The sequence below is a fragment of the Ekhidna sp. genome, assembly GCF_040220215.1.
Taxonomy (GTDB): domain Bacteria; phylum Bacteroidota; class Bacteroidia; order Cytophagales; family Cyclobacteriaceae; genus Ekhidna.
The window spans coordinates 1-57,671 of the sequence record NZ_JAVJTR010000011.1; the positions used below are offsets into that span (position 1 = coordinate 1).

Here is a 57,671-nt window from a genome sequence, read left to right on the forward strand (position 1 = left end):
CAATCACCAACTCATCAGTTGTCACATCGGATACTTCATTTCCGGCTTCATCCGTGATCGTTGCTGTAACCGGGTAAGTGCCCTCGGTAAGCGCTGTGATGCCACTCAAATCTAATGACCAGGTATCTCCACTGTTGGTCAGCTCTGCATCTGTTCCTAAAATATAGGTCGTGCCATCTACTGTCACCGAAAACATTTCTGCATCTGAAGAATCAAATGAACCTGTAAGCGTAGGGTTGGTGTTGGTCGTCTGGCTCACTACCGAAGGGGTCGCTGGATCTGTCGTATCAATCACCAACTCATCGGTCGTCACATCGGATACTTCATTGCCGGCTTCATCTGTGATCGTTGCTGTAACCGGGTAAGTACCTTCGGTAAGCGCAGTGATGCCACTTAAGTCTAATGACCAGGTATCTCCACTGTTGGTCAACTCTGCATCTGTTCCTAAAATATAAGTCGTGCCATCTACTGTCACCGAAAACATTTCTGCATCCGAAGAATCAAATGAACCTGTAAGCGTAGGGTTGGTATTGGTCGTCTGGCTCACTACCGCAGGGGTCGCTGGATCAGTTGGATCATAGGTGATATTTCTTGTCGCTGTAGTTGCAGAATTTCCCGCCAAATCATCTACATCAGCAGAAACAGTCTCAGAGCCATCAAATGCCTGTACATCAGCAGAAGGAACTGTAACGCTCCAAGTACCACTACCAGTATCCCCCGTGTATGTTTTTCCTTTGACGGTAACCGTTACTGTTTGTCCGTCTTCTGCATCTGTTGTGCCACTAATTGTTAAATCTGAATCATCTTCAGTTCCGTTGATGATGTTATCTCCAGCAATTGTACTGATATTAATGACTGGAGGTGTTGTATCTCCTCCTGTTATAGCAACAGTAAATGCAACTGGTGATGAAGAACAACCTGTACCACTATTGACTACAGTAATGGTAGCATTATATGTATCTACAGCCGCTGCTCCCGGAACAATTAAGGATATTGGCGAAGTAGGAAGTGCAGTTGCTGCAACATCTACAAAACCTTCACCTTCTGCGGTTGCATCAAAGTCAATTGTATATTGATTGGGACTATTAGTTGTTGCTGTATAGGGAAGATTAGCCGATGTGGTTCCCTGAGAAACCGATGGGCTTGTTCCTAAAGTAATAGTAGGTGAACTGTTATTGGATAAATTGATTGATCCGGTAATCGTGTTTGATTGACAATTTGTTGTTCGATTCTTAATTCTTATGTTGGTATACGCTCCTTCATCTAAGTCTGTAATGGCTATTCCTGAAGCAGTTGCCGTAATTAATTTAGTGGTTTGAGGCGTTCCATTTAAAGAATAATCGACATCAAAATCCCCGGATGTAACCCCTGTCAACACAATTTCACCATTAGGTGTATTACAATTGGTTGGTTGTGTGTGGGTGCCTTCTGCAATCACCGGAGCACCAGGATCAGATAAATTGACTGGTCCGGCGAACGCAGGTGAAGTGCATCCCAAAACGGTCACTTCAAAATTGGTGTATGAACCTGCATTTAATCCGGTAATGATATACTCTCCACTGGCATTTGAGGTAAACGCCCCATGGTTGACCGTTACTCCATCATCCAGATAATTTAGAGCTGAGTAAGCTGTACTAATTGCCAATCCACCGATGGTAATTGCGCCATCAGAAGCTCCACACGCACTAATAGCAGTAGATTGTGTTGCTGATCCTACAACAGGATCAACCACAGTAATTGTGAACCCTTGAGCTTCACTCGTGCAGGTAAGGGAATTGGAATTACGAATCGTAAAAGTTCCATTATAGGTGCCAGCAGGTGCATTCGCTGGTACGGTAATAGAGATCGGACTTGTTACTGTGGTATTATTGGTTACATCTATAAAACCACTTCCGGCCGCCTCTGCTGCAGCATCAAAATCGATGCTGTAGTCAATTGCGGGACCATTTGAAGTGACTGAATAAGCTAAATCGACAGACACATCTCCTTTACACACTTGTAGTGCACTTGAAGTAAGTGACACGACTGGTAGAGGCTTAACATCAACGTTTATTGCTGGAGTAAATGTAGTTTCGCAGGTTATTCCAATTTTTTGTGCCTTGACGGCTATGCTGGTCACTGTTGAAGATAGTCCGAAGGAAGTCAAGCTAAGCGCTGTTCCATCACCTAGCGCAGCAGGCCCCACTCCATTCCCTGCCTGATCAACCAATTCATACACAATTAAATTTTCAGTTGAATTGATCTGAAAATCAATGGTTTCATTTTCACAAATCGTTGTACTGGTGGTTGCAGAAAAAGTTTGACTAGCAGGTGGCTTACATGAAATGGTTACTGTGTTTGAAGGATCGCTTTCACAAAATCCTGATGTTTGATTTGTGATGGTTACGTAGGCTTGCCCTTCTGCATACAGCTTATCAAATGGCGTATCTAATCCAGTAATCTCCCAGGTATTTGTAGTAGCGCCTATTCCTACATTATAGGTAGCTCCCTCAATGGCCGTACCATCGATGTACAGTTGAATAACAAATGCATCTGTGGCGCTTACTAATGTCGTTCCGCTGATAGAGGCATCTCCTTCTTCTATGGGGCTATCTAATGCTAACTGATTAGTTGGATCAGGTGTTTTAGTATTTACGGTAACTGCGCTGGAAGGATCACTTTCAAGCTCCCCGGTATTTGTTGCTGTTGCAGTAATAGAGGATGTAACACTTATTGCCAGTCCGCTATTTACAACCCAACTTCCATTGGAAGCTACTGTCGCCGTTGCACCTGCTAGTGCACTGCCCCCTATATAAATTTGTATTGTTGCTCCTATTTCATTTGAAATACCATTTACTTCTGTTACTTGTGAAGTACCATCTATACAAAATTCATCTGTTATGATTGGTGTTGCAGATTTTTCTTGTACAAGAACTGCTATTGATTCCGAAGGACATAATCCTGGATCTTCACCAAAAATCGTCAATGATTGACCTGCTTCAAGTCCAGAAATGCCTGAAATAGTCCAGGATGTACCAGTAGTAGTTGTTGAAAAAGTAGATTTAACACCATCAATATATAAGGTAATCGTAGCTGTGCCTGCTGGAGGTGCACTTAGTGATCCCAAAACAGAGGTACTATTAGTTAATATTGGATTTGTAGTAATAGTAGGTGTTGGAGAATTTGCAGCTCCATTACAAATAGGAGAAGGATCTGATTCACACTCAGATGTACTTTTTGAAGTTAGGTAGTATGATCCTACTGCAAAACAATTGCCGGTTCCACAATTTAGCTCAAAAGTGGCCACACCTGTTCCATCTGTAGTCACCGAAACTGGGTTTTCTGCAGGTGCCCACTGCCCACCTGTCACAACAGCATCTGTAGATGAATTATAAAGTGTTATCGTATAGCTCGTGTTAGCTAGACCTGAAATATTTCCAGCTACCCCTTTAGCTCCCGAAACTAAAGCAAGACCTGTTGGGGTGTTTGAGCATGTCGCACCTACTGATGTTTCATTACAGTCTGAATAAGATGCAGACTTCTCTGATGTACCGGTTGCTGTTGCTGTTGCTTCTGAAACAGAGGCGGCTGCAGTAAACACCTCGTTTGCAACAGCAGCACTAATAGCTAAGGTCCAGTTGCCGGCACTTACTGTTGTTGTCCCTTCAGAAACGCCATCACGGAAAACTTCAATAGTTGCCCCATCTACCTCAGAAGATGTTCCACTGACTGTGGTTGCTCCCACGGCAATAGGTCCAGTGATAGCAGGACAATCTGCTCGTGGTGAAAGTGTTGTTCCAGACCCAATATCGTCTGCCGAAGTGGGAGGAAAAACATCAATCAAATCCTCCCATAAATCGTCGGTAATACCAGTATCATCATCAATTCCGCCTAAATCTGAAATTCCATTGTTACCTGTAGCCTCATTTGGATTGATGACTGTTTGGCCAACCATCCGTAATGGGGTAGATGTTGTGATACTTGGAAACGCAGCAGTAATATCTGCAAACGGGATATAGAAATCATAGAAATAATCATCGTCTCCACATACCTCAGAATGAGCAATGGATTTCTGAGCATAATTATCATAGGGTCTATCCACTGTAGCATCTCCAATTTCAGTAGCGCTTGTGGTACCATCGATATCATATAATCCAACTCCAAAATTTGTACGGAGAACTACTTCAATTTCAAAACCCGGATTTCCTGCCGTGTAGTTTGGATCAGCGTTTGCTCCGGTAGCACCGAATTTTTGATCTGTGTCAATGAGTATTGAATACGATTTTGAATTATTTGCAGTACCACCCAGTCTAAAGCGAAACATCAAATTATCGCTGGCATCTAAATAGGTATAGATTGTGTGGTTATCGTCAGATTTAACCAGATCCGTAAATCCACAAGATGGACCCGGACCAAGGTCACTATCAGGCTCTGAAGCTCCTACACTTGGTAATGGTGTATATGGAATTTCGCTTTCATCTTCATCTTCATTGACAAAACCGTTTGCATCAGATGATGTATATCCATCTAGGTTTGGATCTAAAACTGATTGTCCAGTGGCAGCTGGTTTGTAAATCAGTCCTTTGGTTTGTGAAAACGAGGTGAATACACAAAGTATAAAAAATGAAACGATGAAGTATTTATTCATTTTGCGGTCTTATTAGAAGATAAAAATCGAGATTTCACACGCGACATTTACCGGTTTTTCGGTGAGCTAAAGAAATGGTGGGGTAGATTACATTTTTTCCCCGTTTGGATGAAAAAGCCAATCAAATGATCATTTAGAATAGAAAAAGCCACCTTCTACTAATAGAAAAGTGGCTTAAACTCTCAGGTTAAAAATTTTATATCTCCCTTTTCACAAAAGAAACCTCTGTCCTTCTGTTTTGTTGATGCTGATCCTCATCACACTCAATCTCGTCTTCACAGGTATTTACCAAATGATCTTCACCAACATTTACTTTGTCAATTCGTTCTGCATTTACGCCCATTTCTATTAAGTAGAAAGCCACGGAATTAGATCTTCTCCTGGCTAATTTTCTATTGTAACTATCGCCTGCTCTTGAGTCTGTATGAGACGTAAGGACGATCCGCACATCTACATGTTCAATCATGAAATTAGCAGCTTTGGTCAACACATCTTTGGAGCGTTTTCTAAGATCCGATTTGTCCAGATCAAAGTATACCATATCGAATTTCAGGGTATCTCCTGTAGAAAACTCATCTACAAAAGGACTTGTATCTTCATAGGGCTTTATTCTATTATCAACTATGGTAGCAGCATCCGGAATATCTATTCCATCATTCGGTTTCTCAAGTTTTAAATAGATTCTGTCCAACCAAACGGTATCTCTGTTTTCAATTTCCCTATCAATTACATCAACTAATTCATATCGGTATTTCCCGGCAGATACTTGCCACCTTGTGGTTAGAGGTGCCATCAATTGATAGGTGCCATCAATCCCTGATCGGGTGTATAGATACTCACCGTTTTCATTTTTAAAAATTACGTCAGCTTTACTAATTCCGGTCTCTGAGTCTTTATCAAAGACTTCACCCATTACAACCACATAGTCCGGTTTTTTGATTGAAAATTTATAAATGTCATCGCTGGTTGTCTTTTGTCGATTTGAGGTGAAATAGCCTATGTTGTCTTTCAGTATCAACCCAAAGTCATCCATTCTACTGTTAAAAGGCTCACCAATATTTTTCGGATTTCCTACTAGCGACTTACCTGAAAAACCAATGCTATAAATATCCAATCCCCCAAGTCCTTCACGTCCATCGGAGGCAAAAAACAGCTGATCTCCGGCTAGAAAAGGAAAACCATCTCTTCCTTTCGTATTGATTTGGCTTCCCAGGTTTTTTGGTTCCGACCAGGTACCGTCTTCGTTAAATGATATGTATAGATCAGATTCTCCGAACCCTCCAGGCTGATTAGATGAATAGATCAGTACTTTACCATCCGAAGAAATAGCCGGTGACCCATTGGAGAAAGCTTCATTGTTGAATGGAAACGGGACTTCATTGTCCCATTTTTGCTTTTCTTCAATCCATTCTGCAAAAAACAATTTTAAATTCGTCACTCCTTTTTCATCCTGATTAAGCTTTTTGCCATCAAAGTTATTTCGGGTGTATACTACTGATTTATCATCATTGAAAAATGCTAGCGGGCCTTCATGATATGGAGTATTCAGTCCCTCTTCTAAGTAGGTTACGTTATTTGCTTTCGCATAATAGATATCCAGAAATCTTGATTGATCCCAGTTGAACTCCTTTTGCACCCAGTTATTTTTTGGTCTGGAAGAAACAAAGACAACTCCATCTCTATAAAAAGCCGGGCTGAAGTCCAACCCCGGAGAGTTAAATCCGACAGCTTCGATACTGGCTTGGAAAATAGGATTACTAAACTGCTCAAGATTATTTATTGCGTCAAGTTTACGAACTACACGCTCATCACCGGGCACTTCACTCCTATATTCCTCCAACCAGTACCTGGCCTCTTCATACTTACCATTAGTCATTAATGCCTCGCCCAGATAGAAGTAATTAATCGGTTTATCTTGCCTTAGATCAACAGTTTTCTTGAACCATACCTCACTACTGTCAGACATATTCAGGTTCTTATATGAAAGCGCTATTTGGTTGATAACGTAAGGCTGATTTTCCTCAACATCCGGAAGAACTTCTTTGTAAAGTTCTGCTGCCGCCAAATAACTAAATTCCCCAAAGTACTTATCAGCCTTCTTCACAGGATCTATGGTAATAGATTGAGCATAGCTGATTAGTCCAATCAAGTAAACAATGAGATTGATTGTTACTTTCATTTTGATGTCGTTAATTGAGGTTTGTTAGACATTTCTCTCCTTCTCATATATTTAACCAGACTGAGTTCAATTGGAAGTAGCAAGAGAGCTAATACTAAGTTTATTCCTACCTGAAAAATAGGCGTTTCGCCTGCAATGGATTCAATAAATGGTTCTAACTCTGTATGAATATATTCAAAAAATACAAACAGGCTTACAAAAACCATCAATCTTATGATGATTAGGTTGTGTACCTTTTTTGTTAAAATGTAAGTGCTAAACATTACAAGCAGAATAAAAGCTATTTGCAACAGATAAAACCACCATTTCTTCCAGTAGGGATTATCTATCTTAAAGGTTATTTCATGAAAATCATTGCCCCAAAGCTCTGGGTGATCTGACTCCTTTACTTTAAAGGTATACACTCCGGGATCCAGGTTCGTAAATGTTGCCACATTGGATCGTGTTACAGGTGACCAGGATTTGTCATAACCTTCTAACAAGTATTGGTAGTAGATGGCATCCGGATTTTTAAGATTAATTGCTATAAAGTCAAAGGAGATGTGATTGTCAACATGCTCAAATTCTAAATCATCAGGAAGTGTGTTGTCAAGCTTATCACTTTCACTGTATTTTAAAAGATCAGTTGCCTTGAAGAACAAGCGAATATCCTGAATATGCGTTTCGCGTTCCTTTATTTGATGCTGTATATGAGGCAGAATCACTTTTGTAATACCATAAGGATTACCAAACCAGATATTACCATCGCTATCTTTCTGAACCGAATTTATTACCGCTTCTGTTTCACCCAATTCGCTCGGATGATCAAACTGTCTGACCAGTCCATAACTAGGCTGTATCAAACTGAGTCCCATTCGATGACCAACCCAAATTTGGCCTGCTCTGTCTACTTCTACAGCATTGCAAAAGTTGGAGACCAGCCCATTCGATTCATCATACCGCTCGAATTCTGCACCATCGAAACTATACAACCCTTGACCAGATGTGGCAATCCAAATCGTTCCACTTTGATTTTGTGAAATACTGTTGATGTCTCTCGCCGGAAACACCTCATCCTTGGTAAGAAACTGTATTTCTCCAGATGGTTTCAGGATTCCTAGACCTACTGAATGTGCACCAAACCAGACGTTTCCTGCCTGATCGGGCAGAATAGAAAAAATTTCATTGTGATAAAACCCATTTCTTGTGTTGAAGTGATGAATTATCTTTCCGTCATCACTGATGTTGTAAACACCATTTCCGGCAATCGATACCCAAAGATCCTCACCGTATCCCTGGGCCATAAAACGAACCATATGACTGGATGCCGGATCAACAGGATTAAGAGGGACTTGATCGTATGAGCCTGAAACCAGATCGTATTTCACTAAACCCTTATTGGCTGTGCCTAACCAGATCGTTTCACCTCTTACTAATAATTGCCTTATGGCAAACTGACCTGTGTTCTTTATCACCTCGAAAGTCAGGCTATCTTTCCCCTCGTTATTATAAGCTTTTACCAGCCCCTTGTCTGTGGCCAGATAATACAAGTCGGTATTGACCTGGTAAATATCATTGATGCCTTGAATTCCGGCATTTTTGCTTAGCTCATAGTGATGAAAAAAAGCTCTGTTCAATTGAACAAGACCTCTACCAAATGTACCTACCCATATTTCGTTTTCCCGGTCGACATATAAGCTATTGATCTGATCACTTGGAAACCCATGTGCCTGATCGAATCTGGTGATTTTGTGAGGGTGGTTATTTTTTAATTCTATTTCTACCAGACCTGATTGAGCAGTTCCTACCCAAAGTGTTTGTAACTGATCACGAGCTATGGAAGTAACACGCAAATGCTCTAAACTATTTACAACAACCAGCTGCTCATTTTCTCCATGATCGATGTAAAACAACCCGTTATCAGAACCAACCCACAAAACATCATCATGGTGAGGATCTTCATAAAGTGATGTGATTGGTTTCCCAAATGAGCCTTGAACAAAACCTACAACAGATAGCTCAGTACCGTCAATTTTGAGTTTGATCAACCCCTCGCTTGTGCCTACATAAAGATGATCTTCGTGCCTGATCAGGTCATAAGAGATTAATTCTCGTAGAAAGTCAATTTTAGAAAAACTTATTCCCTGCTCCGAGATTAACCCAATTCCATCATTCTGGGATAATGCCCAAATAGACCCATTGGTATCCTTGTATAATCTATTGATTTTACTGGACATAGAATCCGGTGAAACAATCTTCCTGTATCTACCATGCTCAACAATACTTATCCCACCGGTATAATAACCCAATATCAGGTGACCATCATCCGAGACAACCGATGCTGTGACCAGGTTCCCAATGGTGCTGTCGTTATCATTCAAATTGACCATCGTCTTTCCATCAAAACGATAAAGTCCATCGTCGGAACCAACCCATAAATAACCATCCTGGTCCTGAACTATACTATAAATGAATACCCCGTCAAAGTCATGATCAATACCATATTGCTTAACTGTAAAATCCTTCACTCCTCCATAAGAGCTTAGGATTGCAATAAACAAAAGAAAAGGGGCTATTAAATTTTTAACCATCATTAGTTCTTTTTTCGAGTCTTATACTTCACGTCAACTTTGTATTTATACTTTGGAGGGCCACCTATTGGTGAGGAGAAAAATGCCACCGCTTCATCGTACTGATTGGTAACAAAGCAAACCATGTCATTTCTGGAGGTTCTTCTTTTAACAATTTGAAGATCCATTGAGGTATTTTTCTCCTCATCTTCAATCAAATGTTTGCTGATACCCCAGCTATTGTTTGCTGATACATCTGCCTGATGTCTGTTTTTAGCTACAGTGTAAATCAAGACAGATCCCTCCTTGTCAAAATCAAAATTATGCTGGGTAAGGCTGACCATCTCTTTATCTATGAAAGGATATAAATGAGCCACTGAGTTGACTGCTTCCGGCAACCGAAATGAATATTCATAAGTGAAGGCATTTGCTCCTTCAACTGCTCTGTTAATATCCGGCTGTGTGCTCAGAAAATACTTGTATAGATTTCCATCATTTCCTTGAACACCATCCGCTACGATTTTGAAAATATGAGCACCGTTCATTTCTTCAGATTTTTCCCCTTCTAATGGATTGAAAGGGCCAAAGGTGTACCACCTGTTATCATATCTATCATCCGCACTGAAGGTCTTGCTGGCCATCAAACGACCACTTTTATAGTTTCCTACCGGATCTGTTTTTCTGCTATCAGGATCACTATGTGTTCCTTTTCCACCGTAAACTGAAAATTTTGTCATGGTATTCCAAGTCCCATTTCTTTCGTCAATATTGCTTCCGGTGCTTGCATCAAAAACCCTGATATAAACAGGTTTAGTGAATGAAGCCGGTACCACAAAAAAGAATACCTGACTGTAGTCGTCATCTCCCCAGGATTTCTTACTCTCCGGACCGAAAGTGACCAAATAATCAATTTGTTCAAAGCTGCTTGGAACCATCTGGGCGTCAGTTCGGGCTGCTATAAACATCAAACTGAAGAAAAATATTAATAGGAATAGGGTCCTTGATTTCATCTTATTGGATTTTAATAGTTTGAGATGCAGACAGTTCGATCGTTTCATCTCCTTCTGTCACCATGGCTAAGAGCCTGATCGTATAATTACCGGCTGAATCGTACGTATGAGACACCTCGTCCCCTATGCCAAATTGCAGGTCTCCATAATCCCAGAAAAACTCCATATCATCCGGATTGCTATCATGTGTAAGTTTAGATTTGCAAGAAATGGTCTTATCAGAATGATCTATATCAAAACCAATAAGGTAGTCTTCTGATATGGTAATTTCAAATATCCATTCGTCCTGAAACTGAGAAACAATGGATGGATCAATAATGGATAGAACGACCTGATAGGTACCTAAGCTATCATAGCAATGTTCAACGGTCTCTCCTCCATCTACTTCTCCATCGCCAAATTGCCATTTATAGATTAGATCTTCTCTTTCCTCATCAATGGACTCCCTGGCATCCAGTACTATACAGTTTTTAAGGAAGTAAATTGAGTCATAGTCAACTTCCTGTCCATTTATCGCCAGGCTAGCTACAGTAAAGAATAAGGAAATGATTCGACGCATATCTATAGTTGTTCAAGCTCAAATAAACCGGAACACTTTAGGTAAAATCTGAATAATTCGGTGAATGAATAAAAATGCAGGTTGTTTAATAAAAAAGAGGCTGGGAGTAAAAAACTGGGACTAATGAGTGCTATCCTTTCTAGTGTGAGATTTCAAAAATGAAAAATTGATATTTTCCTAAAAAACAGCAGTGATGAATCAACCAATGAACCTTCCAAGTCCACCACCAGCCTGGGAGGTTTTAAGTTTTAGTTGAGTGAAGTCAAAAAAGCTTTATTGGCCTACCATGACATGTTAGACTCTTAAGTATGTGACTAAAGAAATTAAAATGAAAATAATTTCGAAATGAAGTAGCTTAATGAATACTACTAAAGCCTCTTATTAAAGTAAAAACCCATATTTATTATAAATTCAGCACGCACATTTGATGCGTTCCCACCTTTATTAAATATTTGCAAGTCTTTATCAGCCCAAGTCCATCGGGTCTCTGTTCGTAGATAAGATTGGTGCGTAGGTGCATACTCAACACCTAGTGTAAACGCAGTTGCTATTAGTCCTTGGGTACCTCCATTCCGGTTTACAAGTATTTCCGAAATAAATCCATCTTCGTCATTAAAAAACTCTAATCGACCTGTCGTACTATACTTATCTGTAAATCGATATTTTATTATTCCCAATGCGTTGAGCATTAAAGCAGTTCCCGTTGGATCGTTTAATTTTGAATTGGTCTGAGTACTAATGTCTCCTCCCAGGACGGCTGAAACTTTATTATTAGGTTCCCAATTCACAAATAAATTATGATAAGACCGAATTTGCTTTCCTGATCCTTCCGGTGATTCTCTTCCATAAAGATTAGAGTATGAGAAAGAGATCTGCTCATTTACTTTATAAGTAAACAACATACCGATCGATTTTGCATCATTATTGTCGATAAAAAGATTGTAACCACTTACTAAATGAAATTGTGCTTCAAATTTTTCGGACTTCTCATAGGATAGCCTTACTCCACTTTGGTAAAATGGTTCATAAAAAGTCCCAATATCCGTTGAGCTTAAATAATGGTTTTTGGGTAAAAAACTTTCGGCACCAATATGGGTAGTGAAAAAACCCCCATCTAACCAGATATCTTCAGCCACCTCCATACCAACCCATGCTTCCTGTATCGTTTTGAATCTATCTGACCAGGTAGCCTCAGCAATATCGCCGTACTGAATAACAAAGGTCCCTCGTACTTCACCTGTATTATAAGTAGCTCCAATCTCAGCAATGTTTAATCCGAACTGATTGTCTCTTGGTGCTACAGTTATGTAAGGTTGCAGTTCGTCAGAGGCTAACTTATTGCTATATGAAGCATAATAGGTATCAATATACCCTGTTAGTTCGATTTTAGTGGAATCACTTTGCGCTTTCGATTGATCAACTAGTAGTAGGCAAACGGCGTAGAAAGCGATGTTAAATATTTTCATTTAGATAATGGCAATGATTATCACAAATCCAGCTATCTGCAATAATTGTTCGAAAGCAAATACATATACAAAATAATAAAAAAGGAATTCATAAGATACATGCACTTGCCTAATTACAATCAACTGATGTACTAAATGCTAATATCTATAGTGGACGTTGACCGATCAAATTTGGCAAGAGGCCAAACTGGAGGGTAGAACCACCTCTGTACGAAACAACAAAAGCAGTCTAATTAGCTGTTTTAAGCAGTCCGTAGGAGGACATGACGTTTAGAAACCATCCGGTGGATGATTTTAGTCATGAGACAGGTTGCAGCGAGAGCCCCCGAAGGACTGCAAAAAATACTATATATAAATGGTTGAAATGATTAGAAATAAAAAAGTCACTCGTTTGAGTGACTTTTGGAATGCAGTCCGTAGGGGAATCGAACCCCTGTTACCAGGATGAAAACCTGGCGTCCTAACCCCTAGACGAACGGACCGTGTTTCAATAAAATTTCACCAAAACAGAAGGTCTTTAGCAGACCGTGTTTGTTTTGGGAGTGCAAATATAGAACGCCTATCCACTTTTACAAAGGGGGTAAATAAAAAAAGCGAAGAATTCTTCACTTTTTTTATTTACTATAAAATTTGCAAAGCGTTACATCGCTCCAAGTTCCTCACCATATCGGTCTACAAGAATTGGATCCCCTGCGCCCTGAACCTTTAGTCTATCAAACTGAGTCGCTTTATCTCCCACTATCACAAAGATGTACTTACTCAAATCAAAATATTCTGTTGTTGTACTCTGTATGCTTTCGATAGACGCCTCTGTTACCGCTTTTTGTTCCTGATCTATATAATCCATCGGAAGATCATATGTACTTATGTTTTGAAGAATTCCAAGCAAACTGAAAAGCGTTTCGAATCTTCTTGCATTCTCTTTGATCATAGAGGTTTTGGTTTTATTCAGATCCTCATCAGTATAGGTATTGCCGTAATTACCAATAACTTCTTTGAAGGTATCAAGTGCTTCAAGTGTTACATTCGATTTTACACTTGATGAGGCGCTAAACTCACTTGGAGCGTTTCTGTTTCGACTAGGGAATGAATAAGCACCATACGTGAATTGTTTCTCCTCTCGTAATATCTGAAAGAGTCTTCCAGATGATCCATCACCCAACCTATCATTGGCTACCAGAATTTCATTGTAAGTTGGATCGTCAGCGGGGACAGTCAATCTTGAGATTCGAATAACAGACTGCTTAGCTTCAGGAATATCTACAAAATAAAGCTGTGGTTCTGACGGAGTTTCTGCTACCGGATAAGAAGGCATTTCAACTTCTTTCGATTTCCACTCATTTTTCAGCCGTCCAAGCGCTGAGACTGCCTGGGCTTTGGTGACATTTCCTGCTACATGATAGTTGGCAAGATTGGGGACAAAAAAGTTGTTATAGAACGCCTTTAAGTCGTCCAAAGTAATAGTCTCTACGGTCTCAGTATAGCCAATTGATGGGTGTGAGAAAATATGGTTCTCACCATATAACTTTTTGTTCATTACCACAGTAGCAATTGCATTTGGATTCGTCTCTCTTTGCTTGATTGACTGTAGCGTTTGATTGATGATCCGTTCAAATTCTTTCTCGTCCCATCTTGGCTCCAGAATAATCTCATTTACCAAATCCATGGTTGCGTCAAAATTTCTGGAAAGACAATTTCCCGAAATCTGAATATATTCATCAGAAGTAGACATATTGATATTTGCACCAAGTTGACCAATCGCATCTTCCAATTCCTCAGGAGTTTTATTGGCCGTTCCTTCCATCATTATATCAGTCATCAGATTTGCTACTCCAACTTTAGCCGGGTCATCCATGAAGTGCCCTCCCATTATTCTTATTGAGAAGTTTACAAGAGGTAGCTCATTTGATTCCACACCATATACACCCAGTCCGTTTGTAAGTTCAGCTGTGTAAATGGTTGGTGGATTTACTAGGGGAGTTTCTCCAAAGCCTGGCTCAATCGATCGATCAAAAGAAGACTCTGTCTTTGTAATTGAAATATCCCCCTCTTCTTCTATTATTTCTGTTGGTGAATAAGGAACAATCGCCTCTTCTTTTACATCTGCCATTTGTGCGTCTTCCATAGCCAAATCAGCAGAACCTTTCGGAACAAAATTGGTTACTATGTGATTTTTGTTAAGGATATATGTTCTAAATACCCTCATGACATCATCTTGTGTTACCGCTTTTATGTTCGCAATATCCTGTTCCACAAAATCAGGGCTTCCGGCATACTCATTGTAGGAAGCAAGCTGAAATGCCTTACCGAGCACACTGCTAATTCCATTGTAAAAATTAGTTTCAAGACCTGCCTTAATTCGCTCTAAGTCTTTAATATCAAAACCTTTCTGATCAAAGTCCACTAGGGTTTGGTTAATCACTGCTCTCACCGAGTCTAAATCGGTACCTGCATTAGCTCTAACACGAATTGTGAATGTACCTGCTAGCTCATTTGAACTATTGTATGATGATACTCCAGGGGCTACTTTGGACTCCTCAACAATTGACTTGTAAAGAGGTGCGCGTTTTCCATCTGAAAGAATTTGTCCTAAGGCGTCCAACGCCCATTGATCTTCATGATATTGCTCAACCGTCGGGTAAGTCATTCTTAGCTCAGGAAGCTGTGCGAAATTATCTTCATAGTAGTAGGTTTTGGTTTCTTCCAAAGAAACCGGCTGAGGATCCATTGGAGTATCTATCCCACGTGAAGGAATTTCACCAAAATATTTGGATACCATTTCCTTAATCTCAGCTTTGTCAATATCTCCTGCAATTACAAGCGTAGCATTGTTCGGGCCATACCACTGCTCATAAAATTCCTTTACATCTTCAAGAGTCGCATTTTGCAAATCTTCTAACTCCCCGATCACCGTCCAGTTATATGGATGACCTTCAGGATACAATGCTTTAAGAATAACGCTTTGCGTATGACCGTAGGGTTGATTATCAACTCTTTGTCTTTTCTCATTTTGAACTACTGGCTTCTCACCTTCAAGACTTGCCAATGTGACTGCATTGATGAAATATCCCATTCGATCTGATTCCATCCAAAGCACTTTTTCCAATGCATCTTTTGGTACCACTTCATAATAGACTGTTCCATCCGTCCATGTTCCTCCATTGAAGGTTCCACCCCATTCGTTTATGTTCTTAAAGAATCCGCCATTAGGCACATTTTCAGATCGCTGAAAAAGCATATGTTCGAAGAAATGAGCAAATCCGGTTCTTCCTGGTCGTTCGCGATTAGACCCGGCATGTACCAATATAGCAACTGCAACTATTGGGTCTGAATCATCTTGATGAAGGACCACATCCAGTCCATTATCAAGTGTAATTTTTTCATAATCAAGGGATAATTCCTCGCTGTTTTCGCTATCACCTGAAGGTGTACATGATGTTACAAGTACAACCAAGCCTAACATGATAATAGATAAGTTCTTAATTTTTTTCATTGTTCTATTTGGAAAATTTATTCAGATGCAGTTTAAACAAAGAATGATGTAGTTGAAAGTTTTTTTGATATGAATGGCTTTTCATTGTGATTTAAAGGTAAGATTCCAAAATGGAATTGATTACCTCGAAAAGTGGTTTTACTTTTGCACCTCAAAAAACCAAAGCAAGATCACATGTCAACGAAAATTGGTATCAATGGATTTGGACGAATCGGACGATTAAGTTTCCGTGCACTCCTTGAAAAAGACAATGTAGAAGTAGTGGCCATCAATGACCTTACTGATACTCACACATTAGCTCACCTACTAAAATACGACTCCAATCACGGAAGATTCCCTGGCACAGTAGAAGCGGATGATAACAATATTATCGTGAATGGGAAAGCGATCCCGGTTACAGCCGAGCGTGACCCTAAAAACCTTCCTTGGGGTAAAATTGGAGTAGAGATCGTACTTGAGTCTACCGGGTTTTTCGTTGACGAGGCTGGAGCCGGAGGCCACCTACAGGCAGGAGCTAAAAAGGTTGTAATCTCTGCACCTGCAAAAGGAAACATCCCTACCGTAGTACTTGGTGTGAATGAAGACACGCTAACCGGTGATGAAACCATTCTTTCAAATGCTTCTTGTACAACCAACTGCCTGGCACCAATGGCTAAAGTACTTGACGATGCATTCGGAATAGAGAAAGGATACATCACAACCGTTCACGCTTATACTTCTGATCAAAATATTCAGGATGCACCTCATAAGGATTTGCGAAGAGCAAGAGCAGCAGCTGTATCCATCATCCCAACATCAACCGGAGCTGCAAAAGCTGTTGGGTTAGTACTCCCACACCTTAATGGTAAATTGGATGGAATCGCAATGCGAGTTCCTACTCCTACCGGTTCATTGACAGACCTGACTGTAGTGGTGAAAAAAGAAGTAACTGCGGACCAGGTGAACGCTGCAATGAAAGCTGCAGCCGCAGGACCGATGAAAGGAATTCTTGAATACACTGAGGATCCAATCGTTTCGATTGATATCGTTGGTAATACTCATTCTAATATTTTCGATGCTAAGCTTACCTCATGCCAGGGCACTTTGGTTAAAGTGGTTGGTTGGTATGACAATGAAGCCGGGTATTCTGCAAGAACTGCTGACTTGATAAGCAAGATTGCATAATTGACAAAATCAGAAAACAGAAAAAGGGAGCAAATTCTCCCTTTTTTTATGTCGTTAGTGTTTATTGAATGCTAGGCGATATTGGTGTAAACCGCCTGCACATCATCGTCATCTTCAATTTTGTCAAGCATTTTCTCTATTTCCTCCAGCTGTTCGTCAGTAAACTCAACCGGATTATTTGATATCCTTTTTAAGGTGGCCTTCTTCACGTCAATGTTAAGGTCTTCCAGCACTTTACTCATCTCTCCAAACTGGGTGTAATCCGCATAAGCGTAAAACATTCCATCGTCCTCTTCAATTTCTTCCAGTCCACCATCTATCAGCGAAAGCTCCAGCTCTTCTATATCCATCTCTTCGGTCTTTTCAAATTCGAAGACCGCCTTTCGGTCAAACATAAATTCCAGTGAGCCGTTTGGAACGAAACTTCCGCCAGCTTTATTAAAATAGGATTTCACATTTGCTACGGTACGAGTTGTGTTATCAGTCGCACACTCCACAAAAACCAGTACACCATGTGGACCTTTACCCTCATAAGTTACTTCTGAGATTTCATCAATATCCTTTCCCGCCGCACGCTTGATCGCATTCTCAATATTGTCTTTCGGCATGTTTTCAGCCTTGGCATTCTGAATAGCTGTCCGAAGCTTCGGGTTCATCTCCGGATCCTGTCCCCCATCCCTGGCCGCAACAGTGATCGCTTTAGCCAGCTTAGGGAACACTTTACTCATTTTATCCCATCGCTTTTCTTTTGCTGCCCGTCGGTATTCAAATGCTCTTCCCATTATTTAAAGTTTCTATCTAAGTTAGACTGCAAATTAAGCTGAAGGGGTGTTCAAAATCAAGATCATTTCCGTTTCCAGAGCACATTCATAATCACTCCTGTAAGCACAAGAGCCATTCCCCCGTAGGTTATCAAATTATAGGTTTCATCAAATATGAAAAAACCGAAAGCAAGTGAATAAATAATGCCTAAGTAGGTGAGAATAGAAACCTTATTGAGTTCTTCTTTTTGATACGCCTTGGTCATTAAAAACTGTGCTATTTGAGTGGTGACACCAACCAATATCAAAACCATCCAATCATTCCCAACCGGCTGCACCCAAACAAAAGAGGACCATATGGCCGAAATGGGGAGCATGATGAGTGGAAAGTAAAAAATGATCACTAATGGATGCTCACTGGTTTTGAGTTTACGGATGAAGTTGTAAGCTAAACCCATAAACAAGGAGGCAGTAATACCCATCACCAAATGCCAAAAAGTAATCCTTGGGTCAAAGCCCTGGATCACCAAAATACCTGCAAAGCTCATGGCGAAGAACAACCATTGTACATTTTTGACTTTTTCCCCTACTAAAAATATACCGAGGACAGCTGTGAAAATTGGTGCAAGGTATTGCAGCGTTGAGGCTGTTGCCAGTGGAATCTGCTGAAGAAGACTGAAGTAAATAACAAGCGCAATCGCACCTGCCACACCTCTTCCGATAAGTATGGACTTATTATTTCCCCAAATGTTAACTCTTTGCCTGCTCAGGAAGAACAAGCTTATCGCCATTGAAATGACCGAACGAAAAAGTATGATCTCAATGGCAGGAATGTGGGGCACCAGCTTCACGCACACCTTCATCAAAGTGAAAGTGAACGAAGCAAAAAGCATGTATCTAACTCCTTGACTCAACCTATCAAGCAGTTATAATTCCGTCTTTAATTTCCAATTTTCTATCTGCCATTCCAGCGAGCTCCATATTGTGAGTCACTATGACAAAAGTTTGACCGATTTTGTTTCTCAAGTCAAAAAAAAGTTTGTGCAAGTCATCTGCACTTTGAGAGTCCAGATTCCCGCTGGGTTCATCAGCAAACACAATGGATGGATCATTGATCAATGCACGGGCCACAGATACTCTTTGCTGTTCCCCACCGGAAAGCTCAGATGGTTTATGATCCTTTCTATTAGCCAGACCCAATACTTTCAAAAGTTCCTCAGCTCTTTTCTCTACTCCTTTACTCCCATTTATATAGGCAGGAATGCAGACATTTTCCAATGCAGTAAACTCTGGGAATAGATTATGAAATTGGAAAATAAACCCAATCTCTTCATTCCTGAACTTAGACATTTTCTTCTGGGTCAATGAAGAAATTTCCACACCATTCAAAATGACCTTACCCCGGTCGGGCACATCTAAAGTACCTAAAATATGCAATAGGGTGCTCTTTCCTGCACCTGAAGCACCTACAATGCTCACCACTTCTTCCTTTTTAATGGAAAGATCTATACCCTTTAGCACCTCTAAACCATTGTAGGACTTCTGAATGTTTTCTGCTTTTAGCATGGCGGCAAAGATATGTCTATCATCCAGAAATACGCCATCAGAAGGGTTTCAACTTGGTTATACGTTCTCAATGATTTAGCTTCGCAGAAAATTTTAACTCATGAACATTCACGAATACCAAGCCAAAGAAATTCTTAAATCTTACGGGGTTACAATCCAGGAAGGTGTAGTTGCAGACACACCTGATAAAGCTACAGAAGCAGCAAAGGAATTGAACCGAGAAACCGGAACTGAATGGTACGTGATAAAAGCTCAAATCCATGCAGGAGGTAGAGGAAAAGGAAAGGTAAACGAGACCGGATCGAATGGTGTGGTATTGGCCAAGAGTCTGGATGAAGTTGGCCCAAAGTCAAAAGCTATTTTGGGTGGCACGTTGGTTACTCACCAAACTGGTGCTGAAGGTAAGAAAGTAAACAAAGTATTGATTGCGCAGGATGTATACTATCCAGGTGAATCAGATCCAAAAGAATATTATTTGTCAATCCTATTAGATCGTGGTACCGGCAAGAACGTGATCATGGCATCTACCGAAGGGGGTATGGACATTGAAACGGTAGCAGAAGAAACGCCGGATAAGATTGTTAAGGAATGGATTGATCCTGCTGTTGGACTTCAAGGATTCCAGGCTCGAAAAGTAGCTTTCGCACTTGGGTTAGAAGGCGAAGCATTTAAAGGGATGGTGAAGTTCATTTTTGCCCTTTACAAGGCATACGAAGCAACCGATGCATCTCAGTTTGAGATCAACCCGGTTTTGAAAACCTCTGATAATAAGATACTAGCGGTTGATGCTAAAGTAAATATTGATGACAATGCGCTTTACAGACATAAAGACATTGCTGAGTTAAGAGATCTTACGGAAGAAGATCCATTGGAAGTGGAGGCTGGAAAATCAGGCCTGAACTATGTGAAACTGGATGGTAATGTAGGCTGTATGGTGAATGGTGCAGGTCTTGCTATGGCGACAATGGACATCATCAAACTTTCCGGTGGTGAGCCTGCCAACTTCCTTGATGTTGGAGGTGGGGCAAATGCGCAAACTGTTGAAGCTGGATTCAGGATTATCCTGAAAGATCCTAACGTAAAAGCTATCCTTATCAACATCTTTGGTGGTATTGTACGATGTGACAGAGTGGCGAATGGAGTTGTTGAGGCTTACAAAAACATTGGGGACATCAAGGTGCCAATCATTGTGAGGCTTCAGGGCACCAATGCAGAAGAAGGAGCTAAAATCATTGAAGATTCAGGATTGAAAGTGACTTCAGCAATTGTATTGAAAGATGCCGCTGAAAAAGTAAAAGAGGTTCTTTCTTAACATCCCCCTTACCCCCTTCAAAGGGGAAATTATCCTTTAAGAGAATTATAGATGTATTATCGATTCCTATCGATTTGAATCTAATTTCATTTATACCGAAGTTGATTCAGTTTTAGGGGTAGAAAATTAAAAGCTTGCCATAGATGTAAACCACACAACTATGGCTTTTTTACGTCTAACCCTCCTTGTTCTTATTATATCCGGGTGTGTTGAAAATAGTCCTCGCCCTGTTTCACGAGCTGAACTGATTGCCGGAACAGATGAGTTCGGAAAAACTTATCAGGTAAATGAGATAGAAATCGAATTAGGGACAGTTACACCGCACAAATGCGTAACCGATAACTTCATCACCTACTATCCAAACGGAACTTATGAAATCAACGAAGGCGCTACTAAATGCGATCCCAATGATCCGCCCGGAATGCTTGGAGTTTGGCATATGAATGATTCCCAAACGCAACTATTTGTAGACATTCAAGATAATACACAGGTATGGGAGATCGAAGAAACTACCTCTGATCAACATAGGATTAGTTCTGTCTTCAAAGAGGGTCATCGAATATATACGTTCACTTTATCGAGATAATTGACGGATTCAAAGAATCGATTGGGGGTAAACAAGTCTTCGCTGGACATTACTATGACAACAAAATGAAATCAATTATGAGTTACGTTAGATTTTTCCTATCCATATTAACGGTGATTGTTTTGCTTGTCTTGCTGAGCTAATTAAAAAGAAAAAATCGAATACAATCACCGCTAATGAGAAGGCCCCCTGACAAAAAAAAATGTCTGGGGGCTTTTTTTATCGTTTCCTCCTCTACTCATATCTAATACATACCCTCTGTCTACTGTAAGGTAGGCTTTGAGTGAGTCATGAGTGAGAATCAAGAATCCGACAAAAACCCCTATTCCCTTGCGAGTGATGTCCGAACGAGACTTGGGAATCTTTGTTTAATAGCATACTCCTTTAAGGAGATTCCCATGACACAGAAAGCTGTCGCTATCCTCGCAAGCCTGCCTGCTGCAGGCCGGGGAATACAGAACTGGTTTAAGGAGTCTTTAAATAATGTTTCCTCTGCCCTCAACCTCCTAGAGATTTTAGAAACTCTTTTCCAGCACCAGATTTCAAGTACTTCTCTCTGGCTCTCGCATTTTTCCTAGTTGCATACCCATCCTCTTTATATAATAGTAGTTTAAAAGGAGCTAAGGCTTTGGTAGTTCTTTCATAACCAGAATTATGCCAATGCAGACGACTCGGTAAATCAGAAGTACTACATAGATATAATTACGATGTATGCTCGATATGGCGTATACGGTATACATAAAAAAAGCCTCCACATGGAGGCTTAAAGTGCACTCGGAAGGATTCGAACCCTCAACCCCCAGAGCCGAAATCTGGTATTCTATCCAGTTGAACTACGAGTGCATTTCTCAACCCAAAATATAGCCTCAAAGCCGAAATCTGGTATTCTACCGTAACGACGGACCGCCAGTGAACTACGAGTGCAAAAATTTTGAGATCCTGTCTGTGACAGGCAGGCGCAAATATAGAATGAACCGGACTAAAACGAAATCTTATCTACAGAACTAAGGTTCATGGATTCCTTTTCTCCTTGGCTATTAATTCCTTCCACCTTGACCAAGTCTAATTCCACGTCCAGCTTATCGTTGTTATCCTTCACTAAAATTACACGGTAGGTTGTTATCCCCTTCTTCTTCTGAACAGTTTCTTTAAAACTAATTCGTTTTATCTCCTTCAATTTTATTTTGTCAACCGTTCCCCTGTATGAATAAGAAATCTCCTCTTTAGATGCTAATTTCTCAGTTTGATAAAACCGGACATTCGTTAAAATAATCTGATCCCCATTATTTTTCACAACAGTGAGGGGCGCTTGGAAAAGTGTAAACAGTAGTATGATAGTGCTGAACTTCATGGTTAAATACAATTATAAATATGTAATTTACAAAATCTATCCCGCCGTTTGGTAATAAAGCGTGCTATATTTAAGGCAAAAAAAAGAGAATGGAAGAAAAAGAAACCAAATTCACTGAATGGATCGATTCTTTGACTATAGCAGACGCATCCAATTTCTTTTTGATCCTAACTTTCATAATTGTGATTATCTGGCTGGTAATCAGGACCTTTAGAGGTAAAGCATCCGCTTAAAGTTTAGCGGAGCAGTTCTTGCAGAAAATCGCATCTTCATCATGTCCTTTTTTGCCACAGGCCACACAGGAACCTCGCCCTGAAGATTCCTCTTTTTTCTTGTTTTTCTCAGCTTGTGCAATCTCAGAGGTCACAATTCCGGTAGGCACAGCTATGATAGCATAACCCATGAGCATTAGCATGGACGCAAATGCCTGCCCCATTACCGTTTGTGGTGCAATATCTCCATATCCCACGGTTGTAATCGTTACAATGGCCCAATAGATGCTCCTTGGAATGCTGGTAAACCCGCTCTCTCCCCCTTCGATCATATACATCAATGTTCCCATGATCATCGCCAGCGTAAAGACGGCACCAAGGAAAATAAAAATCTTATACCGACTGGCAGCTAGTGCGTTTGATAAGACAGAAGCTTCTCTTAAATACCTCCCCAGCTTGAGTATCCTGAATATCCTCAATAATCGAATGGAGCGGATAACAATAAGATAGCTGCCACCTGCTACAAAAAGAGTAATGTATGCGGGTATTGTTGCCAGCAAATCTATTATGCCAAAAAAGCTAAAAGCATACTTTTTGGGTTGGGCCGTGATTATAAGCCGGAGTAAGTATTCAATGGTGAACAGGATAGTGAAGAACCATTCTAAAATGAAAAATACCTGACTATAGTTTTCACTAATCTCCTTCACACTCTCGAGCATTACGCTCACCACACTCAAAACAATCGCCCAAAGTAAAATGATATCGAATAGCTTACCTATACGTGTTTCCGTACCAAATACCACTACAAAGAGCTTTTGCCTTATATGTGGGAAGTGCTTGAATTGGGGCTGGGACATAATTTTAAAATTAAGTCAACGTTTTTGGGAAGAAAAGTGTCTTGTTACCAAACAATTCGCAACTTAAGGGATTAATTATTTATTTTTAAATTCGTACGTTAACTTAAAACCAAATACAATGAAAAAATCGATTTTGAAGTATTTCAAAGCCTTTACTCTTATTGGAGTGATGGCTTCATTTATAGCAATAACCAGCTGCGGTAACGATGATGGCGGGGATCCGGTTGATCCGGTTACTGATTCCATTTTGGACTTAGTGAACAACACACCAGGATTAGATTCTTTAAAAAAATATTTAAATGTTTACCCTGAATTGACGGCAACACTAGATTCTGAAGGTTCATTTACATTTTTTGCACCTAATAACGATGCTTTTATTGGCTTGCTTGAAACTCCAGGTTTCCCAGCAAGAATTGAGTCAATCAATCCAGAGATTATTAAAGGAGTGCTAGCATATCATATAGTTTCCGGCGAAGTGGTTACAACTGCTGATTTCTCCGTCGATACGGAACTAAACACTTTATATACTGATGCTGCAACCGAAACAGTTCAAACAATTAAGTTCAATGCAGACGGAACAATCTTAACTGGTTCATCTAACAAAGCAATTGAAGTGGTTGATGGAGATGTAGAAGCAACTAATGGTATCATGCATACTACCGGTAGTGTATTAATCCCTGTTTCTGTAGAAGCTACTTTAACACCAATCCTTGGAACCCTTGCTGGTAGTTTATTGCTTGGTGGTGATTTCAGCATTCTGGCTGAAGGTATACTTAAAGCAGATGCAGGAAAAGATCTGGCAGATAAAATTTCTTCAGCTCTTGCAACAGTTACTGATCTTACTGTTTTTGCTCCTACTAATGCAACTTTTGAAGCAGCAAGTATAACAGCGGCAACATTAACAGCTGAACAATGGGATGCTTACATTAGAAATCATGTTGTTATTGGACAAGGTGGTGGAACTGACGATGGAGTAAATACCTTAGGTGAAGATGATTTAACCACTGGTTCAACTTATACAACACTAAATCAGGGATCTCTTTTCATAGTTAACAGTGATCCGGTTAATGGAACAGGAATATTTATTGATTCCAATGGTGATTTCGATGCAGAAGCAGGAACTGGTTTAAATGCTGAAGTCGTTCTTTTAGACGCTGTAAACATAAGCCAGGGTAGAATTCATGTGATTGCAGGGATACTTGCCCCAGCTCAATAATTCAATTAAGAACAAAAAAAGCTGCTCGTTTGAGCAGCTTTTTTTATGATTTAACTCGAAAGCAGCCTTAGCTCAATTAATAATTTCCGCTAAAAAGGTCGCAGTTGCCTTAATTAATTCCTTCTGAGCTTCTTTATTATCATTGGTGAAATATCCAACATGGGTATCAACTCCCTCGTAAAAAACAAATTCATTCTTTATACCTGACTCTGCGATTTGATCTTGCAATGCACAGGCACCATACGCTAAAATTGGGAAAGGAAATCGATCAGATGCACTATAATCACAAGGGACGATAGGATCTAATTCCTCATGGACCATGAATATTGGAGGATCATTAGCATCAATCCACAGTGACCTTAGCAGTGATCCCGAAAAGCTGATTACTCCACTTACTTCAGAGGAAACAGTCAGGTCATTGGTATCTCCTTCAAAACCTCCATTATTATCCATGTGAGTCTGTAGATATTCAGGAATGGCCGGATCATCAATACTCAACATTCCGACATGATTGGCAAGAATAGCTCCTGCCGAGATTCCTCCAGCAAACATTAATTCAGAATTAATACCATAATCGTTATTACCATTGATAGCATTGTCTCGTAAGTACCTTATTGCTCCCTTCATATCACCCAATGCAATAACAACACCTTCACTAAATCGTACTGAATCAGATAAAAACCGATCATCCAGTAGATTATAACCAATACTTGCTACTGTATATCCCATGCTTGCATAAGCGGTGCATAAATCTTTAAGATCAGATTTATTACCACCCACGAAAGCTCCACCATGAGCCAGAACAATGGTTGGCCTTTTATCAATCGTGTCATTTTCCGGCCAGTAAACATCTAGAAATAGATTTTTTTCAATACCTGCAAGCGAATGATTAGTGCCATATTTCACATTTAGTTTGACATTAATTTCACTGAAAACACTATCAATATACCTTTCACCAGTCAAACCGGGAATCGCATCATTATCATTACCACAAGCAGCTAAAAAAGCAACTGCCAAAACCCAAAATATTCTTTTCATTATTCACATTTAAAAGTTGAAACAAAAAAACCATCGAGTGGTCACTTGATGGTTTTCACATAGTCATATATTTTCTAATTCTTAATTCATGAGTTCATCAAAGGAAAGAGATACGTAATATATCGAACCGATATTAGGACCTCCCAAACTTTGAATATACGGGTCTCCAAACAGGTTTGATCCTCCTACTTTTAACACCGACTTTATATCTTCCAGTTTTAGAGATACTTGAGCATCAAAAGTACCATATGCCGGGACAGGTCCTCTAGCAAATGAAGATTCCCATCTGAATGCTTCCTGCCATCTGTAGGTAACATTGAACCCTAGCTTATCTGTTAGCTTTCTATTGCCGAAGTTGATATTGAATTTATGCTCAGGTGTATTAAATTCATTCAAGTTATTGTCAGTAAAACCACCAATGAACTTATTCCAACTATAATTCCCTCCGACAGTGTATCCTCTAGGAAGGTTATATGTAAGACCAAGCGCTGCACCTTGAGCAGTTGCATCATCCTCTAAGTTAGAATAGATTTGAGCTGTATTCCCGGAGAATGATCCGTCATCTTCTATCGTTAAGGCACTTCCACTGATCAATGTTAATGGATTAGCAGTTCCTTCTAATGTCGGGTCAGGTGCATCTGCACTTGTGTATTCATCAGCTACCACAATTTGAACTTGTGTAATAAAGTCTGTATAGGTATTGTGATAGTAAACAGCGTCTACCAAAAGCTTATTTCCAATCAAACTCTTGTAGCCTACCTCAATAGATCGAACTTGCTCAGGAACAACCGGTCTTACATCATCCGAAGTAAATGGCGTTAATAAGCCAGTAGCTGTCGCAAGATCACCTGTTGAGAAAAATTCAGACCTAAATGCAGCGACAGAACCAGCTGTAAATGAAATAGGTTGACCGGTAGAGCTTGTTCTTGCTAATTGATATTTATCATAATTAGATTGTAGTCCTCCCAAAAGTCTGGCAGAAACAACGCTTAAGTCAATATATTGTCCTTGTGTAGTAGGATTTCTAAAACCCGTTTGGTATGAGGCTCTAAAATTGTGATTGCTTCCCGCAGTATAAACACCAGATATTCTAGGGTTGACTTGACCTTTAAAATTTTCATTTTTATCGTATCTGACTGATCCACTTAATTTAAAGTTGTCTACCAGTCTTTTTCCTACTTGAACATACCCTCCAAATTCATTGATTTGAATACCACCATCTTGATCAGGGAAGATGGTGCCTTCAGACCTTAAATCAAATATCCGATAACTACCTCCAACCTGTAGCTCTACAAAGTCAATCTCATTTTTGAAATCGTATTGTGCATCTGTTTGGTACATAGCAGATTTATCAGCAAAGCTCGGCCCATCAGGAATTGTTCCTTCTGCTAAGGCAGCTTTTTTTGCCTCTGCAAACTCAGGGGAATCTGGATCAAATTGGAATACATCATCTATAAATTGTCGCGCTCTTTGGTGCGCCGCAATATCGTATTGAGCAGCTAACTCCGCATTATAAGATGGTGACATTGGATTTCTAAGATCTCTGATTTCTCCTGGATCAAGTCCTGGTAAAGTTCCGTTTCCATTTGCCAAAAACTTAAGGTATGCCTGCGAATAAGCTACTAAAATATTATTCACTGATTCCCCTGCTGGTGCCATAACATCGACATATTGTTGTTCACTTGGCAAGTTTCCATATCCACGTCTACCTGCAAACGCAAACTTTTCATTCATTTTAAGAGCGAGGAACTCTGTAATATAAGAGTCTCCTGAATTTTCTATCGTGGCATAAGTTCTTACAAAAAAGTTATCACCCCTTAACTGTAGCCTTCCCTGCTGAATTCCAAAATTCGAAAGTGAATAACGCTGTGCACCTGTGTAAATACTTGTACCAAAACCTGCATTATAAAGTGCACTTAATTCCAAATCATCATTCAATCTATAGTATAGACCCGCATTGATTTTCATATTTTCCGCTCCATAGTCAATTAAATCAACCTCTCGAAAAGGAGTAAGCGACACAGTATGACTAGGTAGATCTAATGCATAATCAAGCATATTGTTTCCGTTACCAAAATCATTAGCTCTGAAAGTTGCCTGAAGTCCCGGACCACTTGAACCTAAAGCAAATGCTGCAGCATTTCCAAGCAATGCCAAATTAGCTGCTGCTTCATCGCCATGCATGTGCAACCTATCAGAACCGACGTTTTCAAGCTGATCTCCAAATGGATTATTATCTGCATTTCGATCAAAAGTGGATGTACCATGCCAATCATCAGCGTAGGAATAAGTTCCATTAATCTTAAATGCGAGTTTATTATTGAATGCTTTTGCATACCTAAGCGAAAATGTATTCATTAAAGCAGGATCTTGGTCAGCATTATCCCCTACATGATTGACACCTGTCTTCATGAACGCACTCAAACCCTGATATTCAAATGGGTTCTTTGAATTAATAAGCAAGACTCCATTAAAAGCGTTAGCACCATATAATGCAGAACTAGCTCCCGGAATCAACTCAACACTTTCCACGTCCAACACAGATGGCCCATTCAGGTTTCCAATTGGGAAGTTAAGTGCAGGTGCCTGCGTATCCATGCCGTCAATTAACTGCACAAATCGGGTGTTACCGGTAGATGCAAAACCTCTGGCATTTAAAATCTGGAAGTTGATACTGCTTGATGCAACATCCACGCCCTTCAGGTTTGCAATTGCTTTGTAGTATGTATCCGCAGAAGTATTCTGTACGGCCAGAATATCCATCTTCTCAATACTCACAGGTGACTGCAGAATATTTTCTTCTACCCTGGAAGCCGAAACTACAACCTCCTGACCCAGCAAAGTGGCCTCTGCCAATTGGATATCCAGACTTTGGCCAGAAGAGGTGACCTCAATCTCCTGCCGCTCATAACCAACATAAGTAATAATAAGAGTTATCGGTGGGCTGGATTGCACAGAAAGAGAAAAGTTTCCGTTGACGTCAGTTATTGTACCAAGTACGGTTCCTTTTACCAAAATCTGGGTACCAATGAGTGGTTCTCCCGTTTCAGCATCAATGATGGTTCCGCTTACTGTAGTTTGTGCATATGAGTAACTCATCAATACGGTTAAACACACGCTTAAAATCCATTTGTAAATGTTTCGGTTCATAAGGGTTGATGTTTTAAGCAAATAATATTCGGCTTTTAAAGAGAAAATTAACTATAAATTCCAGCAAATGACAGTGATCGCACAATGTTCACTGAAATATATTATGCATGCATAATATTAATGATTTTTGGTGAATTAGCGCTGCTAAATGGTGCTCCTAGCCTTCATTTTTTACATGCTCCACCAATTTGTTGCACAAACTAGAGATTTCCTGATTCATGTATTCATCGCCCGTAGCATTCAAAACACTTTGAGCAAGGCCTCCAAGACAGTCGATATAGAAGTGCTTCATCTCATCCATGGGCATATCCTTCGACCACAAGTCGATACGCATGGTATTTTTATTATCATGGTCCCAGAGATTCAAACTGATGGACTTGGTTTCAGTCAACCCCGGCTGCTCTTTCTCATCAGCCTCCCACATGATTTTTTCCGGAATATTTTCCTTGTCTAATTCTACTACGAATTTGATTTCTGATTTTCTCATGGTTATTGGTATCGATTACAGTTAAAAATATTGATTAGCATCCGAGAAGATTTTTCGAGACTTAGAAGTACTATGAAATCACCCTTTTATTCCCTAAAGGGTCATTCTTAGTGACTCCAGTTAGGGTGGGGTGTTTCTCAACTCCAAAGAAAAAATCTTCTCTCGTATGCTTTGAATACATAATTTTTTTCAAAATAAATTAGTCTTTCATCTCATAAAAATGACATCAATGCCAGAATCTCCTGATTCCTCAATAGTACTCTCCCCTGCCCCCCTCAGGGAGCAATCATTACTCTGGCTGATTTAAGGGAGCGAATTTCTGAATGATCGATATCTTGCGGCAGACTCACCATCAATTGCTGTGTCACAACCAGATGCTTTTTCCTTGATAGCAACAACGCGATCCTCTTCTAGCCTGTGGGCTCCTATAAATCCTGTAAGCTGATTGGGCTGTACTGTTAAAATTCTTTCAATGATCAGCCCTGACGCTTCACAAGACTGCCCCGTCCCGGTCAGAAGCGAGACTGTTAAAGTATCTGCCTGTAATTCATTTGCTCTGGAAATTTGAAGGTAATCACCACTCAACTCCAGGTCTTCAATGATGCTTTTTAATGACTCTGAATCACCTGAAGATGCGATAGATTTAAGGCCGTTCACACCGTATTTAAAGAACAGCGTTTCTGTAATGTGCGATTGATCAATGTGCGCGATAAGATGAGCCAGCAATCCAGAAAATTCATCTTCGTTGTTGAGGTAGAAAATCATTCCGGTACTTACATACAAATACCCTCCCGGAAAGGCGAATGCCTGTCTTCGATCATCCTCTACCAATGTGATCGTCCAGGTGAATGATTCACCTTTTGTCAATACTGATGAAGCAATGATTTCATTTAATCGGGAATTGACATAGCCGTATGGTATCGTATTTCCTTCTGATGAGATCAGGTTATAATCAGCATCTTCCGAAAAAGCAATTGCCAGCTTTTCGCCTAATAAAATCTCATCTTCCTCCGTAAAGTCTATCAACGATTCCGTTTTCTTACAGGAAACTCCTGCAATTGAGGTCACCAGAAAAACTATCAATATCTTCAAAGTACTGAACTTCATGATAAAATTTTTAAAGCGCGCTCTCTATCCTTCATCAACTGATCTTTCAACTCTTCTAAATTAGAAAACTTCATTTCTTTCCTAAGTGATCTCACAAACTCAACGGTCATTTCCTTTCCATAGATATCCGCATCAAAATTAAAAAGATGCGCTTCTATCGATCGTCTGGTTCCATCAACAGTGGGTTTAAAGCCAATATTCAGCATGCCATTATAACAATTCTCATTTACTGTCGCCTTAATTGCATAAACACCATCAGCCGGTAATAGCTTATAAGATTCCAGTATTTCAATGTTGGCGGTTGGGAAACCCATAGACCTACCCTTCTTCTGACCGTCAATGACCTTACCTGTAAGAGAATAATTTCTGCCCAATAATGAATTGGCTAAATGAATCTCTCCGCTTTCCAGCGTATTCCGAATTTTAGTGGAGCTGACTCCTATGTGATCAATTTCCTGTTTGGAGATTTCGTTTACTTCAAAACCGTAGCGGGAAGAATTCTGATGAAGAAACTTTATGTTCCCTTCTCTGTTATTCCCAAAATGGTGATCATAGCCGATAAATAGCTTCTTTGTCCCAACCTTATTTACCAAAATCTGCTGAACAAATTCATCTGCACTTAAATTGGAAAACTCGGGAGTAAATGCAATCTTCAAAATAAAATCAACGCCCAGATCTGCTACCATTTTCACTTTCTCGTTGAAAGTTGAAAGCAGCTTTAACTTATCAGCATCCTTGTTAAGAATGAATCTTGGGTGAGGCCAAAAGGTGATTAATACACTTTTGCCATTGACTTTTTTAGCTTCAGATACCAATCTTTTCAGAATGGTTTGATGACCAATATGCACACCATCAAAAGTGCCAATGGTCACTACCGCATAGTCCGGCTTCTCAAAATCTTCTATATGGTCAACTACCTTCATTATGCTGACGAATTAATTCATCCAAATCTACTGCATCTGACAACTGATAATCTCCAACACTGGTTCGTACGAGTTTTTTTAAATATCCACCTACACCTAACTCTCTTCCAAAATCATGAGCCAGGCTTCTGATGTACGTGCCCTTGGAGCATTCCACTCGAAACTTTATGTCAGGTAAAGAGGAAGTGTCAATCTCAAAATTATGAATGGTCACCGATCTCGGCTCCAACTTCACTTCTTTATTTTTTCGTGCTTTTTTATACGCTCGCTCTCCTCCAATCTTGATTGCGGAGTGTGCCGGTGGTATCTGTTCTATAGGCCCGCTCAGCTTTTCCCTCACAGTTTCCATCATTTCAGCCGTCACATTCGACCAATCACTTTCGGAATCAAACTCCGTTTCTAAATCGTATGAAGGTGTGGTCTTTCCAATCTCAATAATCCCTTCGTACGACTTGTCCAGTCCCTGAAGTTCATTGAGTTTTTTAGTAAACTTCCCTGTCCCGATGATGAGCAATCCGGTTGCTAATGGATCCAATGTTCCTGCATGTCCGATTTTTTTTACCTTCAACACATAGCGCAGTTTTTTCACCACATCAAAAGAGGTCCAGTCTACCGGCTTATTGATCAATAAAAGTCGTCCTTCTTCGAAAGTGTTTTGCATTCTCTACCCGGCGATAATGGCTATTGTGCCAATGATAAAACAATACACAGCAAAGAAGGTCAACTTTCCTTTTCGGACTATGGTAATCATCCATTTGCAGGCTATAAATCCTGCAATAAATGCAGCGATAAACCCGATAATCAAACTCATCGCATCAATAGAGTGTGCCGTGGTATTCTCAGCATAATCTTTCAACTCCAGCAGACTGGCTCCTAGAATTGGTATTAAGACCATTAAGAATGAAAATCGTGCTGCTTTTGATCTTTCCACACCGAGTATTAGTGCTGTGGCAATGGTAGAACCTGATCGAGAAATACCGGGTAATACAGCAAAGGCCTGAGCCAAGCCTATAACTATTGCTCCAACAAATCCAACAGATTTAGCTCCATCCTTTTTATAATGGGCAAACAAAAGCAAAGCTCCGGTGATTAATAGCATTGAGCCAACCAAGGTAAGGTTACCTACAAATAATGCTTCTATTTGATCCTTAAAGAAGACGCCAACCACAAAAACTGGAATCATTGACAACACTATTTTAAAAGCAAACTGTGTTGATTCATTCCATTGAAACTTTAAAATGTCTTTTAGTAATATCAGGATATCATTTTTGAAGACAGCAATGGTTGCCAATGCTGTTGCCAGGTGTACAACTACGGCAAAAAGCAGATTATCAGAGCTTTGCGCATTTAACAGAACAGATCCTATCTCCAGATGACCACTGCTGCTCACGGGTAGAAATTCGGTAAGGCCCTGAATAATCCCTAAAATGAGGGCTTCAATCCAACTCATTCAGAATCGGAATTAGATTTCGGTTTATAAAAAATAGCTACGAATTGAATGATAAACCCAAGCATCACTACGATCGGACCTAAGGTAAGTCCAAGAAATCCGAAACCATACGGCTCAGTATCCATGGTCATAATGATGAAACCAAGCGCCAATACAACAACGCCTGTGATCATGATCATATAATTGGCCTTTGAGAAGGCTAGTTTTCTTTTTTCTGACATGTCTTAATAAAGTTCGTCCAATGACATTTTTAAATATTTTCGAATAGCTCTTAGGGAGCTAAAGTATCCTACGAGAATTCCCATGATCAGGATGATTGCAAATAACAATAAAAATCCATTCATATCCTGAAGCTCTTCCAACCCTTCAATAGCATCGTTCATATACATCGTAAATCCATAAATGATTCCGCACGACAATACTCCTGCGAAAAAACCATACATCATCGATCGGTAAAGAAATGGGCGTTGAATAAATGAACTGGTTGCACCTACAAGTTGCATACTTCGTATGAGAAACCGTTGTGAAAAGAGGGCTAGTTTAATCGTGTTATTGATAAGAATAATCACAACAATAAGCGCGAAAATAGCTATCCCAAGAAGTATGAAGCCAATTTTAGTCAGGTTTTCATTTATACTTTCGATGAGGCTTTCTTCATATTCAACTTCAAAAACACCTCGCATTCCTTCTATTTCAGCTTTAATTTGGTTCAGGCTGTCCAGTGCCTGATATCCACCTTTGATCTTTACAGCAAAGAGGTCTCTGAGCGGATTATCCCCCAGAAAATCTTTAAAATCTTCGCCTGTTGCTTCTACGAATTGCTGAGCTGCTTCTTCTTTAGTAATTAAAGCAATCTGCGGAGTTTCTTTTACCAGGGTGTAGGGTTTAGAGGCTATTGCAGTACGAATTTTTGTAATATCTGATTGCGATATATTCTTGTTCAGATAAACCTGTACTTCGATGTTTTCCTGAATCTGAGTGCCCAATCGGGATGAATGCAAAACAAGCCAACCAAAAAGGCCCAAAACCAACAATGCCACTGTGATACTAAAGACCACACTGGCAAAGGGATAGCTTCCAAGCTTGCGTTTTTTTCTGGTTTTTTTCTGCTCCATTTGCCACGAATTTAGGCAAAATGGAAATGCTTTGGAATATTACTTATTATCTCTCAGCAGCTTTAATTCTTCAATCACTGCTTCATCTTTCACTTTTGGTAACTCGATGAGTTTATCTGTAAGTCCAACTTTATAATAAGTGCCCAAATAATAGACGTAGATACGTCTTCCATCAGCACTATTAATCTCCAATATCTCATAAGGAGCTTTATCAAAATCCCCACTTAAGAATAGCTTTCCGTCAAAATACTTGTACTTGATCGTGGTGTTTCTGCTATTTTCAGTCCTGACATCTATTGGATCTTCTTTAGCAATTTTCGAGCTATTTTCAGGTAATTCATCTAATTCGGAAGAAGTGAATTTACTGTCGTCTTCTACAGTCAGAGCAGGAGGTGCTTCAAACGTTGGTTTAAAAGAATCAGTTTTTACCGATTCCTCTTTTCCAGTTTCGTCATTTTCAGCAATAACAGCAGTGGCATTCGAGCTTTCGGACTGAAGTTCAGCGATAGACTCTCTTTCTTCAATTATTGGTTTTTCTAAATCTCTTTCGTTTTCAGGAACATTTTCATCACCCAATTTCAACACGAATTCAGTTGATTCATTTAAAGGGGCATCAATGGTAATAGGATTTGATTCTTCAACCGCTCCTTCTTTCTCACCAAGGAAATAAATGCCTGTACCTATTATAGAGGCTACAATGACCCCACCCATTGATTTCATTAACGCAGATTGTTGAGCATATTCAAACCATGATGGCCCTACGTTGATGGCGTCCATTCTTGATTTTAGCTCTGTTTTACGGAACTCTTTCAAACCATTCACTATGTCGGCCTGAAAATCACTTTCTGCTTTTAAAGCAGGGTCTGATTGGAGCTGATTTTCAAAATCAGCAATTTCTTTTTCTTCCATTCGGCCTGAATGGTACTTGTCAATTCGTTCTTGGTTAATTTTTGTCATGTCTAATCAAAAAAGTCCTCAGTGGTGTATTTGCTTTTTATTAAACTATCCAGTTTCTTTTTACACTTATATTTTTTCGTCTTTGCTGTGTCTGTATTGGCGAAATTCATCTTCTCCGCAATCTCAGGCATCCCCATACCATCAAAATAGTAATGAGTCAATACCTTTTTACACACATCTCCCAACTGTCCAATACAGTCCATCACAATTTTCAGTCGTTCTTTCGCATCGTGCGTCTGGTGCTCTTCACCATCCACTTCTTCCGAGCTTAAACGACTCTTCCGATCTAATTCCTTCCTCCACTGATTGAGACAGATGCTATACAAATAGGTGCTGATTTTGGATGTCAAAACCAACTTACCACTTGCAGCTTTCTGCCAAAATGCGAGTAAGGCTTCCTGGTATACATCTTTCGCTTCGTCCTCAGTCCCATTATTAGACAGCACAATCTTGGTCATCATCCTGTAATATTTCTTATACAGATGATCAAGCATACGCTCATCTCCGCGACTAATTCCCTCCAGTATCTCACTGTCCTTCATACACCAAGCCAGTTTTTAATACGATTCATACCAAATAAGTAACCCCTTTTCGGTGAGTAAATGGGTTTACAATTGTAAAATACGCTATTTCTCACGTTAATTCAATGATGGACCTATCAGCAATACCAAATACTCGATCACCCTTTTTAGGCCGGATTTTCTTAATACCGGTAAACTGCCCAAATGCAGGAAGTACCGCATACGATGCTGCGAAATGAAAACAAGGTATAGTAATACTTTGTCTTCCTTTCCCACGGATAGACACTCCCGGGTGGATATGACCAGAAATATTATAGCATCCAGAATCCTGCCTAATATGTGTAAAAGAAAATGGTGGCATTTTTAAAATTGGTAAAAGCTCCATTGATTTCGGATATTCTAAAAGGATATCATGATTCCCTTCTATCAGGGTAAATTTCACATTGTCATAGACTTCTAAAAACTGTAAAAAGTCATTCCATTCATTGTTTTCAACGCTGTGAAACAAGTCTCCCAGTAGGATAACTTGCTTTGGTTTATTGGCTTGAATCAGTTTTTCAAGAGTTTGTAAATCAGACAAATGAATTTTTCTTGAAACAGGAATACCATGCTTTCGGAAATGACCAGCTTTTCCCAGATGAAGATCTGAGAGAATCAACATCTGTTTTTTTTTCCAAAAAATGGCTCGCTCTGAAAGCAGTCTTAATTTTTCTCCTTGAATGTTTGCAATAAAATCAGACACCTGAATAAGGAAGCCAGGTTTGGGTACGATAGAAGAATAACAGATAACCACGTACCTTCAAGTTTCCATCTTCAACCCAAAGCCTACAATCATAGATGTTACCATTTTCCGGATCGAGAATCTCGCCTTTATGATACTCATCATCACCCTTATTATATTTCAAATCTGTGATTATCTCCATTCCTATCACTTTCTTTCCTTTCCTGTGATCATTGCATTCTTGACAAATAGGATCCGGATCCTCCCCCGGTTCTCTGTATAGCTCCACAATCTTCCCAAAATATTTACCACCTTTTTCGTAAATCTCTACGACTGAGCGAGGTTTTCCCGATTCATCATCTATTGTTTTCCATTTTCCAACAATGGACTGACTATAAAGTGCTGTTGCAGCAAATAGTGTCAGAAGTGTTATTGATACTTTCATTATCCCAAATTTAGTCCGAGCTAACAGATCGTTCAAGCTGCATTTGCATTTTTAATATTCTATCTGTCACATCTTCTGAACTGAGACGTTCCCGCCTGATCATATCCACCAGAATCGGGAAGGCAAACGGTGTAGGTTTTTGCGTTTCTTTCAGGATGATCTTCTGAGAGTTGATTCTACGAATCGCTTCCATAAATCTTGACTGATCCAGTTGAAGGGTCATCACTTCCTCCATAGACTGTTTTAGCAACAAGTTGTTTTGATCGTACTCTTTAAAAGCCCTGTACAAGATTCCGGATGAAGCCTGCAAGTGCCTTGCTTTGATATTTTTACCAGGATAGCCCTGAAAAATCAAACCTGCAATTGTTGCAACATCCCTGAATTTCCGTTGAGCCATCTCAGTCATATTGATTGACTCATTGATGTCCTCAAAGATGTTTACCTCTGAGAAAAGGTCTAGTTCTAAAGCTTCTTCGATTGCTATTTCTTGATCTGAAAGAAGCTCAAATCCATAATCATTCATTGATATGGAGAATGTGATTTTCTGAAGCTTGCTCATTCGATAAGCTACAAGTCCTGCTAGCACTTCATGGACAAACATTCCTTCGAAGGTGAAAAAGAACAAGTGATGTCCATGCTCTGTTTCCACTTTTTCAATCAAAAGAGAATCTTTGTCCGGAATCATAGACATTTTGCTTTGCAGGTCTAGTATTGGCTTTATCTTCTGAAGCTCAACATCCGAATAATCACCCTCAACAGCAAGCTGTAATTTGGCTCGAATTTGGTCTGACAACAAGGATGAAAGTGGAAGTCTTCCACCACCCCATGCCGGTGTAAGCCCGCTCTTTCTTTTTGACTTTTTCACTAAAACAGTCAAATCTTTGATTCGAATGAACTCCAAATTTTGTCCGGCAAACCAAAAGCGATCTCCCGGATTTAGCTTTGAAACAAAGCTTTCCTCGACTGTTCCCAGATGACCTCCGGTAATCAATTTAACACTCATGGCCGGGTCACCTACAATCGTACCGATGGATAACTTGTGTCTATGAGCTGCTTTATCATTGATGATCTTATAAACGCCATCTTCATTATACACCCTGGAAAACTCATCATATTCACCCAATGTACTTCCCCCCGTCGTAATAAATTCCAACACCCAATTCCATTCATCGGCTGATAGAAAGCGATAACAGTACGTTTGCTTGATCTCTTCAAGTATTTCCAACGGTCGAAATCCGCCACTCACCGAGAGTGTAACAAGGTACTGAACAAGTACATCCAGACATTTTTCCAATGGCTTTCGCTGTTCAAATTTTCCCTCTTTGATCGCCGACCTTAGAGCTGCTCCTTCTATTAGTTCGAGTGAATGTGTAGGCACAAAATGGATTCGACTGACCTCACCAGGACCATGTCCACTCCTTCCTGCACGCTGTTGAAATCGGGAAACGCCTTTTGGTCCTCCGATTTGGATCACAGTATCAACCGGACGAAAATCAACTCCTAAATCCAAACTAGAAGTACAAACTACCAACTTTAGTTTTCCCTCATGAAGAGCATCTTCAACCCATCCCCGAATATGTTGATCCATCGAGCCATGATGCATGGCTATGATTCCGGCCAACTCCGGTGCTTCTTTCAGGATGGCCTGATACCAAAGTTCGGTTTGAGATCGAGTGTTGGTGAAAAGCAGTGTGGTTTTGCTCTTATGTATAATGGGCAACACCTTATCAAGCAATTTCACTCCCAGATAGCCAGACCAGGGGAACTTCTCTACCTCATCGGGCATAATAGAGGTCACCTCAATCTTCTTTTTAATGTTGGATTTGATAGAGACAGCATTCTTATAAAGGTCTTCTCCCAACAACACCCGTTTTGCTTGTGGTAAATTGCCAATCGTGGCTGAGATTCCCCAGACTTTCAACTTATTGTCTGTAAGCTTCTTAATTCTGGAAATAGCCAGCTCAGTAGCTACTCCACGCTTAGTTCCTATTAATTCATGCCACTCATCAACTATTATGCTTTTAATGTTCTTTAAATAGTTGGGATAATCACTTTGGCTAAGTAAAACATGCAGGCTTTCCGGGGTAATTACCAATGCCTGAGGTGCAGTCTTTTTTTGTCTTTGTCTTTCGGAAGTTGTGGTTTCACCAGTTCGTAATCCTACCTTCCAGCGGATATCCATCTCGTCACATACTAGCTGCATCGCTCTTTGAATGTCTTTAGCTAGAGCTCTAAGCGGTGTAATCCAGAGAATCTGTACTTCTGGCTTTACCTCATAAGGTTCGTTTTCCCTTAAGAACTCGAGCAAGCATGGAATCCATAGAGCATAGGTTTTACCTGAACCGGTTGGAGCATTGAGTAAGCCACTTTTGCCTTCCAAATAAGCAGCCCATGTCCTTCGTTGGAAATCAAAAGTCTCCCAATTTTTAGACCTGAACCAGTCTTCACCAATTTGAATTAAGCTCAGCATTCCTAAGCTTTAAAATGGGGGAAATCGTATAGTTGGATTTGTTTGTCGGAGGTGATTAGAGGTATGCCTTCGACAATGGATTGAGCAATGAGCAGTCGGTCGAATGGGTCTTTGTGAATGAAAGGTAAAGTTCTGGTCTTATCAATATGATTTACCTCAACCTTTAACAGCTCAAATGGCTGATTTTCAAATAGATGATTCCAATTAAAATCAAATTTTAAGGTGCCTTTTGTTATTTTAACTGTTAGCTCCCAAATAGATACAACACTTACCCATTTGATTAATCTATCATCCAATAAAAAATCCCGTGCTTTCTTTGATAGTTTCTCTGGTTCATGCTGTGACCAAATCAGAATTTGAGAATCAATCAACAGGTTATTTTTTTCCATAGAAAAATTCTCTGTACTTCGGGTGAACCTCTCCGTCTACCTCCTGATCTGAGTTAGGTTCTGAAGGATCTTCCTGAAAGAAGGATTTTGCAATTTCTTCATTTGTTTCGTCACTATTCCAGTTATCAGTAACCGAAATCTTATCTTTTAGCAATCCCAATTTTATCGATCTACTTTTTTCTTCCACAGGCTTTAGTTCTGCAATTTTCTTTCCTGATTTGGCTATATAGACGATTTCACCTTCCCTTACTTCATTAAGAATCTTGGAAAGGTGGGTTTTGGCCTCATGAATGTTATAAGTCTTCACATTTTAAAGTTAGCTAAGTTAGTCAACTATAACAATCAGGCACAAAAAAACCCTGATCCGTTAAGACAGGGTTCCGTGTTATTGTTAAACTAAAATTATTGCCTCATCGCATCAATTTGTGTCTTAACATCAGCCTCAGCTCCAACAAGTGTATCCACTCTAGTCATTGCTTCTGCATTTTCCATAGCTGTATAAGTTACAATTGCCTGAACCTGCCCATCTTCCAATGTTTCCATCTCCACTTTAAATTCCTTGGTCACCTTTACCATTTCTTCAACCGGTTCAGCTTCCTCGACAACAATGATCGCAGCTTCTTCCCCTGATCCATGCGTTCCGGTTCCGTAAACCTCACCTAAGATTGGTGCGATCACAAGGCCTACTAAACAGGTTAGTTTGATTAGGATGTTCATGGAAGGTCCGGAAGTATCTTTGAATGGATCTCCCACTGTATCTCCAGTTACTGCTGCTTTGTGAGCTTCTGAACCCTTGTAGGTCATCTCTCCTTCGATCATAACCCCTGCCTCGAATGATTTCTTGGCGTTATCCCAGGCTCCACCAGCATTGTTTTGAAAAATTGCCCATAGAACACCTGAAACTGCTACACCTGCCATATAACTACCAAGTGCTTCAGGCCCCATTGTGAAACCTATTAGCACCGGTGCGATAATTGTAATAGCTCCCGGAAGCATCATTTCTCTCAATGCTGCTTTTGTAGAAATATCCACACATTTGCCGTATTCCGGTTTACCCGTTCCTTCCATGATACCCGGAATTTCTTTGAACTGGCGTCTCACCTCTTTCACCATTTCCATGGCAGCCTTACCTACAGATCTCATAGCAAGTGCTGAGAATACAACCGGAACCATACCTCCTATAAATAAAGCAGCAAGTACTTTGGCTTTGAAAATATTGATTCCATCAATTCCTGTAAAGGTCACGTAAGCTGCAAATAATGCCAGAGCAGTCAATGCCGCTGAAGCAATTGCAAATCCTTTACCAACCGCAGCAGTCGTGTTTCCCACAGAATCAAGAATATCTGTTTTTGCTCTTACGTCATCAGGAAGTTCACTCATTTCAGCGATACCTCCTGCGTTATCGGCAATCGGACCAAACGCGTCAATCGCTAACTGCATAGCTGTAGTGGCCATCATGGCAGAGGCAGCAATGGCAACACCGTAGAATCCAGCAAATTCATAAGCTCCCCAAATAGCGCCCGCAAAAAGTAAGATTGGAGCAAATGTGGAAATCATACCAGTAGAAAGACCTGCGATAATATTAGTAGCAGCTCCAGTCGCTGAGTTTTTTACTATATCCAAAACAGGTTTTTTGCCAAGTCCTGTATAATATTCAGTGAAATATGAAATCAATCCTCCTACGGCAAGACCCACCAAAACAGCATAGAAAACGCCCATTGGGGTAATTGTTTTTAGACCTTCACCAAAGAAATCCATCTGCATGGTAGCTGGAAGCATCTCCGGAAGTAGGAAAAACAATGCTATCCCTGTTAGGATGATAGAACCCCAGTTTCCTTTATTCAAAGCAGCTTGAACCTGTGCTTCTTTAGCGTCATTACTTGAAATCTTAATGAATAGAGTTCCGAAAAGTGAGAACACGATTCCAAGTCCCGCTATTACCAATGGAAGAAGAATAGGACCTATTCCGCCGAAGGCATCATCCACAGAGCCGCCCATGTCTCTTATTACATAATTTCCAAGTACCATTGAAGCAAGAACTGTCGCCACGTAAGAGCCGAAAAGATCGGCACCCATTCCTGCAACATCACCTACGTTATCGCCAACATTATCAGCAATAGTAGCAGGGTTTCTAGGATCATCTTCCGGAATTCCAGCTTCGACTTTTCCTACAAGATCAGCTCCTACATCAGCAGCTTTTGTATAGATACCTCCACCTACTCTTGCAAAAAGTGCGATTGACTCTGCTCCCAAAGAGAACCCAGCCAACGCTTCAAGTACGATCGTCATGTCTCCTGTATTCGTCCAAACGCCACCCATAAACCATTGGAAGATGATGATGAAAAGCATACTTAGACCAAATACAGCTAATCCTGCCACTCCAAGTCCCATTACGGTTCCTCCAGTGAATGATACTTTCAGTGCCTGAGGTAAGCTAGTTCGTGCAGCTTGCGTGGTTCGTACGTTAGCAGCTGTTGCTATGCGCATCCCGATGTTTCCAGCTAATGCTGAAAAGAATGCCCCAATGACAAAAGCAACAATGATAAACCAATGTGTGGTTTCTACCATCATTGATATTACGCCTAAGAGAGCTCCTGCCAAAACAACGAAAATGGCAAGTATTCTGTACTCTGCACTTAGAAAGGCTAATGCCCCCTCTCGGATGTGATTTGCAAGTGTTTGCATTTTCTCATCACCTGCATCCTGCTTGTTTACCCAGCGAGACTTGATGATCATCACAAGAAGCCCCAGGAGCCCTAGAGCAGGCACTAAATAGATTATTTTATCCATGATTTTTTAAATGGTTTTCAAAAACAGTGCGCAAAGATAGAACATCAGGCTTTTATAGAAAACCTAGATTTAAATCATCGATGAAAGAAATAACTAAAGCTGTGTAGAATCGGTATTGATGTAATTCAAAAATTCATTCTTAATATTCTGATCTTTGAATTTTCCATCGAAAAAAGCAGTTCCTGTTCTGCTATTCGTATCATTCACCCCTCGGGAAGAAACACACATATGAGAGGCATCCATCACCACCGCTACATCTTCAGTTTTGAGGATGGCCTTGAGCTCTTTGCCGATTTGAACTGTCAACCGCTCCTGAACCTGTGGTCTTTTAGCAAAGAATTGTACAATTCGATTGATTTTTGACAATCCGATCACCTTCCCGCTTGAGAAATACGCAACATGTGCCTTACCGTATATTGGCACAAAATGATGCTCACAATGCGAATAGAAAGTAATATCCTTTTCAACCAGCATCTGATCGTAATTGTACTTGTTGTCAAATAGTCTGATTTTTGGTTTGTTCTTAGGATTAAGCCCTGAGAATACTTCCTCCACATACATTTTAGCCACACGTTTTGGTGTCCCTGCTAAGGAATCATCTTCCAGGTCTAAACCTAATATTTGCATGATTTCCTTAAAATGCTTGGAAATCAGTTCAACTTTTAAGTCATCATCTTGCTCAAAGGCATCCGGACGAAGAGGCGTATCGTATGAAGTACCCACATGATCATCGCCAATCTCATCTACCTCAACCTGGGTATTCAACGAAGTTTCTTTCTGTTTCATAAAGTGTTATTTTCATTTCGTATTGGTCCTCTATTTCCGGTCTCAATATATCATAGATGACTTTGACGATGTTTTCTGCTGTTGGATTCAGATTTTTGAATTCGGTTACATCCAAATTCAAGTTTTTATGATCAAATCGCTTGAGCACACGCTCTTTGATCAAATCACTTAGTTTTTTCATATCGTAAACATATCCGGTATCCGGATTTGGTTCACCGGTCAAGCTTACAACCATTTCATAATTATGTCCATGCCAGTTTGGATTATTGCACTTTCCAAACACCTCCTCATTTTTCTCATCAGACCATGACTCATTGTAGAGCCTGTGAGCTGCATTGAAATGCTCCTTCCTGTTTATTGTTACTCTTGGCATGCCACAAAATTACTGGAACTCTTAACAACACGTTTTATAAAGATGTTTCCGAATGCTATGAATTTATTTTTGGCTGTTATTGTTTTGCCTTGAAATTCATTCTATGGAGGTAGCAGAAATTAGAGAAAAAATTGAGAAATATAGAAGTGAGGGAAAGCGGTTATTTACCACATCTTCCTTTCAAACGCATAGTATCCCGATGCTTCATATCCTCAGTGAAATCGATAATTCTATTCCTGTCTACTTTATTAATACAGGATATCTCTTCCCAGAAACTGTTTCATTTCGAGATCAAGTTGCAGATAAACTGAGGCTAAAAATTGTGGATTTAAAGCCAAATACCCCCAAGTATATGCAGCGGGAGTCCAATGGCAAACTACTGTTTACCACCGACCCGGATCATTGCTGCTACCTAAACAAAACCCAACCTATGGAATCCGTTTTAGCCAGCCATGATGTATGGATCAATGGGGTGCGTGGGGATCAAAGTGCTGTACGAAAAGCGATGAAAGTAGAGCAACCAGCACCTTTTAATAGCATCCGTTTTCACCCGATGCTTGACTGGGACAATCGAAAAATATTTGCTTACATCAAAGAGCATGATCTCCCCAAACATCCGCTCGATGCTCAGGGATATATAAGTATTGGATGTGAGCCATGTACCCGTAAAATGGATCTGGACATGCAGGAGCGCGAAGCAAGATGGTTTGGATTGAATAAAGTGGAGTGTGGATTGCATACGGATTTAGTGAAGTAATTGTCACATTGAGCCTGTCGAAATGGACATTCAAAAAGACAGGTTTCGAGTACATCAACCTGACATAAAAAACATGAAAGTACTAATCACCGGGGGAGCCGGATACGTTGGAACAAAGCTGGTAAAACACCTGGTAGCCAATTCTGAAATTGAGAAAATCATCGTCTATGATAACCTGAGTAAGGGACATCATAATTTTTTCCTTGGACAGGATTATGATAATAAGGAGAAAATACAGTCTGTGCGTGGAGATATTCTGGATACACGTCAGTTAAAGAAACTGATGAAAGATGCTGATGTGGTGGTGCACCTGGCTGCTATTGTCACTACTCCATTTGCCAACACTGACCCTCACTTCTATGAACAAGTCAATCACTGGGGGACAGCCGAGGTAGTTTACTGCGCAGAAGAATCTGATATATCAAAATTCATATATCTGAGTAGCACTTCCGTTTACGGAGCAAGTGAACAAGTAGCTAACGAAAATACTACCCCTGCTCCTTCTACCTTTTATGGTATCTCTAAGCTTCGAGGCGAGGAGCATGTAAACCGACTGGCAGAAAAGAAGAATGCTATCAACATACGGGGTGGTAATGTGTATGGCTACAGTAAATCCATGCGATTTGATGCGGTAATCAACCGGTTCATGTTTGATGCAAACTTCACCAATCGCATCCAGATCAACGGCAATGGTAAACAGTCCAGGGCCTTTATTCATGTAGACTATCTATGCAATGCTTTAGTTCAGACCATTACCAGCAAGGTGCCTAGCGGAACTTACAATCTTGTTGACAAAAACCTACAGATTTTGGATATCGTGGATGTGCTTAAAGAAATCTATCCTTCTTTGGAATTCCTGTTCACAAACCAGCACATGAATTTGCGTGAACTGAAAATTGACCCGAATAGTAAACTTTTTGAGTACATCGATCGGTTTAAACCTCACGGGCTGAAAGCTGAGCTGGAGGAGTTTAAAGAAAGGTTTGCCTTCTGAAACCATGATTGTAATTTTACGTACATATTTATGTAATTTTACATAACAATGAAATTCTACAAGATAAAAGAAGCCAAGTCTGATGAGGTAAAAGAAGCTGTAGCCGCTTATGGTTTTACAAAAGATGATATGGCAGGTATCTTAGGGGTTTCGGAAAAAACGTATTACAACATGATGTTAAAGCCTACACTTGGCCAGGAAAAATCGGATCGTTTTCACTTCATCCAGCAAATATTCGAATCAGGTGAAGAGGCATTGGGTTCAAAAAATAGTTTATCTAACTGGCTCAAGACCCCACAGCCTATGTTGGATGGATATGTTCCACTTGACATGATGCGCACAATTACAGGTTCTAATCGTGTTCTTCAAATCCTTGGTAGAATCAAACACGGCATCACCGCTTGATAGTATACAGACTTACACTACCAAAATATGCCAATGACCTTAGTGGAATTGGAGCTTCGCTTTTTGGAGGCAGATGGAATTCCAGTGGAAACTTCATGCTTTATACCGCTCAAACCAGCTCATTAAGTATTTTAGAACACCTCGTTCACATTACCGGTGCGGATTCTTTTAAATATCTCCTTTTGGCATTGATTGTAGATGAAAATCAGGTTGCAGACTTGAGAACCCCACTACCGGAAAATTGGAAATCCGATGAAAATGCAACTAGCAAAATAGGCGATCAGTGGATCAAAGATCAAACTTCAACTATTTTAAAAGTACCATCAGTAATAAATCCACTGGAAAGTAATTTTCTTATTAACCCGAATCACCCTGACCTGCAATTGGAGATTGTAAATCAGGATTGGTTCGTTTATGATAGAAGGTTGATGAAGAGTTAATTTCAGAATTAGTCTAACCTCCCTAGACGGGTAAACAGGGGAAATTCAACCATTAGCCTTTCACCGTTCCCAACCTTCATCAGATCATGGTGAAATTGATCAATGGGTGAATGGCCTTTGTCTTTTTTATAATGCTGTACAGCAGACCAGGTACTGATGTAACCAACCAGGTCATCGAGCATCATTTCCTTCTTCATCTTGAATTTTGGTACATCTGTTATTTCATTAAATGGAAAAGGGATGGTTTGATAAGCTTTCTCAATGTGATCGCGTTCCGGATCCCAGTAGGGATGAGTGACATTCCAATAAAACTCCTTAATAATTTCACCTACCTGCCCGTCCACCTGAACGAGCCCATAACCTATTAATGCAATAACTCCTTTTGGTTTAAGCACACGGATTACTTCCTGATTAAATCGCTCATGATCGAACCAGTGCGCAGCTTGTGCCACGGTGATCAAGTCAAAATACTGATCGGGAAAATTAGTTTGCTCGGCTGGTTGTTTTGAATATTCAATGTTTGGTTTTGGGGTAGCGTTGGAAAGTTGCTTATCGCTGATGTCCGTGGCGTAAACTTTTTGAAATGTCTCCGACAGTTTTACCGCCAACTGACCATTCCCTGTCCCACAGTCCCAGCAAGCTTCATGATTTTCGCAAAGTGAAATGAGGTAATCAATTAACTCCTGAGGATAGACGGGGCGAAACTTTGCATAGTCAGCAGATTGGATTGAGAAGTTGTCTTTCATAATAGTCAACAGTTTTGAGTCGACAGTCAACCGATGGACTGTTGACTATTTATCCCATCATCAAAACTTTCCAGGCCGTATCTACCTCTCCCTCATTCAGCAAATCAGCAGCAAGCTTATGCAGCTCCAGTTGGATGTTTTCCTCATCATCGAATGAGTCGAGGATGGAGCGTACTTCAGGTTCGTTAGCAAAATCATTTACCTCTTCTTCAGTTGGCAATGCTTCCACGTTTCCGAGCATGCCGAGATGGTTGCCCGTGAGTACGGTGCTTGTTCGAATTTGATCCGGTATTTGGTCTACTCCTATTCCCATGGTTGTCAAAGGTTTGGCAACTTCAAATATAGCATCTCCGCTCGCTCTGGCATACCAATTACCGCCCATTCTCGAGACCAGATCAATTTTATTGGGATCAATCTTGCCATCCTCGCCCAATACCCGGTCTGCGATGTGCATCAACAGTACTTCACAAATGACTAATTGACCAGCTCCACCCTGCTCACCCAGTGACTTCACCTCAATCACTTTACATTCAAAAGACACAGGAGCTTCCTTCACCCTCGGTGGTTTCACTCTTTCTGATTTTACTTCTGTAAAACCCGCTTTAGTAAACTCATTAACTCCTTTTGCATACTCTGTGCTGCTCAGCGACATCTGCTGCACCATGGCGTAAGATACAATATTCACTACCACTTCAGCATGCTCTTTCACATTCTCCAGAGTATGCTTTGTCGTGTTGTCTCTTCCTCTTCTTGCTGGTGAGAAAATCATCACCGGAGGATTCGCACTAAACACATTAAAAAAACTAAACGGACTCAGATTTACATTCCCATCCTTATCCACTGTGCTGGCAAAAGCAATTGGCCTGGGTGCTACCGCACCAAGCAGGTGTCCGTGGAGTTGTGGTACCGGTATTTCTTTTGGGTCGATTGTCATTTAAGATTCTTTTTAAGGTGTCACCCTGAACTCGTTTCAGGGTCTATTGATAATCCCAAATAGATGCTGAAACAAGTTCAGCATAACCACACATTTATTTTCTACTTCGCTGGCAACACCTTCGTTGACACCTCTCCAAAACCAATACGAATGCCGTTTTGTTTAGCGTGTCCACGCATGATTACCGTATCATCATCCTGAATGAACTTTCGCTCGCTACCATCAGGCATTTTCACCGGCTTGGTGCCCTTCCAGGAAATCTCCAACATGGAACCAAACTGACTGGAATCTGGGCCGGAAATGGTACCACTTCCATACAAATCTCCTGTTTTGATGTTGCAACCATTAACCGTGTGATGAGCCAGCTGCTGCGCCATGTTCCAATACATATATTTGAAATTGGAATTCCCAACTACTTTCTCTTCACTATCCTCGGGCTGGATGGCTACCTCCAAATCAATATCAAAATGCTTGTTTCCTTCAAACTTCAAATACGGTAAAACTTCGGGCTCTTGTTTTGGTCCGGCAATACGGAATGGCTCCAAAGCATCCAGCGTTACGATCCACGGAGAAATGCACGACGCAAAATTCTTAGCTAAGAATGGACCTAATGGAACATATTCCCACTTTTGAATATCCCGCGCCGACCAGTCGTTAAACAACACCATTCCAAAAATGTAATCTTCTGCTTCTGCTGTTGTGATGGAATCTCCAAGATCATTGCCTCCACACGTAATGAAAGCAGTCTCTAACTCAAAATCTAACAGCTTACATGGTCCAAACACCGGGGGTTCATCATCGTTTGGTTTCTGCTGACCTTTCGGGCGGTGGATTGGTACACCGGATTCAATGATCGAAGAAGCTCTACCATGATAACCCACCGGAATGTGTTTCCAGTTTGGCATCAATGCATTATCCGGATCACGAAACATACACCCAACATTGTATGCATGTTGCTCACTGGAATAAAAATCAGTGTAATCGCCAATCTGCACCGGCAGACACATCTTCACTTTGCTTTGATCCAGTAATATCGATCCTAAAGCATAGTGGCTTTGTAATTCATCATTTCCATCCTGCAGTAATTCTGAAATGCGATTTCTAACCACTCTTCCGGTCGCCTTTCCCAACTTCAAAAAGTCATTCAATACTTCCTTATCAAATATTCCTTCAGGCAGACCCAATCCATCAAACAGTCCTTGAGATTGAACTACCGCAAGGTCCAGCACCTTATCACCAATAGCTACTCCAGCTCGCTTTGCACCTCCTTCTTTAAAGATGCCAAATGGCAAATTCTGAATTGGGAAGTCTGAATTTTCAGGTACTTCCACCCAGGATTTTAGGTTTGGATTGTTTGCAGCTATTTCAATCATTTCTCTTCGTATTTCTAATTTTTTTTAATTCTTCTATGTCAGCTAAATCCCGCGTTCGATTAGTTGCATTTTTAGATTTCAGCAAAGTATCAAAACTTACAACTTTTATGGAAATTTTGTTCACTTGATATTCTTGCGATTGTGAATATGCCTCCCCAAACGTAATGCCTTTACAGGCTGTCATCACATCTATTTGTATAGGAGAAACTCCGAATGTGTACACATCATACTTTGTAGTATTCGTGAAATTCTCAAGCTTTTCCATTTCTCCCATCAGCATACCGAACTCGCTATGGACTTTTTTAAGACGTTTATGATTTGCTTCAGTTGGATTAACAAAAAGATCCATATCTCCGGTCGATCGTCTATAGCCATATATATTGACTGCCATTCCACCCAGAAGGACGTATTCAACCCTATGCTTATTTAGCAATTGAATGTATTCCAGAAAATCCTGATTGAATAGATCAGCCATCAAAGACGTCTTTTTGCAGTCGAAGCAAATCGGTCAAGTTTTTTTTGGGTAGATATACCGTGATTAATACAATGTAATCTCCAGCTTTCGATTAGCCTTTCTTCTGCTGTTTTATGCCGAGCCCAGATTAAAATGTCATGCTCGTCTTTAGCATCAACTTTACCAGCGTATGTCGGTTTGCGGATCATAACTTAAAATTAGCAAATTGAAAACGTAAACCCACTAAAGCTACTAACTTTGCGGTTTCAAAATTTTAATACGAAGAAATAGCATTTGATGAGCATTTCCGCACAATACGACCCAACCAAAGTAGAGGACAAATGGTACAAGTACTGGATGGATCAAAAATTTTTCCATGCCACTCCTAAAACCGGCAAGGAAGCGTACACCATCGTTATCCCTCCTCCAAACGTCACGGGCGTTCTGCACATGGGTCACATGCTCAACAACACCATTCAGGATGTATTGATTCGAAAAGCCAGAATGGAAGGCAAAGAGGCCTGCTGGGTGCCGGGTACAGACCATGCATCCATTGCCACAGAAGCAAAAGTGGTGCGTATGCTGCGTGAAAAAGGGATCAAGAAGTCAGACCTATCCAGAGAAGAATTCATGAAACATGCCTGGGAATGGAAAGAAAAGTATGGCGGTATCATTCTCGATCAACTGAAAAAACTAGGAGCTTCCTGTGACTGGGATCGAACGAGTTTCACGATGGATCCCAACTATCATGATGCGGTAATCAAACAGTTTGTTGACCTGTTTAATAAAGGCTACATCTACCGTGGACTTAGGATGGTAAACTGGGATACTGAGGCGCAAACTACCATTTCCAATGAAGAGGTGATCTACAATGAGGATGGAGAGAAAGCGATCCTTTACCATGTAAAATATCAGATCAAAGATTCGGATGAGTTTGTGACTATTGCTACTCAGCGACCAGAAACGATTCTTGGTGATACAGGTATTGCTGTTAACCCGAGCGATGAGCGATTCAAACATTTGATTGGAAAGAAAGCATTGGTGCCATTCATCAATCGGGAGATTCCAATCATTGGCGATGATTATGTGGAGCTTGATTTCGGTACCGGCTGTCTGAAAGTAACGCCTGCGCATGATCCAAATGACTATGAAATTGGTCAGCGACATAATCTGGACACAATTGACACCATCAATCTGGATGGTACACTCAATGAAAAATGTGAGGTTGAAAAGTATGTTGGTGAAGATCGGTTCAAGGTGCGTAAGATTATCGTGAAAGATCTGAAAGCTGCCGGAGTATTGGTTGATGAGGAAGAATTCATCACCAAGATTGGTCGTTCGGAGCGAACTAACTCGGTGGTGGAGCCGAAGCTTTCACTACAATGGTTCATCAAAATGAAGGAAATCTCCAAGCGAGCACATAAGGCGGTAATGGATGATGAAATACAGCTTTTCCCAGCTAAGTTCAAGAACACCTACAACCACTGGATGGAGAATGTGCGCGACTGGTGTATCTCTCGCCAGCTTTGGTGGGGTCAGCGTATTCCAGCTTACTACTATGGTGATGGAGAAGGTGATTTTGTGGTTGCTGAAAATATTAATAAAGCAGTAGAAGAGGCACGCAAGACGACCGGTAACAACAGCCTGACAGCAGATGATCTGAAACAGGACGAGGATGTGTTAGACACCTGGGCTTCTTCCAACCTATGGCCGATTGCAGCTTTTGGTGGGTTTGATGAAAGCTGCTTTGATCCGGCTACCGGAAAAATCGATAAAAGTAAAAATGAAGAACTGAGCTTCTTCTACCCCACTAACACATTGGTAACTGCACCGGAGATTCTGTTCTTCTGGGTAGCACGAATGGTGATTGCAGGATATGAGTATCTGGATGAAAAGCCATTTGAAAATGTGTATCTGACAGGCATTGTGCGGGACAAACAGCGACGAAAAATGTCCAAGTCGTTGGGCAACTCGCCTGACCCACTTGATTTGATCAAGCAGTTTGGTGCGGATGGTGTACGAACAGGAATGCTATTCAGCTCACCTGCCGGAAACGACCTACTTTTTGATGAGAAATTGGTAGAGCAAGGAAGAAACTTCTCTAACAAAATCTGGAATGCCTTCCGATTGGTGAAAGGCTGGGAGATTACCGAAACAGAACAGCCTGCGATTAATGCCCAGGCAATTAGCTGGTTTGAAAGTAAACTCAACAAAGCGCTGACCGAATTGGAAGATCACTTCTCCAAGTTCCGAATGTCGGATGCGCTAATGACAGTCTACAAGCTGGTTTGGAATGACTTCTGTAGCTGGTATCTCGAGTGGATCAAGCCTGAATACGGCAAGCCGATTGATGCAAAGACGCATACTGCCACTACTGAACTGTTTGAAAAGGTGTTGAAGTTATTACATCCATTTATGCCATTCATTACTGAAGAACTATGGCATGAACTAAAAGAGCGCAAAGATGGTGAAGCGATCATTGTAGCTGAGTGGCCTAAAGCAGCAAGCTTTGATGACAGAATATTGAAAGAAGCAGATTTACTTTTTGAAATTACCTCAGCTGTGCGAAACATCCGAAGTTCCAAGGGTATCTCACCTAAGGAGACATTTGAGTTGACAACCGATTCTAAGGCTATTGCCAGTATTGGCGAATCCTTGAAGAAGCTGGCAAACGTTTCTGAAATTAAATCAGGGGATAAGCCGGCAAATGCATTCAGTTTCGTAGTAGGATCGGATGAGTTTTTCATTCCTGCGACTGAGAACATCGACATTGAAGCGGAGAAGAAAAAGATTGAGGAAGAGCTGAACTACACGAAAGGCTTCATGAAGTCGGTGGAAAAGAAGCTCTCCAACGAGAAGTTTGTGAATGGTGCCCCTGAACAGGTGGTAGCTATGGAGCGAAAGAAGCTGGCAGATGCTGAAGCTAAGGTGAAAACGCTGGAGGAGAGTTTGGCTTCTTTATAGCTTGTCATCCTGAGCCTGTTGAAGGATAGACATCCCCCGCCCACACACATCCTCTCACACCCCCCTTCAAAGGGGGAATACCTCTATACTTTGTTCTTGGTGTCATTCCGAGCCTGCCTGCCGACAAAGGCAGGGAACGAGGAATCTATGGAGCAAAGATTTCAATATCATAAAATCAATTGGGATAATTATCTATTTGCTCAATAAGATAATTTCTTTCCATCGTAAGAAGGTGAAGTTTATAGTCTGTTAGTATGTAAAGGCTCTCAATTAGGTTTTTATTTTTAAAAACAAACTTTAAAAAAAGTTCTCCTCGGAGCATTCCTTTTCATTAGGAAAAATTGGATCTTCACACGGGGACATTAATAACATTATATTTTGGGGATCTTTTGAGTTCTCTCTAATAATCCCAATTGGAACGTTTAAATCATTCTTTAAACTTGGGAAATTCTCAATAAGGAAATCCAAGTTTTTATCAAAGTTTGGATTTTCAATATCATAATATGTTTTGTTCGGGCCTAAAGCAAACTGAGTAAAATCCTCTTCACTAAAACTTTGATTAGCATTTATGATCAATTTCATCTTAATTTTATCAATTAAGGAGAGAGCCTTTTCCATTTTCATGTAGTATGAGCTATCAACTGGTTTCACTAGCTTTCTTAAGGAATTATTCTGCTCTAGCTCAATCCAATTTTGATATTCTGCTGACATTAAAAAACCAGTTAATGCTGTATGGCTTTGTTTACTTGAACACTGAATAAACAAAATCCAAATCAGAAATGAATAAAAAACCTTACTTATTAAACCTCTCATTATATCCTGGCCGCCATAAATAAACTGATATCCTTAAATGCCAGGTTGAAACGTTTGGCCAGGGCGAGATTGGTCAGTGTGCCTTTGTAGGAATAAACGCCTTTTTGTAGCCAGGGATGGGTGTAAATCATCTCATCAAACCCTCCACAGTCTCCTGCTTCCAACAAGATTGGTGTGAAGATGTTTGAGATCGCGAGTGAGGCGGTTCGTGCTACCCGTGAAGCAATGTTTGGTACGCAGTAATGCGTCACATCGTGCTTTACAAATACAGGTTTTTTGTGATTTGTCAATTCAGAAGTTTCGATGCATCCACCGTTATCGATGCTAACATCTATAATCACCGAACCGGGCTTCATGCTCATCACCATATCTTCAGTTACCAGCATCTTACTCTTTCCTTTTTCAAATCGAACCGCCCCAATCAACACGTCTGCTTCCTCCACCTCCTTTTTGAGCAGCGCTTCATCGTAGGTAGACGTATAAATTTCCTGTCCAAGTGTGTGCTTGAGTCGGCGCATCTTATAAATCTGGTTATCAAAGACACGCACCTCCGCTCCATGACCCAATGCAGCTCTGGCCGCAAACTCCGCCACTGTACCTGCTCCTATGATAACTACTCGTGTAGGCGGTACACCTGTAATCCCTCCGAGAATCACACCTCTGCCATTATTGGCACTGCTCAGGTATTCGGCCGCAATGATCATCACGGTACTTCCGGCTATTTCACTCATGGCCCGAACAAGTGGTAGCCCTCCAACTTTATCCTCAATAAATTCATATCCAATAGCAATGAGCTTCTTTTTATTAATGGCTTCCAGGTACTTAGAATTTTGTTTGCCAGCCTGAAAAGCCGAGATGAGCGTACTCCCAGGCTTCATCATCTCAATTTCTTTCAAAGTTGGCGGCTCCACCTTCAGGACAGTACGACACTCGAAGACTTCTTTTGCACTATAGGCAATTTTAGCACCGGCCTCACTGTATTCCTTATCTGCGAAATTCGCTGACTCCCCTGCCCCGGACTCAACAAGTACTTCATGTCCATTGGCAACTAATACACCCACTGAAGAAGGCTTTATAGGCATGCGTTTTTCCTGATCAGCAATTTCCTGTGGTACACCTACCTGTAGTGACTGGTGCTTTTTCGAAATCTTAGCAGGTGCCTCTTTCGGGTAGAGCGTCTGCTCCTGAGCCAACTTTGCAAATCCGGATTTGGACGATTCGTTCATTTAGGTTGTGCAGTTAGTGATCGGGTGTTATCACCTACTAATTTAATGCTTATTTGCAGGTATTCATCCGGCAATAGGGGTTCAATAATCTCCGGCCATTCCAACAAACACAATTTTCCGGAAAAAAGATAGTCCTCCACACCTATATCCATGGCTTCTTCTAAATCCTTCAATCGATAAAAATCAAAGTGATATATATCCTCATTTTTGCCAGTCAGATATTCATTCACAATAGAGAAAGTAGGCGAGCTCATTTCATCTCGTACCCCTAATTCTTTGCAGATGGCTTTCGTCAACGTTGTTTTTCCTGCTCCCATCTCCGCATCAAAGCACCATACTTTCAGGTGTCCGAAGTTGCTGATCAGTTTTCGAGCTACCTCATGTAGCTCTGCTTCATGGTAATTGGGAATCGTCATTTATTAGCCAAAGTGATAAAAGGGATCATAATTTCCTCCATGGAAATACCGCCATGCTGAAATGTGTCCTTGTAGTGTCGCGCATAGTGATTGAAATTATTCGGGTAAGCAAAAAAATGATCATCCTTGGCAAAAACATAAGATGAGCTCATGTGTGGCCTGGGCAATCCTAATTTTTCGGGATCACGAGTGAAAAACACAGACTTCTCATCAAACGCCAAATTTCGTCCCACCTTATACCTTAAGTTTGTATTCGTATTTCTATCCCCCACAATTTTCTGTGCTTTATTTACCCTGATGGTGCCGTGATCGGTTGTGATCATTACCTTCACTTTTTGGTTGGAGAGTGCCTTCAGTGTATCGTAAAGAGAGGAGTGGTTAAACCAGGATTTCGTGAGTGATCGATAGGCTGACTCATCAGGTGCCAGCTCTCGAATCATCTGCATGTCGGTTCGAGCATGCGAAAGCATATCAACAAAGTTATAGACAATCGCATTTAATCCATTGCCCATCAAATTAGTTACACTCTCACTAAGATGCTTACCCTCATCTGCGCGTAGGATCTTATGATATGAAAACTTTTCCTTTACCTTATTGCGCGCCATATTAGCTTCCAATAGCTCAGCTTCTTTGAGGTTTTTACCTTCATCAATTTCCTCTTCCACCCATAAATCCGGATAACGCCTTGCAATTTCATTCGGTGTTAGCCCTGCGAAAAGGGCATTTCTAGCATATGAAGTAGTAGTTGGTAAAATAGAGTAGTATATTTCCTCCGACTCTACACTAAATAATTCCGCTACATCAGGCTCAATAGCCTTCCACTGATCGTACCTCAGATTATCAATGACAATTAAAAAAACCGGTTCCCCTCCAACCTCTGGAAAGACCTTATGCTTCAATAAATTATGTGAGAGCAGGGGGCGATCAATGTCAGGATCTGTGATCCAATCTTCATAATTGGAGGTAATGAAAGCAGAAAAGTTTCCATCAGCTTCCACCTTTTGCGCATTAAGTACCTCTACCATACTTCTATCTTCAGTCTCATCTATCTCTACTTCCCAATACACCAGTTTTTTGTAAATCTCCATCCAGTCGTAATGATCTTGCGCATCCATTACGCTGATGGCCAGCTTTTGAAATTCCCTCTGATAACCCAGATTTGTCTTTTCAGAAATGATCCGTTTATTATCCAGTATTTTCTTGACTGAAAGCAAAATTTGATTCGGGTTGAGTGGCTTGATCAGATAATCTGCAATCTTTGCCCCAATGGCCTCCTCCATGATTTCTTCTGCCTCATTCTTGGTGATCATAACTACCGGGAGGTTGGGGTGTGTTGACTTTATGTAATTCAACGTTTCCAATCCACTCATGCCGGGCATATTTTCATCAAGAAATACAATATCAAAATAGTTATGGTCAATTTCCTCCAGAGCATCTGCCCCACTGTTCACAGGAGTTAGTTGATATCCTTTTTGCTCCAGAAATAAAATGTGAGGCTTGAGAAGCTCAATTTCATCGTCCGCCCATAAGATTTTAAATTGCTGCATTAATTCAGTTTTGGCATTAGTTTGCTAAGTAACCTGAGTTTGACGAAAGAATAAAAAAGAAAACACATTAAATCCCCTCCTCGGAGAGGTGTGGGGTGGGTACAAAATGTTTTCTTTTATCAAATTTTATTCAAAAATGACAGCTAATGCTAACCCACCTCATTATCTCCTCCCAAGAGGAGATTAATGGAGTCATGTTTTGAATAAAATTTGTGATTCTTTTGTCAAAAAGAAAAGTAAATCACAAACGCTGTTGAACAAAAAGAAAATTCTAAATGATCCGGTATACGGATTCATCAATATACCCAACGATCTCATTTTTGACATCATCGAGCATCGTTATTTTCAGCGACTAAGAAGAATCAAGCAATTAGGGATCACCGACTATGTGTATCCAGGCGCACTGCATACGCGCTTTCACCATGCCCTAGGTGCCATGCACCTGATGAGCAACGCGCTCGATTCACTTCGGGGGAAAGGGGTAGAAATATCAGAAGCAGAATATGATGCAGTGATGATTTCGATTCTACTTCATGACTTGGGTCACGGGCCATTCTCCCACACGCTAGAGTTTTCCTTGTTCCAGGGTGTGAAACATGAAAAAGTAAGTCTCTGGATGATGCAGGACCTGAATAAGGAATTCAATGGAGCACTGGATTTGGCTATTCAAATTTTTAAGAATGAATATGTACGGCCATTTTTTCACCAGCTTGTATCCAGCCAGTTGGATATTGACCGTCTTGATTACCTCAAGCGAGATTCATTCTTTACGGGGGTCTATGAGGGGTCCATTGGTTCAGAACGAATCATCAAAATGCTGAATGTAGTGGCAGGTCAACTGGTTGTGGAAGAAAAAGGGATCTACAGCATTGAGAATTTTCTAAGCGCAAGGCGTTTGATGTATTGGCAGGTGTATTTACACAAGACTGCTGTGTGTGCTGAGATGATGCTCATTGAGATTATTAAACGGGC

General features: G+C 40.5%; 51 protein-coding genes and 2 tRNA genes (1 of these 53 running past the window's edge). 11 read left to right on the forward strand and 42 right to left on the reverse strand.

Annotated features, from left to right (window positions below; genetic code table 11):
• The 8 genes from RIC88_RS04350 to RIC88_RS04385 form a co-directional block, all read right to left on the reverse strand.
• Positions 1–4,627: Ig-like domain-containing protein (locus RIC88_RS04350; protein WP_350216261.1), on the reverse strand; the 4,627-nt coding region annotated here is incomplete at its 3' end.
• A 196-nt stretch (positions 4,628–4,823) separates the two neighbouring features.
• A complete protein-coding gene (locus tag RIC88_RS04355; RefSeq protein ID WP_350216262.1) occupies positions 4,824–6,806 on the reverse strand; it encodes an OmpA family protein in 1,983 nt (660 codons plus the stop codon).
• Positions 6,803–9,379 carry a two-component regulator propeller domain-containing protein gene (locus RIC88_RS04360; protein ID WP_350216264.1) on the reverse strand — a complete coding sequence of 859 codons (2,577 nt, stop codon included), beginning with the start codon at positions 9,377–9,379 and terminating at the stop codon, positions 6,803–6,805. Before RIC88_RS04360 ends, RIC88_RS04355 begins: the two co-directional genes overlap by 4 nt.
• Positions 9,379–10,365: a hypothetical protein gene (locus RIC88_RS04365; RefSeq protein ID WP_350216266.1), complete on the reverse strand. Its 987-nt coding sequence runs from the start codon at positions 10,363–10,365 to the stop codon at positions 9,379–9,381. The genes RIC88_RS04360 and RIC88_RS04365 overlap by 1 nt, the downstream gene beginning before the upstream one ends.
• Position 10,366: 1 nt before the next feature.
• Positions 10,367–10,924 carry a PKD domain-containing protein gene (locus RIC88_RS04370; RefSeq protein WP_350216267.1) on the reverse strand — a complete coding sequence of 186 codons (558 nt, stop codon included), beginning with the start codon at positions 10,922–10,924 and terminating at the stop codon, positions 10,367–10,369.
• A gap of 368 nt (positions 10,925–11,292) precedes the next feature.
• On the reverse strand, positions 11,293–12,390 hold the full coding sequence (locus tag RIC88_RS04375) for an outer membrane beta-barrel protein (RefSeq protein ID WP_350216268.1): 1,098 nt from the start codon (positions 12,388–12,390) through the stop codon (positions 11,293–11,295).
• A 410-nt stretch (positions 12,391–12,800) separates the two neighbouring features.
• Positions 12,801–12,872, reverse strand: a tRNA-Glu gene (locus RIC88_RS04380).
• A 158-nt stretch (positions 12,873–13,030) separates the two neighbouring features.
• On the reverse strand, positions 13,031–15,883 hold the full coding sequence (locus RIC88_RS04385; RefSeq protein WP_350216269.1) for a M16 family metallopeptidase: 2,853 nt from the start codon (positions 15,881–15,883) through the stop codon (positions 13,031–13,033).
• A gap of 174 nt (positions 15,884–16,057) precedes the next feature.
• Here RIC88_RS04385 and gap point away from each other — a divergent pair, with 174 nt between their 5' ends.
• Positions 16,058–17,047 (forward strand): type I glyceraldehyde-3-phosphate dehydrogenase, encoded by a 990-nt coding sequence (gene gap / locus RIC88_RS04390; protein WP_350216270.1) that lies wholly within the window; start codon positions 16,058–16,060, stop codon positions 17,045–17,047.
• Between the two features lie 71 nt (positions 17,048–17,118).
• Here gap and RIC88_RS04395 read toward each other — a convergent pair whose 3' ends face one another.
• The 3 genes from RIC88_RS04395 to RIC88_RS04405 all read right to left on the reverse strand — a co-directional run bounded on the left by RIC88_RS04395 (position 17,119) and on the right by RIC88_RS04405 (position 19,374).
• A complete protein-coding gene (locus RIC88_RS04395) occupies positions 17,119–17,829 on the reverse strand; it encodes a YebC/PmpR family DNA-binding transcriptional regulator (protein ID WP_350216271.1) in 711 nt (236 codons plus the stop codon).
• Positions 17,830–17,891: 62 nt separating this feature from the next.
• A complete protein-coding gene (locus RIC88_RS04400) occupies positions 17,892–18,722 on the reverse strand; it encodes a DMT family transporter (RefSeq protein WP_350216272.1) in 831 nt (276 codons plus the stop codon).
• A 4-nt stretch (positions 18,723–18,726) separates the two neighbouring features.
• A complete protein-coding gene (locus RIC88_RS04405; RefSeq protein ID WP_350216273.1) occupies positions 18,727–19,374 on the reverse strand; it encodes an ABC transporter ATP-binding protein in 648 nt (215 codons plus the stop codon).
• 100 nt (positions 19,375–19,474) lie between these two features.
• Between RIC88_RS04405 and sucC the strand changes: the two genes are divergently transcribed.
• Positions 19,475–20,686: an ADP-forming succinate--CoA ligase subunit beta gene (gene sucC / locus RIC88_RS04410; protein ID WP_350216274.1), complete on the forward strand. Its 1,212-nt coding sequence runs from the start codon at positions 19,475–19,477 to the stop codon at positions 20,684–20,686.
• Positions 20,687–20,846: 160 nt separating this feature from the next.
• Positions 20,847–21,272: a hypothetical protein gene (locus tag RIC88_RS04415; protein ID WP_350216275.1), complete on the forward strand. Its 426-nt coding sequence runs from the start codon at positions 20,847–20,849 to the stop codon at positions 21,270–21,272.
• 498 nt (positions 21,273–21,770) lie between these two features.
• On the opposite strand, the gene RIC88_RS04420 is transcribed toward RIC88_RS04415, so the two are convergent.
• From RIC88_RS04420 to RIC88_RS04430, 3 genes are all read right to left on the reverse strand, one after another.
• Positions 21,771–21,938 (reverse strand): GIY-YIG nuclease family protein, encoded by a 168-nt coding sequence (locus RIC88_RS04420; RefSeq protein WP_350216825.1) that lies wholly within the window; start codon positions 21,936–21,938, stop codon positions 21,771–21,773.
• Between the two features lie 103 nt (positions 21,939–22,041).
• Positions 22,042–22,115, reverse strand: a tRNA-Arg gene (locus tag RIC88_RS04425).
• Positions 22,116–22,251: 136 nt separating this feature from the next.
• Entirely contained in the window at positions 22,252–22,623 is a 372-nt protein-coding gene (locus tag RIC88_RS04430; RefSeq protein ID WP_350216276.1) for a hypothetical protein, read from the reverse strand.
• 89 nt (positions 22,624–22,712) lie between these two features.
• On the opposite strand from RIC88_RS04430, the gene RIC88_RS04435 reads away from it, so the two are divergent.
• On the forward strand, positions 22,713–22,856 hold the full coding sequence (locus RIC88_RS04435; RefSeq protein WP_350216277.1) for a hypothetical protein: 144 nt from the start codon (positions 22,713–22,715) through the stop codon (positions 22,854–22,856).
• On the opposite strand, the gene RIC88_RS04440 is transcribed toward RIC88_RS04435, so the two are convergent.
• Positions 22,853–23,692 carry an ion transporter gene (locus RIC88_RS04440; RefSeq protein ID WP_350216278.1) on the reverse strand — a complete coding sequence of 280 codons (840 nt, stop codon included), beginning with the start codon at positions 23,690–23,692 and terminating at the stop codon, positions 22,853–22,855. The genes RIC88_RS04435 and RIC88_RS04440 overlap by 4 nt on opposite strands.
• A 118-nt stretch (positions 23,693–23,810) precedes the next feature.
• On the opposite strand from RIC88_RS04440, the gene RIC88_RS04445 reads away from it, so the two are divergent.
• Complete coding sequence (locus RIC88_RS04445) at positions 23,811–24,908, forward strand: fasciclin domain-containing protein (protein WP_350216279.1); 1,098 nt, start codon at positions 23,811–23,813, stop codon at positions 24,906–24,908.
• A gap of 72 nt (positions 24,909–24,980) precedes the next feature.
• Here the strand turns inward: RIC88_RS04445 and RIC88_RS04450 are convergent, their stop codons facing one another.
• The 19 genes from RIC88_RS04450 to RIC88_RS04540 form a co-directional block, all read right to left on the reverse strand.
• Positions 24,981–25,946 carry an alpha/beta hydrolase gene (locus RIC88_RS04450; protein ID WP_350216280.1) on the reverse strand — a complete coding sequence of 322 codons (966 nt, stop codon included), beginning with the start codon at positions 25,944–25,946 and terminating at the stop codon, positions 24,981–24,983.
• An 81-nt stretch (positions 25,947–26,027) separates the two neighbouring features.
• On the reverse strand, positions 26,028–29,096 hold the full coding sequence (locus RIC88_RS04455; RefSeq protein WP_350216281.1) for a TonB-dependent receptor plug domain-containing protein: 3,069 nt from the start codon (positions 29,094–29,096) through the stop codon (positions 26,028–26,030).
• A gap of 157 nt (positions 29,097–29,253) precedes the next feature.
• Entirely contained in the window at positions 29,254–29,583 is a 330-nt protein-coding gene (gene gldC / locus RIC88_RS04460) for a gliding motility protein GldC (protein WP_350216282.1), read from the reverse strand.
• Positions 29,584–29,886: 303 nt separating this feature from the next.
• Positions 29,887–30,690: a M48 family metallopeptidase gene (locus tag RIC88_RS04465; RefSeq protein ID WP_350216283.1), complete on the reverse strand. Its 804-nt coding sequence runs from the start codon at positions 30,688–30,690 to the stop codon at positions 29,887–29,889.
• Positions 30,687–31,613, reverse strand: coding sequence for a bifunctional riboflavin kinase/FAD synthetase (locus RIC88_RS04470; RefSeq protein WP_350216285.1), 927 nt, complete (start codon positions 31,611–31,613; stop codon positions 30,687–30,689). The genes RIC88_RS04465 and RIC88_RS04470 overlap by 4 nt, the downstream gene beginning before the upstream one ends.
• Positions 31,600–32,274, reverse strand: a complete 675-nt coding sequence (gene truB, locus RIC88_RS04475) for a tRNA pseudouridine(55) synthase TruB (RefSeq protein WP_350216286.1) — start codon at positions 32,272–32,274, stop codon at positions 31,600–31,602. Before truB ends, RIC88_RS04470 begins: the two co-directional genes overlap by 14 nt.
• Positions 32,275–32,277: 3 nt before the next feature.
• Complete coding sequence (locus RIC88_RS04480; protein WP_350216287.1) at positions 32,278–33,063, reverse strand: undecaprenyl-diphosphate phosphatase; 786 nt, start codon at positions 33,061–33,063, stop codon at positions 32,278–32,280.
• A complete protein-coding gene (locus tag RIC88_RS04485; RefSeq protein ID WP_350216288.1) occupies positions 33,060–33,284 on the reverse strand; it encodes a DUF3098 domain-containing protein in 225 nt (74 codons plus the stop codon). The genes RIC88_RS04480 and RIC88_RS04485 overlap by 4 nt, the downstream gene beginning before the upstream one ends.
• Positions 33,285–33,287: 3 nt before the next feature.
• Positions 33,288–34,178 carry a cell division protein FtsX gene (locus tag RIC88_RS04490; RefSeq protein WP_350216289.1) on the reverse strand — a complete coding sequence of 297 codons (891 nt, stop codon included), beginning with the start codon at positions 34,176–34,178 and terminating at the stop codon, positions 33,288–33,290.
• 39 nt (positions 34,179–34,217) lie between these two features.
• The gene (locus RIC88_RS04495) at positions 34,218–35,135 is read right to left on the reverse strand and encodes a hypothetical protein (RefSeq protein WP_350216290.1); all 918 of its coding nucleotides are present in this window, start codon (positions 35,133–35,135) and stop codon (positions 34,218–34,220) included.
• Between the two features lie 2 nt (positions 35,136–35,137).
• Entirely contained in the window at positions 35,138–35,677 is a 540-nt protein-coding gene (locus RIC88_RS04500) for an RNA polymerase sigma factor (RefSeq protein ID WP_350216291.1), read from the reverse strand.
• A gap of 91 nt (positions 35,678–35,768) precedes the next feature.
• Positions 35,769–36,449, reverse strand: a complete 681-nt coding sequence (pdeM, locus tag RIC88_RS04505; RefSeq protein WP_350216292.1) for a ligase-associated DNA damage response endonuclease PdeM — start codon at positions 36,447–36,449, stop codon at positions 35,769–35,771.
• Complete coding sequence (locus tag RIC88_RS04510; protein WP_350216293.1) at positions 36,391–36,822, reverse strand: DUF2147 domain-containing protein; 432 nt, start codon at positions 36,820–36,822, stop codon at positions 36,391–36,393. The genes pdeM and RIC88_RS04510 overlap by 59 nt, the downstream gene beginning before the upstream one ends.
• A 10-nt stretch (positions 36,823–36,832) precedes the next feature.
• Entirely contained in the window at positions 36,833–39,292 is a 2,460-nt protein-coding gene (locus tag RIC88_RS04515) for a ligase-associated DNA damage response DEXH box helicase (RefSeq protein WP_350216294.1), read from the reverse strand.
• 2 nt (positions 39,293–39,294) lie between these two features.
• Positions 39,295–39,681, reverse strand: a complete 387-nt coding sequence (locus tag RIC88_RS04520) for a type II toxin-antitoxin system VapC family toxin (RefSeq protein WP_350216295.1) — start codon at positions 39,679–39,681, stop codon at positions 39,295–39,297.
• Positions 39,668–39,988 (reverse strand): type II toxin-antitoxin system Phd/YefM family antitoxin, encoded by a 321-nt coding sequence (locus tag RIC88_RS04525; protein WP_350216296.1) that lies wholly within the window; start codon positions 39,986–39,988, stop codon positions 39,668–39,670. The genes RIC88_RS04520 and RIC88_RS04525 overlap by 14 nt, the downstream gene beginning before the upstream one ends.
• A gap of 95 nt (positions 39,989–40,083) precedes the next feature.
• Complete coding sequence (locus RIC88_RS04530; protein WP_350216297.1) at positions 40,084–42,471, reverse strand: sodium-translocating pyrophosphatase; 2,388 nt, start codon at positions 42,469–42,471, stop codon at positions 40,084–40,086.
• 93 nt (positions 42,472–42,564) lie between these two features.
• Positions 42,565–43,257 carry a GTP cyclohydrolase I FolE gene (gene folE / locus RIC88_RS04535; RefSeq protein WP_350216299.1) on the reverse strand — a complete coding sequence of 231 codons (693 nt, stop codon included), beginning with the start codon at positions 43,255–43,257 and terminating at the stop codon, positions 42,565–42,567.
• Positions 43,220–43,630 carry a 6-pyruvoyl trahydropterin synthase family protein gene (locus RIC88_RS04540; RefSeq protein WP_350216300.1) on the reverse strand — a complete coding sequence of 137 codons (411 nt, stop codon included), beginning with the start codon at positions 43,628–43,630 and terminating at the stop codon, positions 43,220–43,222. The genes folE and RIC88_RS04540 overlap by 38 nt, the downstream gene beginning before the upstream one ends.
• A 103-nt stretch (positions 43,631–43,733) precedes the next feature.
• On the opposite strand from RIC88_RS04540, the gene RIC88_RS04545 reads away from it, so the two are divergent.
• From RIC88_RS04545 to RIC88_RS04560, 4 genes are all read left to right on the forward strand, one after another.
• Positions 43,734–44,387, forward strand: coding sequence for a phosphoadenylyl-sulfate reductase (locus RIC88_RS04545; protein WP_350216301.1), 654 nt, complete (start codon positions 43,734–43,736; stop codon positions 44,385–44,387).
• A gap of 73 nt (positions 44,388–44,460) precedes the next feature.
• On the forward strand, positions 44,461–45,381 hold the full coding sequence (locus RIC88_RS04550) for an NAD-dependent epimerase/dehydratase family protein (protein ID WP_350216302.1): 921 nt from the start codon (positions 44,461–44,463) through the stop codon (positions 45,379–45,381).
• A 48-nt stretch (positions 45,382–45,429) separates the two neighbouring features.
• Positions 45,430–45,786 (forward strand): Xre family toxin-antitoxin system antitoxin, encoded by a 357-nt coding sequence (locus RIC88_RS04555; RefSeq protein ID WP_350216303.1) that lies wholly within the window; start codon positions 45,430–45,432, stop codon positions 45,784–45,786.
• On the forward strand, positions 45,783–46,226 hold the full coding sequence (locus tag RIC88_RS04560) for an RES family NAD+ phosphorylase (RefSeq protein WP_350216304.1): 444 nt from the start codon (positions 45,783–45,785) through the stop codon (positions 46,224–46,226). Before RIC88_RS04555 ends, RIC88_RS04560 begins: the two co-directional genes overlap by 4 nt.
• A gap of 8 nt (positions 46,227–46,234) precedes the next feature.
• On the opposite strand, the gene RIC88_RS04565 is transcribed toward RIC88_RS04560, so the two are convergent.
• The 4 genes from RIC88_RS04565 to RIC88_RS04580 all read right to left on the reverse strand — a co-directional run bounded on the left by RIC88_RS04565 (position 46,235) and on the right by RIC88_RS04580 (position 49,754).
• Positions 46,235–46,972 carry a class I SAM-dependent methyltransferase gene (locus RIC88_RS04565; RefSeq protein WP_350216305.1) on the reverse strand — a complete coding sequence of 246 codons (738 nt, stop codon included), beginning with the start codon at positions 46,970–46,972 and terminating at the stop codon, positions 46,235–46,237.
• Between the two features lie 49 nt (positions 46,973–47,021).
• On the reverse strand, positions 47,022–47,906 hold the full coding sequence (locus tag RIC88_RS04570) for a flavin reductase family protein (RefSeq protein ID WP_350216306.1): 885 nt from the start codon (positions 47,904–47,906) through the stop codon (positions 47,022–47,024).
• Between the two features lie 101 nt (positions 47,907–48,007).
• Positions 48,008–49,279, reverse strand: coding sequence for a fumarylacetoacetase (fahA, locus tag RIC88_RS04575; protein WP_350216307.1), 1,272 nt, complete (start codon positions 49,277–49,279; stop codon positions 48,008–48,010).
• The gene (locus tag RIC88_RS04580) at positions 49,272–49,754 is read right to left on the reverse strand and encodes a nucleotidyltransferase (protein ID WP_350216308.1); all 483 of its coding nucleotides are present in this window, start codon (positions 49,752–49,754) and stop codon (positions 49,272–49,274) included. Before RIC88_RS04580 ends, fahA begins: the two co-directional genes overlap by 8 nt.
• Positions 49,755–50,030: 276 nt before the next feature.
• Between RIC88_RS04580 and RIC88_RS04585 the strand changes: the two genes are divergently transcribed.
• Positions 50,031–52,697, forward strand: coding sequence for a valine--tRNA ligase (locus RIC88_RS04585; protein WP_350216309.1), 2,667 nt, complete (start codon positions 50,031–50,033; stop codon positions 52,695–52,697).
• Positions 52,698–52,994: 297 nt separating this feature from the next.
• Here RIC88_RS04585 and RIC88_RS04590 read toward each other — a convergent pair whose 3' ends face one another.
• The 4 genes from RIC88_RS04590 to porX all read right to left on the reverse strand — a co-directional run bounded on the left by RIC88_RS04590 (position 52,995) and on the right by porX (position 56,699).
• Positions 52,995–53,408 carry a hypothetical protein gene (locus tag RIC88_RS04590; RefSeq protein ID WP_350216310.1) on the reverse strand — a complete coding sequence of 138 codons (414 nt, stop codon included), beginning with the start codon at positions 53,406–53,408 and terminating at the stop codon, positions 52,995–52,997.
• 101 nt (positions 53,409–53,509) lie between these two features.
• On the reverse strand, positions 53,510–54,736 hold the full coding sequence (locus tag RIC88_RS04595; RefSeq protein ID WP_350216311.1) for an alanine dehydrogenase: 1,227 nt from the start codon (positions 54,734–54,736) through the stop codon (positions 53,510–53,512).
• Positions 54,733–55,152 (reverse strand): tRNA (adenosine(37)-N6)-threonylcarbamoyltransferase complex ATPase subunit type 1 TsaE, encoded by a 420-nt coding sequence (tsaE, locus tag RIC88_RS04600; RefSeq protein WP_350216312.1) that lies wholly within the window; start codon positions 55,150–55,152, stop codon positions 54,733–54,735. The genes RIC88_RS04595 and tsaE overlap by 4 nt, the downstream gene beginning before the upstream one ends.
• Entirely contained in the window at positions 55,149–56,699 is a 1,551-nt protein-coding gene (porX, locus tag RIC88_RS04605; RefSeq protein ID WP_350216313.1) for a T9SS response regulator signal transducer PorX, read from the reverse strand. Before porX ends, tsaE begins: the two co-directional genes overlap by 4 nt.
• 253 nt (positions 56,700–56,952) lie before the next feature.
• On the opposite strand from porX, the gene RIC88_RS04610 reads away from it, so the two are divergent.
• Positions 56,953–57,671: the 5' portion of an HD domain-containing protein gene (locus RIC88_RS04610; RefSeq protein WP_350216314.1), read on the forward strand. The gene runs 514 nt beyond the window's last position; 719 of the gene's 1,233 nt are visible here — the first part of the coding sequence; it begins with the start codon at positions 56,953–56,955; its stop codon lies off the right edge, out of view.

Coding starts and splice junctions, on each gene's coding strand:
- RIC88_RS04510 (WP_350216293.1), bottom strand. CDS start 36,822: ATGAAAGTATCAATAACACTTCTGACACTATTTGCTGCAACAGCACTT.
- RIC88_RS04395 (WP_350216271.1), bottom strand. CDS start 17,829: ATGGGAAGAGCATTTGAATACCGACGGGCAGCAAAAGAAAAGCGATGG.
- RIC88_RS04415 (WP_350216275.1), top strand. CDS start 20,847: ATGGCTTTTTTACGTCTAACCCTCCTTGTTCTTATTATATCCGGGTGT.
- RIC88_RS04530 (WP_350216297.1), bottom strand. CDS start 42,471: ATGGATAAAATAATCTATTTAGTGCCTGCTCTAGGGCTCCTGGGGCTT.
- RIC88_RS04405 (WP_350216273.1), bottom strand. CDS start 19,374: ATGCTAAAAGCAGAAAACATTCAGAAGTCCTACAATGGTTTAGAGGTG.
- porX (WP_350216313.1), bottom strand. CDS start 56,699: ATGCAGCAATTTAAAATCTTATGGGCGGACGATGAAATTGAGCTTCTC.
- truB (WP_350216286.1), bottom strand. CDS start 32,274: ATGCAAAACACTTTCGAAGAAGGACGACTTTTATTGATCAATAAGCCG.
- gldC (WP_350216282.1), bottom strand. CDS start 29,583: ATGAGAAAATCAGAAATCAAATTCGTAGTAGAATTAGACAAGGAAAAT.
- RIC88_RS04580 (WP_350216308.1), bottom strand. CDS start 49,754: ATGGCTGATCTATTCAATCAGGATTTTCTGGAATACATTCAATTGCTA.
- RIC88_RS04565 (WP_350216305.1), bottom strand. CDS start 46,972: ATGAAAGACAACTTCTCAATCCAATCTGCTGACTATGCAAAGTTTCGC.
- RIC88_RS04540 (WP_350216300.1), bottom strand. CDS start 43,630: ATGCCAAGAGTAACAATAAACAGGAAGGAGCATTTCAATGCAGCTCAC.
- RIC88_RS04355 (WP_350216262.1), bottom strand. CDS start 6,806: ATGAAAGTAACAATCAATCTCATTGTTTACTTGATTGGACTAATCAGC.
- RIC88_RS04495 (WP_350216290.1), bottom strand. CDS start 35,135: ATGACAAAAATTAACCAAGAACGAATTGACAAGTACCATTCAGGCCGA.
- RIC88_RS04595 (WP_350216311.1), bottom strand. CDS start 54,736: ATGAACGAATCGTCCAAATCCGGATTTGCAAAGTTGGCTCAGGAGCAG.
- RIC88_RS04480 (WP_350216287.1), bottom strand. CDS start 33,063: ATGAGTTGGATTGAAGCCCTCATTTTAGGGATTATTCAGGGCCTTACC.
- RIC88_RS04375 (WP_350216268.1), bottom strand. CDS start 12,390: ATGAAAATATTTAACATCGCTTTCTACGCCGTTTGCCTACTACTAGTT.
- RIC88_RS04470 (WP_350216285.1), bottom strand. CDS start 31,613: ATGAAGGTAGTTGACCATATAGAAGATTTTGAGAAGCCGGACTATGCG.
- RIC88_RS04545 (WP_350216301.1), top strand. CDS start 43,734: ATGGAGGTAGCAGAAATTAGAGAAAAAATTGAGAAATATAGAAGTGAG.
- RIC88_RS04430 (WP_350216276.1), bottom strand. CDS start 22,623: ATGAAGTTCAGCACTATCATACTACTGTTTACACTTTTCCAAGCGCCC.
- RIC88_RS04515 (WP_350216294.1), bottom strand. CDS start 39,292: ATGCTGAGCTTAATTCAAATTGGTGAAGACTGGTTCAGGTCTAAAAAT.
- RIC88_RS04490 (WP_350216289.1), bottom strand. CDS start 34,178: ATGGAGCAGAAAAAAACCAGAAAAAAACGCAAGCTTGGAAGCTATCCC.
- folE (WP_350216299.1), bottom strand. CDS start 43,257: ATGAAACAGAAAGAAACTTCGTTGAATACCCAGGTTGAGGTAGATGAG.
- RIC88_RS04500 (WP_350216291.1), bottom strand. CDS start 35,677: ATGAAGGACAGTGAGATACTGGAGGGAATTAGTCGCGGAGATGAGCGT.
- RIC88_RS04385 (WP_350216269.1), bottom strand. CDS start 15,883: ATGAAAAAAATTAAGAACTTATCTATTATCATGTTAGGCTTGGTTGTA.
- RIC88_RS04365 (WP_350216266.1), bottom strand. CDS start 10,365: ATGAAATCAAGGACCCTATTCCTATTAATATTTTTCTTCAGTTTGATG.
- RIC88_RS04455 (WP_350216281.1), bottom strand. CDS start 29,096: ATGAACCGAAACATTTACAAATGGATTTTAAGCGTGTGTTTAACCGTA.
- gap (WP_350216270.1), top strand. CDS start 16,058: ATGTCAACGAAAATTGGTATCAATGGATTTGGACGAATCGGACGATTA.
- tsaE (WP_350216312.1), bottom strand. CDS start 55,152: ATGACGATTCCCAATTACCATGAAGCAGAGCTACATGAGGTAGCTCGA.
- RIC88_RS04360 (WP_350216264.1), bottom strand. CDS start 9,379: ATGATGGTTAAAAATTTAATAGCCCCTTTTCTTTTGTTTATTGCAATC.
- fahA (WP_350216307.1), bottom strand. CDS start 49,279: ATGATTGAAATAGCTGCAAACAATCCAAACCTAAAATCCTGGGTGGAA.
- sucC (WP_350216274.1), top strand. CDS start 19,475: ATGAACATTCACGAATACCAAGCCAAAGAAATTCTTAAATCTTACGGG.
- RIC88_RS04555 (WP_350216303.1), top strand. CDS start 45,430: ATGAAATTCTACAAGATAAAAGAAGCCAAGTCTGATGAGGTAAAAGAA.
- RIC88_RS04465 (WP_350216283.1), bottom strand. CDS start 30,690: ATGAAGTTCAGTACTTTGAAGATATTGATAGTTTTTCTGGTGACCTCA.
- RIC88_RS04570 (WP_350216306.1), bottom strand. CDS start 47,906: ATGACAATCGACCCAAAAGAAATACCGGTACCACAACTCCACGGACAC.
- RIC88_RS04440 (WP_350216278.1), bottom strand. CDS start 23,692: ATGTCCCAGCCCCAATTCAAGCACTTCCCACATATAAGGCAAAAGCTC.
- RIC88_RS04520 (WP_350216295.1), bottom strand. CDS start 39,681: ATGGAAAAAAATAACCTGTTGATTGATTCTCAAATTCTGATTTGGTCA.
- RIC88_RS04590 (WP_350216310.1), bottom strand. CDS start 53,408: ATGTCAGCAGAATATCAAAATTGGATTGAGCTAGAGCAGAATAATTCC.
- RIC88_RS04445 (WP_350216279.1), top strand. CDS start 23,811: ATGAAAAAATCGATTTTGAAGTATTTCAAAGCCTTTACTCTTATTGGA.
- RIC88_RS04435 (WP_350216277.1), top strand. CDS start 22,713: ATGGAAGAAAAAGAAACCAAATTCACTGAATGGATCGATTCTTTGACT.
- RIC88_RS04370 (WP_350216267.1), bottom strand. CDS start 10,924: ATGCGTCGAATCATTTCCTTATTCTTTACTGTAGCTAGCCTGGCGATA.
- RIC88_RS04450 (WP_350216280.1), bottom strand. CDS start 25,946: ATGAAAAGAATATTTTGGGTTTTGGCAGTTGCTTTTTTAGCTGCTTGT.
- RIC88_RS04550 (WP_350216302.1), top strand. CDS start 44,461: ATGAAAGTACTAATCACCGGGGGAGCCGGATACGTTGGAACAAAGCTG.
- RIC88_RS04485 (WP_350216288.1), bottom strand. CDS start 33,284: ATGTCAGAAAAAAGAAAACTAGCCTTCTCAAAGGCCAATTATATGATC.
- RIC88_RS04585 (WP_350216309.1), top strand. CDS start 50,031: ATGAGCATTTCCGCACAATACGACCCAACCAAAGTAGAGGACAAATGG.